Annotated in this window: 41 protein-coding genes, 1 tRNA gene and 2 pseudogenes (2 of these 44 cut by a window edge); 25 read left to right on the top strand and 19 right to left on the bottom strand. The window is 73.7% G+C overall.

From position 1 onward, the window contains the following. A protein-coding gene (locus tag JQN84_RS15340) for a glycosyltransferase family 4 protein (RefSeq protein ID WP_204959067.1) crosses the window boundary here: on the bottom strand, positions 1–745 show its 5' portion. The gene continues 587 nt to the left of window position 1, outside the view; 745 of the gene's 1,332 nt are visible here — the first part of the coding sequence; the start codon lies at positions 743–745; the stop codon falls past the left edge of the window. Positions 746–887: 142 nt separating this feature from the next. After that, complete coding sequence (locus JQN84_RS15335) at positions 888–2,828, bottom strand: amylo-alpha-1,6-glucosidase (RefSeq protein ID WP_204959066.1); 1,941 nt, start codon at positions 2,826–2,828, stop codon at positions 888–890. Between the two features lie 45 nt (positions 2,829–2,873). Here JQN84_RS15335 and JQN84_RS15330 point away from each other — a divergent pair, with 45 nt between their 5' ends. The 3 genes from JQN84_RS15330 to JQN84_RS15320 all read left to right on the top strand — a co-directional run bounded on the left by JQN84_RS15330 (position 2,874) and on the right by JQN84_RS15320 (position 7,521). Then, complete coding sequence (locus JQN84_RS15330; RefSeq protein ID WP_204959065.1) at positions 2,874–5,612, top strand: MGH1-like glycoside hydrolase domain-containing protein; 2,739 nt, start codon at positions 2,874–2,876, stop codon at positions 5,610–5,612. Positions 5,613–5,664: 52 nt separating this feature from the next. Next, positions 5,665–6,405 (top strand): HAD family hydrolase, encoded by a 741-nt coding sequence (locus tag JQN84_RS15325; RefSeq protein WP_204959064.1) that lies wholly within the window; start codon positions 5,665–5,667, stop codon positions 6,403–6,405. Positions 6,406–6,816: 411 nt separating this feature from the next. Beyond that, the gene (locus JQN84_RS15320; protein WP_204959063.1) at positions 6,817–7,521 is read left to right on the top strand and encodes a L,D-transpeptidase family protein; all 705 of its coding nucleotides are present in this window, start codon (positions 6,817–6,819) and stop codon (positions 7,519–7,521) included. A 54-nt stretch (positions 7,522–7,575) separates the two neighbouring features. Here the strand turns inward: JQN84_RS15320 and JQN84_RS15315 are convergent, their stop codons facing one another. The 3 genes from JQN84_RS15315 to JQN84_RS15305 form a co-directional block, all read right to left on the bottom strand. Then, on the bottom strand, positions 7,576–7,851 hold the full coding sequence (locus JQN84_RS15315) for a hypothetical protein (RefSeq protein ID WP_204959062.1): 276 nt from the start codon (positions 7,849–7,851) through the stop codon (positions 7,576–7,578). A gap of 47 nt (positions 7,852–7,898) precedes the next feature. Then, positions 7,899–8,330: a RusA family crossover junction endodeoxyribonuclease gene (locus JQN84_RS15310; protein ID WP_088647574.1), complete on the bottom strand. Its 432-nt coding sequence runs from the start codon at positions 8,328–8,330 to the stop codon at positions 7,899–7,901. Positions 8,331–8,775: 445 nt separating this feature from the next. Then, complete coding sequence (locus JQN84_RS15305; protein WP_204959608.1) at positions 8,776–8,958, bottom strand: DUF397 domain-containing protein; 183 nt, start codon at positions 8,956–8,958, stop codon at positions 8,776–8,778. Positions 8,959–9,318: 360 nt separating this feature from the next. Between JQN84_RS15305 and JQN84_RS15300 the strand changes: the two genes are divergently transcribed. Genes JQN84_RS15300 through JQN84_RS15285 form a run of 4 tightly spaced genes read left to right on the top strand, consistent with a single transcriptional unit; the run spans position 9,319 to position 13,553 of the window. Next, entirely contained in the window at positions 9,319–10,608 is a 1,290-nt protein-coding gene (locus JQN84_RS15300; protein WP_204959061.1) for an ABC transporter substrate-binding protein, read from the top strand. Then, positions 10,605–11,504 carry a carbohydrate ABC transporter permease gene (locus JQN84_RS15295; RefSeq protein WP_067308257.1) on the top strand — a complete coding sequence of 300 codons (900 nt, stop codon included), beginning with the start codon at positions 10,605–10,607 and terminating at the stop codon, positions 11,502–11,504. Before JQN84_RS15300 ends, JQN84_RS15295 begins: the two co-directional genes overlap by 4 nt. 1 nt (position 11,505) lies before the next feature. Further along, positions 11,506–12,339, top strand: coding sequence for a carbohydrate ABC transporter permease (locus JQN84_RS15290; protein ID WP_145920772.1), 834 nt, complete (start codon positions 11,506–11,508; stop codon positions 12,337–12,339). Between the two features lie 8 nt (positions 12,340–12,347). After that, on the top strand, positions 12,348–13,553 hold the full coding sequence (locus JQN84_RS15285; protein WP_204959060.1) for an ABC transporter ATP-binding protein: 1,206 nt from the start codon (positions 12,348–12,350) through the stop codon (positions 13,551–13,553). Positions 13,554–14,263: 710 nt separating this feature from the next. Here the strand turns inward: JQN84_RS15285 and JQN84_RS15280 are convergent. Next, the gene (locus tag JQN84_RS15280; protein ID WP_372445992.1) at positions 14,264–15,382 is read right to left on the bottom strand and encodes a winged helix DNA-binding domain-containing protein; all 1,119 of its coding nucleotides are present in this window, start codon (positions 15,380–15,382) and stop codon (positions 14,264–14,266) included. A gap of 251 nt (positions 15,383–15,633) precedes the next feature. After that, on the bottom strand, positions 15,634–16,125 hold the full coding sequence (locus tag JQN84_RS15275; RefSeq protein ID WP_204959059.1) for a GNAT family N-acetyltransferase: 492 nt from the start codon (positions 16,123–16,125) through the stop codon (positions 15,634–15,636). An 86-nt stretch (positions 16,126–16,211) separates the two neighbouring features. On the opposite strand from JQN84_RS15275, the gene wrbA reads away from it, so the two are divergent. Further along, complete coding sequence (wrbA, locus tag JQN84_RS15270) at positions 16,212–16,829, top strand: NAD(P)H:quinone oxidoreductase (RefSeq protein ID WP_204959058.1); 618 nt, start codon at positions 16,212–16,214, stop codon at positions 16,827–16,829. Positions 16,830–16,905: 76 nt separating this feature from the next. Here wrbA and JQN84_RS15265 read toward each other — a convergent pair whose 3' ends face one another. Then, positions 16,906–18,825: an anthranilate synthase family protein gene (locus JQN84_RS15265; RefSeq protein ID WP_204959057.1), complete on the bottom strand. Its 1,920-nt coding sequence runs from the start codon at positions 18,823–18,825 to the stop codon at positions 16,906–16,908. Positions 18,826–19,055: 230 nt separating this feature from the next. On the opposite strand from JQN84_RS15265, the gene JQN84_RS15260 reads away from it, so the two are divergent. From JQN84_RS15260 to JQN84_RS15250, 3 genes are all read left to right on the top strand, one after another. Beyond that, on the top strand, positions 19,056–20,483 hold the full coding sequence (locus tag JQN84_RS15260; protein WP_204959056.1) for an FGGY family carbohydrate kinase: 1,428 nt from the start codon (positions 19,056–19,058) through the stop codon (positions 20,481–20,483). Between the two features lie 69 nt (positions 20,484–20,552). Beyond that, positions 20,553–23,126 (top strand): sensor histidine kinase, encoded by a 2,574-nt coding sequence (locus tag JQN84_RS15255; RefSeq protein WP_281895967.1) that lies wholly within the window; start codon positions 20,553–20,555, stop codon positions 23,124–23,126. After that, positions 23,126–23,545 (top strand): roadblock/LC7 domain-containing protein, encoded by a 420-nt coding sequence (locus JQN84_RS15250; RefSeq protein ID WP_255553967.1) that lies wholly within the window; start codon positions 23,126–23,128, stop codon positions 23,543–23,545. Before JQN84_RS15255 ends, JQN84_RS15250 begins: the two co-directional genes overlap by 1 nt. Before the next feature lie 76 nt (positions 23,546–23,621). On the opposite strand, the gene JQN84_RS15245 is transcribed toward JQN84_RS15250, so the two are convergent. Next, complete coding sequence (locus JQN84_RS15245) at positions 23,622–25,118, bottom strand: GH1 family beta-glucosidase (RefSeq protein ID WP_239485503.1); 1,497 nt, start codon at positions 25,116–25,118, stop codon at positions 23,622–23,624. An 891-nt stretch (positions 25,119–26,009) separates the two neighbouring features. Here JQN84_RS15245 and JQN84_RS15240 point away from each other — a divergent pair. After that, the gene (locus JQN84_RS15240) at positions 26,010–28,916 is read left to right on the top strand and encodes a glycoside hydrolase family 48 protein (RefSeq protein WP_204959055.1); all 2,907 of its coding nucleotides are present in this window, start codon (positions 26,010–26,012) and stop codon (positions 28,914–28,916) included. 427 nt (positions 28,917–29,343) lie between these two features. On the opposite strand, the gene JQN84_RS15235 is transcribed toward JQN84_RS15240, so the two are convergent. Continuing rightward, complete coding sequence (locus JQN84_RS15235; protein ID WP_204959603.1) at positions 29,344–29,967, bottom strand: DUF3159 domain-containing protein; 624 nt, start codon at positions 29,965–29,967, stop codon at positions 29,344–29,346. Between the two features lie 323 nt (positions 29,968–30,290). Between JQN84_RS15235 and JQN84_RS15230 the strand changes: the two genes are divergently transcribed. Continuing rightward, the gene (locus JQN84_RS15230) at positions 30,291–31,178 is read left to right on the top strand and encodes a phosphatase PAP2 family protein (protein WP_204959054.1); all 888 of its coding nucleotides are present in this window, start codon (positions 30,291–30,293) and stop codon (positions 31,176–31,178) included. Then, positions 31,166–31,898, top strand: a pseudogene (locus JQN84_RS15225) (maleylpyruvate isomerase N-terminal domain-containing protein). Before JQN84_RS15230 ends, JQN84_RS15225 begins: the two are co-directional and overlap by 13 nt. A gap of 156 nt (positions 31,899–32,054) precedes the next feature. Here the strand turns inward: JQN84_RS15225 and JQN84_RS15220 are convergent. Continuing rightward, on the bottom strand, positions 32,055–33,269 hold the full coding sequence (locus JQN84_RS15220) for a low temperature requirement protein A (RefSeq protein ID WP_204959053.1): 1,215 nt from the start codon (positions 33,267–33,269) through the stop codon (positions 32,055–32,057). 133 nt (positions 33,270–33,402) lie between these two features. Here JQN84_RS15220 and JQN84_RS15215 point away from each other — a divergent pair, with 133 nt between their 5' ends. Beyond that, on the top strand, positions 33,403–34,422 hold the full coding sequence (locus JQN84_RS15215; RefSeq protein ID WP_204959052.1) for an LLM class F420-dependent oxidoreductase: 1,020 nt from the start codon (positions 33,403–33,405) through the stop codon (positions 34,420–34,422). 1 nt (position 34,423) lies between these two features. Further along, complete coding sequence (locus JQN84_RS15210) at positions 34,424–35,233, top strand: SDR family oxidoreductase (protein ID WP_204959051.1); 810 nt, start codon at positions 34,424–34,426, stop codon at positions 35,231–35,233. 175 nt (positions 35,234–35,408) lie between these two features. Here the strand turns inward: JQN84_RS15210 and JQN84_RS15205 are convergent, their stop codons facing one another. The 6 genes and pseudogenes from JQN84_RS15205 to JQN84_RS32660 all read right to left on the bottom strand — a co-directional run. After that, positions 35,409–37,721, bottom strand: a complete 2,313-nt coding sequence (locus JQN84_RS15205; protein ID WP_204959050.1) for a transglutaminase TgpA family protein — start codon at positions 37,719–37,721, stop codon at positions 35,409–35,411. Then, the gene (locus JQN84_RS15200) at positions 37,715–38,899 is read right to left on the bottom strand and encodes a DUF58 domain-containing protein (RefSeq protein WP_204959049.1); all 1,185 of its coding nucleotides are present in this window, start codon (positions 38,897–38,899) and stop codon (positions 37,715–37,717) included. Before JQN84_RS15200 ends, JQN84_RS15205 begins: the two co-directional genes overlap by 7 nt. An 11-nt stretch (positions 38,900–38,910) precedes the next feature. Next, on the bottom strand, positions 38,911–39,909 hold the full coding sequence (locus JQN84_RS15195) for an AAA family ATPase (protein WP_204959048.1): 999 nt from the start codon (positions 39,907–39,909) through the stop codon (positions 38,911–38,913). A 35-nt stretch (positions 39,910–39,944) separates the two neighbouring features. Next, positions 39,945–42,569, bottom strand: a complete 2,625-nt coding sequence (locus JQN84_RS15190; RefSeq protein WP_204959047.1) for a fibronectin type III domain-containing protein — start codon at positions 42,567–42,569, stop codon at positions 39,945–39,947. A gap of 223 nt (positions 42,570–42,792) precedes the next feature. Further along, on the bottom strand, positions 42,793–43,281 hold the full coding sequence (locus JQN84_RS15185; protein ID WP_204959687.1) for a fibronectin type III domain-containing protein: 489 nt from the start codon (positions 43,279–43,281) through the stop codon (positions 42,793–42,795). A 1,746-nt stretch (positions 43,282–45,027) separates the two neighbouring features. Beyond that, positions 45,028–45,645, bottom strand: a pseudogene (locus JQN84_RS32660) (tetratricopeptide repeat protein); the annotation flags it as partial. 209 nt (positions 45,646–45,854) lie between these two features. Here JQN84_RS32660 and JQN84_RS15175 point away from each other — a divergent pair. Then, a tRNA-Leu gene (locus JQN84_RS15175) sits at positions 45,855–45,938 on the top strand. Here the strand turns inward: JQN84_RS15175 and JQN84_RS15170 are convergent. Further along, positions 45,920–46,213 (bottom strand): hypothetical protein, encoded by a 294-nt coding sequence (locus JQN84_RS15170; RefSeq protein ID WP_239485502.1) that lies wholly within the window; start codon positions 46,211–46,213, stop codon positions 45,920–45,922. The genes JQN84_RS15175 and JQN84_RS15170 overlap by 19 nt on opposite strands. 385 nt (positions 46,214–46,598) lie before the next feature. Between JQN84_RS15170 and JQN84_RS15165 the strand changes: the two genes are divergently transcribed. The 4 genes from JQN84_RS15165 to JQN84_RS15150 all read left to right on the top strand — a co-directional run bounded on the left by JQN84_RS15165 (position 46,599) and on the right by JQN84_RS15150 (position 50,510). Beyond that, positions 46,599–46,919 (top strand): hypothetical protein, encoded by a 321-nt coding sequence (locus tag JQN84_RS15165; protein ID WP_204959046.1) that lies wholly within the window; start codon positions 46,599–46,601, stop codon positions 46,917–46,919. A 298-nt stretch (positions 46,920–47,217) separates the two neighbouring features. Then, a complete protein-coding gene (locus JQN84_RS15160) occupies positions 47,218–48,582 on the top strand; it encodes a glycoside hydrolase family 6 protein (protein WP_204959045.1) in 1,365 nt (454 codons plus the stop codon). A 250-nt stretch (positions 48,583–48,832) separates the two neighbouring features. Continuing rightward, positions 48,833–49,174, top strand: coding sequence for a YciI family protein (locus tag JQN84_RS15155; protein ID WP_204959044.1), 342 nt, complete (start codon positions 48,833–48,835; stop codon positions 49,172–49,174). A gap of 40 nt (positions 49,175–49,214) precedes the next feature. After that, on the top strand, positions 49,215–50,510 hold the full coding sequence (locus tag JQN84_RS15150; RefSeq protein WP_372445985.1) for an RNA polymerase sigma factor: 1,296 nt from the start codon (positions 49,215–49,217) through the stop codon (positions 50,508–50,510). A gap of 8 nt (positions 50,511–50,518) precedes the next feature. Here JQN84_RS15150 and JQN84_RS15145 read toward each other — a convergent pair whose 3' ends face one another. Beyond that, a complete protein-coding gene (locus JQN84_RS15145) occupies positions 50,519–51,778 on the bottom strand; it encodes a glycosyltransferase (RefSeq protein ID WP_204959043.1) in 1,260 nt (419 codons plus the stop codon). Positions 51,779–52,145: 367 nt separating this feature from the next. Here JQN84_RS15145 and JQN84_RS15140 point away from each other — a divergent pair, with 367 nt between their 5' ends. The 4 genes from JQN84_RS15140 to JQN84_RS15125 form a co-directional block, all read left to right on the top strand. After that, positions 52,146–53,573, top strand: coding sequence for an ATP-grasp domain-containing protein (locus tag JQN84_RS15140; RefSeq protein WP_204959042.1), 1,428 nt, complete (start codon positions 52,146–52,148; stop codon positions 53,571–53,573). A 173-nt stretch (positions 53,574–53,746) separates the two neighbouring features. Beyond that, the gene (locus tag JQN84_RS15135; RefSeq protein WP_204959041.1) at positions 53,747–54,658 is read left to right on the top strand and encodes a glycosyltransferase family 2 protein; all 912 of its coding nucleotides are present in this window, start codon (positions 53,747–53,749) and stop codon (positions 54,656–54,658) included. Further along, positions 54,655–56,550 carry an ABC transporter ATP-binding protein gene (locus tag JQN84_RS15130; protein ID WP_281895994.1) on the top strand — a complete coding sequence of 632 codons (1,896 nt, stop codon included), beginning with the start codon at positions 54,655–54,657 and terminating at the stop codon, positions 56,548–56,550. The genes JQN84_RS15135 and JQN84_RS15130 overlap by 4 nt, the downstream gene beginning before the upstream one ends. Beyond that, positions 56,547–57,671 carry the 5' portion of an ABC transporter ATP-binding protein gene (locus JQN84_RS15125; protein WP_204959040.1) on the top strand. It continues 660 nt past the right edge of the window, so only the first 1,125 of its 1,785 coding nucleotides appear in the window; it begins with the start codon at positions 56,547–56,549; its stop codon lies beyond the right edge, outside the window. Before JQN84_RS15130 ends, JQN84_RS15125 begins: the two co-directional genes overlap by 4 nt.

The following is a 57,671-nucleotide window of genomic DNA, read 5'->3' as shown; positions in this document are numbered from 1 at the left end:
CGTCGACGAGGTGCTGGACGCCCTTCTCGTAGACCAGCCGACCGGCGTAGCCGACCAGCGGGCCGTCCCCGGCGAACCGGGCGCGGGCCGAGGCGACCGCCCGGGGCCGGGCCCGGAAGGCCCGGTCGTCGACCCCGTTGGGCACCACGTCGACCCGCCCGGCCGGTACGTCGAACAGCTGGCTGACCTGGGCGCGCATGTAGCCGGAGCAGGCGATCACCCGGGTCGAGGCGTTGCTGATCCAGTGCTCGACGCCGTGGATGGTGCGGTTGAGCTCCCCGGGCAGCCAGCCCTGGTGCCGGCCGGCCTCGGTGGCGTGGATGGTGGTGACCAGCGGCAGGTCGAGGTGCTCGGCCAGGGTGACGGCGGTGTGCCCGACCAGCCAGTCATGGGCGTGGATCACGTCGTAGCCGGCGGAGTCGGTGGCCCGCAGGGCGGTCCGGGTCAGGGTGTGGTTGAACGCCATCGTCCAGGCCAGCAGCGACCCGGTGGCCAAGGGGAAGGTCACCGGATCCTCGGGGGCGCGCAGGACGCGTACGCCGTCGGCGTACTCCTCCAGGGGCGCCCCCTCGGCGTGCCGGGTGACCACGGTGACCTCGTGCCCGGCGGCGGCCAGGGCGGTGGCCAGCGCGTGCACGTGCCGGCCGAGGCCGCCGACCAGCACCGGCGGGTACTCCCAGGACAGCATGAGCACCCGCTGGTGCCGGGCGGGGTGGATGTCGATCACGTCGGCGTCTGGTGACATGCGGCCCCCTTCGGGTGGTGTCCTGGGCGCGCGCCGGTAGGACACCATGAGGGTGTCCTGCGCTGGCCCGGGTTCGGGGCCAATCCTGCCGACGGCCGGATAACCAGCGGAGACGCCACCGTTGCCGGTGTGTAACGGGTGCCTATCGGGCCCGTCGGACGCGGAGCAGTTCGGCCACCGACCACGCCTGGAACGGGCATCCGGTGGCGGCGTGCGGGGCGGTGGCGTCCGCCGTCTCGCTCACCGAGCCCAGGCCGAACTCCCCCAGATGTCCGACCAGACCGACCAGCAGGTCGTCGGTGGGCAGCCCGGCCTTGCGGTACGCCTCGACGAACGGCCCGACCAGCCACGGCCAGACCGTGCCCTGGTGGTAGGCGCCGTCCCGCTCGGCCGGCCCGCCCCGGTGCCGGGGTGCGAACTCCGGCGCGTCGGGGGCGAGGCTGCGCGGCCCCAACGGGGTGAACAGCCCGGCCGCCACCCGACGCAGCGCCACCGGGTCGGGCTCCAACGGCGCGTACGGCAGCGACCAGGCGAGCAGCTGGTTGGGGCGCAGCAGGTCGTCGTCGTGGTGCGCCGCCCCACCCAGCGGGTACGCCGGTGCGGGCGCGTCCACCACGTCGTGCAGCCAGCCCGCCGGGGTGGGGAACCGCTTGCCGAACGCCTCCCGGGCCCGGTCGTGCAGCCGCCACAGCTCGTCCGGGTCCTGCCCGGCCAGCTCGGTCAGCTCCGCCAACCCGGCCAACCCGTTGATCCACAACGCGTTCACCTCGACCGGCTTGCCGACCCGGGGGGTCACCGGCACCCCGTACACCCGGGCGTCCATCCAGGTCAGCGCTGTGCCCGGGGTGCCGCCCTGGGTGATCAGCCCGTCGTCCGGGTCGACGGCGATGCCGTACCGGGTGCCGGCCAGGTGCGCCCGCACCACCCCGTGCAGCGCCGGCAGCAGTTCGTCCCCCAGGTCGGTGTCGCCGGTGACGGTGACGTGCCGGCCCACCGCGTGCAGGAACCACAGCGTCGCGTCGACCGTGTTGTACTCCACCCGACCGGTGTCGGCGGTGTTCGCCAGCATCCCCTCCGACAGCGTCGCCGCGTACGACCGCAGCAGCTCCCGCCCCTCGTCGGCCCGCCCGGTGCACAGGAACAACCCCTCGTAGGAGGTCATCGTGTCCCGCGACCAGGCGCCGAACCACGGGTAACCGGCGACCACGTCCGGCCCGGCGGCGGTGCGTACCACGAAGGCGTCGGCGGCCAGCGCCAGGGTGGCGTCCACCGCGTCGGCCGGTTTCGCCGCCGCCGCGACCGCCCGGTTCCGCTGCCGGGCCGCCGCCACCACCTGCGTCGCCGGGGGCGGCTCCTCGGCCAGGTCACCGGCCCAGGCCAGCACCGACACGGTGTCCCCGGGCCGGTCCAGCGCGCCGGAGAACCGCCCGGCGCACCACAGGTCCTCGTCGGGGTGCAGCCCCCGGGCGGCCTCCTCACGGTGGTGCACGCCCAGCCACCACTGCCCCTCGGGCGTCCAGTCCGGGCCGGCGAGGCGGTAAGCGCCCTCGACCACCGCGCCGCCGTCGGCCGGCTCCACCCGGGGCGTCGGGCCGTCGGCCCGCCGCTCGCCGTGCGCGTCGCGCCAGGTGCAGGCGGCCGAGAGGTCCAGCCGGACCGGGCCGCCGGCCACCAGCCGGTGCACCACCGCCACGGCGGAGCGGCCGTACGTCATGGCCAGCTCCCGTTCGATCACCACGTCGCCGATCCGCCACCGCCACCGGGGCAGCCCGTCGACCAGGTCGAAACGTTCCAGGTACTCGAAGCCGCGCGGGTCGACCACCCCGGAGTTCCACTCGTGCGCGCCGAGCCGGACCCGGGCCCCGGACGGCAGGACCACCGCCGGGTCCAGGCTGACCAGTCCCACCCGGCGGGCGGCCGGAGTTTCCCCGGCGACCACCAGCAGACCGTGGTAGCGGCGGGTCCGCAGCCCGCTCACCGTGCCCATGGCGTATCCGCCGAGACCGTCGGTGACCAGCCATTCCCGGGTCGCCCCGTCGGCCAGTTCACCGCAGACCCCCGGCCCGAAACCGAACTCGATCAACTTCTTTCCTCCTGTGGCGGCGAGGTGTAACACGCCACGACGACAATGACCGCTGTGGTCAAGTACCCCGGCGGCGTCGAAAATGTGCAGGTGTTCACCGACAGATCGCCCTCCGACACCCCGTCCCCCGACGCCGAGCGGCTCCGGCTCGCCCAGGCCGACGCCGGGGAGCAGGACTGGCGCGCATGGGGTCCCTATCTGTCCGAGCGGGCGTGGGGGACGGTACGGGAGGACTACAGCGAGCACGGTACGGCGTGGGACTACTTCCCCCACGACCACGCGCGGTCCAGAGCCTACCGGTGGAACGAGGACGGCATGGCGGGCGTCTGCGACGACCGGCAGACGTTCTGCTTCGCGCTGGCGCTGTGGAACGGCGTCGACCCGATCCTCAAGGAGCGGATGTTCGGCCTCGGCGGCGACGGCGGCAACCACGGCGAGGACGCGAAAGAGTACTGGTGGTACCTCGACAGCACCCCGACCCACTCGTGGATGCGCTGGCGCTACCACTACCCGCAGGCCGCCTTCCCGTACGACGAACTGGTCGCCGTGAACGCCCTGCGCGGCCGGGACGAGACCGAGTACGAGCTGGTCGACACCGGCATCTTCGACGACGACAGGTACTGGGCGGTCACCGTCGACTACGCCAAGGCGTCCCCGACCGACCTGTGCATGCTGGTCACCGTCGCCAACCGGGGCGACGAGGCGGCCACCCTGCACGTGCTGCCCACGCTGTGGTTCCGCAACACCTGGGCCTGGGGTCCGCCCGGCGCGGACCGGGTGCCCCGGTTGGCCGGCGAGGGCAGTCGGCTGGTCGGCGAGCACTGGGTGCTGGGGCAGCTCCTGCTGGAGGGCGACGGTGAGCCGACCCCGCTGCTGTGCGACAACGACACCAACGCCGAGCGGCTGTGGGGGCTGGCCGGTCGCTCGCCGTACCCGAAGGACGGGATCAACGACCACGTGGTGGCCGGCGCGGCCACCGTCAACCCGGACCGGGAGGGGACCAAGGGCGCCCTGCACTACGTGCTCGACGTGCCGGCCGGCGGGCAGCGGCAGATCCGGCTGCGGCTGACCCGCACCGCGCCGCCGCCCGGGGCCGCCGCGCCGCCCCCGGCGGAGCTGGGTGCCGGCTTCGACGCGGTGGTGTGGGCCCGGCGGGCCGAGGCGAACCGCTTCTTCGCCGGGGTGATCCCGGCCGCGGCCAGCGCCGACGAGGCACTGGTCGCCCGGCAGGCGATCGCCGGGCTGATGTGGGGCAAGCAGTTCTACCACTTCGACGTCAAGCGGTGGCTGGAGGGCGATCCGGGCTCGACGCCGCCGGCCGGCCGCCGGCACGGGCGCAACAGCGCCTGGTGGCACATGACCAGCTTCGACGTGATCTCCATGCCGGACCCGTGGGAGTACCCCTGGTACGCCGCCTGGGACCTGGCCTTCCACTGCGTCACGATCGCCCGGGTCGACCCGGGCTTCGCCAAGGCCCAGGTGCTGCTCCTGCTCCGCGAGTGGTACCTGCACCCCAACGGCCAGATCCCGGCGTACGAGTGGGCGTTCGGTGACGTGAACCCGCCGGTGCACGCCTGGGCGGCGCTCAAGGTGTTCGAGATCGACGGCGGGCGCGACCACGAGTTCCTCGCCCGGGTGATGCACAAGCTGCTGCTCAACTTCACCTGGTGGGTCAACCGCAAGGACACCGGCGGCAACAACCTGTTCGAGGGCGGTTTCCTCGGGCTGGACAACGTCGGCCCGTTCGACCGCTCGGCGGCGCTGCCGGTGGCCGGGGTGCTGGAGCAGTCCGACGGCACCGGCTGGATGGCGATGTACGCCCTCAACCTGCTGGACATGGCGATCGTGCTGGCCGAGCACGACCGGGCGTACGTGGACACCGCGACGAAGTTCTTCGAGCACTTCGCCTACATCGCCGCCGCCGGCTACTCGCAGGGGCTGTGGGACGCCGAGGACGCGTTCTTCTACGACGTGCTGCGCCTCGCCGACGGCAGCCAGGTGCCGTTGAAGGTGCGCTCGGTGGTGGGGCTGCTGCCGCTGGCGGCCACCACCCGGCTGAGCGCCCGTACGCTGCACCGCCTGCCCGAGTTGGGTGCCCGGCTGCGCTGGTTCCTCACCCAACGCCCCGAGTACGCCGACGTGATCGGGTCCCGTCGGCTCGGCCCGGACGGCCGCCAGCAACGGCTGCTGTCCATGGTCGGCCCGGAGCAGGTGGTCCGGCTGCTGGCCCGGATGCTCGACCCCGACGAGTTCCTCTCCGACTACGGCCTGCGTACGCTGAGCCGGGCGCACCTGGACAAGCCGTTCGCGGTCGACCTGGGCGGGCAGGAGTTCTGCGTCGGCTACGAGCCGGCCGAGTCGACGAGCGGGTTGTTCGGCGGCAACTCCAACTGGCGCGGCCCGATCTGGATGCCGACGAACTTCCTGCTGATCAGCGCGTTGCGCGACTACGCGGCGTTCTTCGGCGACGATCTCCAGGTGGAGTACCCGACCCGGTCGGGGCGCAAGTGCACCCTGGACGAGATCGCCGACGACCTCTCCGTCCGGTTGATCTCCCTGTTCACCCGGGACGGCTGGGGCCGCCGGCCGATCTACGGTGCGTGTCAGCTCTTCCAGACCCATCCCGACTGGCGGGACCTGATCGCGTTCCCCGAGTACTTCCACGGCGACAACGGCGCGGGCCTCGGGGCCTGGCACCAGACCGGGTGGACGGCGCTGGTGGCCGACCTGATCCTGACCCTGCGCCGGGACAACCCGGATGTGCCGGGCGGGCCGGGCCGCTAGCGTGTCCGTCGGCCGCCCGGCCGGGCGGCCGACGGATCGGGGAGGAGCCGGGATGGGTGCGGATGTGACCGGGGCGACGTCGGACGGGGCCGGCACGGTCGCCGGTGGGCGCGCGACGACGCTGATCTTCGACGCGGACGACACACTGTGGGAGAACAACATCCTGTTCGAGCGGGTGATCGACGACTTCCTGGACTGGGTCGACCACCCCACCCTCGACCGGGCCCAGATCCGTACCGTGCTCGACGACATCGAGCGGGCCAACGCGGTGGCCCACGGCTACGGCAGCAAGGTGTTCCTGCGCAGCCTCGGCGAGTGCCTGGAGCGGCTGCGGGAGCGCCCGGCCACCGACCGGGAACGCGCGGACATCGACCGGCTGGCCACCGCGCTGGTCAACCATGAGGTCGAGCTGATGCCCGGGGTCGCCGACACCCTCGACGCCCTGGCCGCCCGCTACGACCTGCTGCTGCTGACCAAGGGGGACCGGGAGGAGCAGCAGCGCAAGCTGGACGCCTGCGGCCTGCTGCACCACTTCGGCGCGGCGCACATCGTGGCCGAGAAGAACACCGGCACCTACCGGTGGCTGGCCCGGGAGCACGGCTTCGCCCCGGCCGACGCCTGGATGATCGGCAACTCCCCGAAGTCGGACATCCTGCCGGCGCGGGCGGCGGGGATGCGGGCGGTCTTCATCCCCAACGAGAACACCTGGGTGCTGGAGGACGACGACCTCGACCCGGCCGACACCGGGGTGATGCGGCTGGCCGCCTTCCCCGATCTGCTCGCCCACTTCTGAGAGCCAACAGCGTCCGGCCGGCTGGCCGTGTCACGTCGGAATGCCGCAATTGCGCCCCGGCGGCAATCACCTCAGCGACCCCGTCGGCCTGCTTGCCCGGCCCTCCGGCGGCTGCCTAACCTGGGCCGGCGTTCACGACCGATCGGGGTGGTCGGGAGCGCGCCGAAGTCCGGAACCGGGGCACCGGGGAGCTGAGTGCCGGCGGGCCTGGTCCGCGTGCCGGGCCCGACGCAACGGCCTGACCCGCCCGTCGCGCCCGCACCGGCGCGACCCGCTGCCGGGCCGGACGGCTGGCGGTCAGGGTCGGGGAGTTGCGGACCCGACCCTGACCCACCCACCGCGCGACGCGCCCCACCCGCCCCGGGGCGGGTGGGGCGTCGCAGAACCGCCGGCGGTGCGATCATGGGCGGAATGCAGACCACACCCGGGACGGACGGGCGCGACACGGACCCGGCGACGGGCCGGGAGCGGCCGGTCCCGCCACCGAACCGGGCCTCCCGGTTGACCACCCTGCCCGCCGCGACCCGGCAGGTCGTCATCGTCACCGGCACCGGCTATTCGACCACCTACGCCACCCTGGAGACGTTCCACCGGGCGGGCGGCCACTGGGTGCCGGTCTCCGCCCCGCTGCCCGCCCGGCTGGGCGCGAAGGGCTTCAGCGACCACCACACCGAGGGGGTGGCGACCACCCCGACCGGGGTGTATTCGTTCGGCCCCACCATGTACGGCATCGCCGCCGACCCGGGCGTCCGGTTCCCGTACCACCGGGTGGTCACGAACGACTGGTGGAACGAGAACCCCGACTCGCCGGCCTACAACACCTTCCAGCACAGCAGCACGAACCCCGGCGGCTACAGCGAGGCCCTGTGGCGTGAGGTGCCGGCGTACACCCACTTCGCGGTGATCACCTACAACATGCCGCCGAACGTGGCGAAGCCGGTGCCGGACGCGGGCAGCGGCATCTTCCTGCACGAGTTCAGCACCCCGGCCGGCGGTCCGACCGCCGGCTGCGTCAGCCTGTCCCACGCCGACCTGGTGTCGGTGCTGCGCTGGCTGGACCCACGGCATGCGCCACGCATCGTGATCTGCCCGGCGGCCAACCTCGGCCGCTACTGACCGACCGGGGTTCAGCCTCCGGCGGGGCAGGCGGACGCCGACCCCGCCGGGGGGTCAGGAGATCTCGTTGCGGACGATCGCCACCGCGACCCGGCAGAACTCGTCCATGTCGGGGCGGAAACCGGCGGCGATGTCCGGGTGCAGCCCGGATCGGGTCTCCTCGAGCAGCCGTTGGCAGACCTGCTCGACCGGTTCGCCCGCGTAACTGGCGCGGACCCGGTCGGTGGCGGCCTGCAGCGCCGAGGTCAGCTGATCCTCCAACGGGCCGCGCAGCTTCTGCTGCACCGGGTCGAGCCCGCGCGGGTCGAGCGTGACATGTGGCTCCGACATCGGTGCTCCCTTCGTCGGCGTCCGCGGTACCCCACCGCGGGCGTCGGTCAAACCACGGCTGGCGCGGCGGCCACCCGGACCTGGTACGAGAGGTTCTCCGCCGGTTCCTCCCGGTACGACAACCGGCGGATCTGCCGGTCGTCGGTGTAGAGCGCGACGTCGACCAGGACCCCGAGGTGGGCCAACCCGATGTTGGCCACCCGCTTCTTGTCCTGGAGCACCGCGCACACCCCGCCCAGCAGGGTGCTGGCGTCGGAGGTGCGGTGCCCGGGTGGGCACCGCAGGATCAGGTCGACCTCGACCGGCCCGGCCAGCGGCGTCCAGCCGGTCTGCTGGGCCGCGGCACAGGCCGCTTCGAGCAGGGCGCGGACCCTCGTCGCCTGCCGATGGCCGGCGGCGAAGATGGACAGCGCCTCGGTTTTCACCGGTGGCAGGCCGCTCACCTCGAACGTCAGGGCGAGAGCGCGGGTGTCCTGCACCACGGGGCACCTCCTCGTTGAGGACGATCCTGCCCGGAGCGGGGGCGCGCAGTGGGAGTTCGCGGGAGAACCCACCGAACGGGCAGGCTGATGTCGGCCGGAGGCGTATCGACTACGACGGCGACGCGCTGGCTGGTGGAGTGAGTGCATCAACGCTAGTGCACACGGCACGCCCGGGACAGCCCACCGCGCCCGCCATCCGGACAGTCGTCGACAAGCCGACGGGACGCGCGATGCGGGTCGGGCCGCGCGATGCCGGCCGGGACGGGGGCGGCGCGGTTGATCGACTCCTTGGGGTCGATGTTGCGGTGTCCGCCACACCGCGATACCGCTGTACCGCTCCAACTGAGTCGATCTTGCCGGCCGGGGCGGGCGACCAGGAGCGGGGCGAGCCGGGGCCGACCAGGCTCCCGGCGGTGCGGGGGAGCCGGGTCGGCCGACCTGGTCAGTGCCGCTTGGCGTAGCCGACGAACGCGGTCCAGGCCGTGCGGTCGAAGTGCAGGGTGCCGCCCTCGCGGTCCTTGGTGTCGCGCACCAGCACCCGGCCGGGCAGGTTGTCGGCGACCTCGACGCACGATCCGCCGTTGCTGCCGGACCTGGTCGACTTCCGCCACTGCGGGGTCATCATGTCCATGACTTCGCCACTTCCTCGCCTGCCGTTCGAGCCGGGACGCCACGATCCGGTCGACGTCGTCCGGGGCGAACCGGCCACCGGCCAGCGTCGCGCGGATGACCGAACGTTTCCTGTCCTAGGCGAGAGTCCGGCACTGAAACCGCTCGGACGGGCACGACCCGGACGCCGGTGACGCTCCCGCAGCGGGCCCGGCCCGTCCGCCCCGACTTCGGTTACCGACAGGTTTCATGACTTCGCAGGTCGGGCAGTGTAGGCCCACGGAACACCCCGGGGCGGCGCGTTTCCGCACTTCACCGGCCTGATGGCAGGGCGCGGGTGACCTCCCCGGTTTTCGCCGAAGAGAGGGGAGGGGCGATGACGGACCCCGGAACGGCCCGACACCGGCGTCGGCCGGTGCTCCGGGCCGGGGCGGCCGCCGCCGCGCTGGCGCTGGTCGCGCCGCTGGCCGCGTGCGGCGCCGATGACGGTGGCGGTGGTACGCCCACGATCAACCTGTACTACCCGCCCGAGCAGAACCTGCAGAAGGTCGTCGACGACTGCAACACCCGCGCCGAGGGGCGCTACAAGATCACCTACCGGGTGCTGCCCCGGCAGGCCGACGACCAGCGGGTGCAGCTCGTCCGCCGGCTGGCCGCCGAGGACACCGGGATGGACGTGCTCGGCCTCGACGTCACCTGGACCCAGGAGTTCGCCAGCGCCAAGTGGATCCGCGAGTGGACCGGGCAGGACAAGAGCGAGGTTGAGCAGGGCACCCTGGCGGGCCCGCTGGACACCGCCCGCTACGAGGACAAGCTCTACGGGGCGCCGAAGAACACCAACGTGCAACTGCTCTGGTACCGCAGCGACCTCGTCCCGCAGGCCCCGACCACCTGGGACGACATGATCACCGCCGCCAAGGACCTCAAGGGGCAGGGCAAGCCGTACCGGGTGCTCACCATGGGCGCGCAGTACGAGGGCCTGGTGGTGCTCTACAACACGCTCGCCGAGAGTGCCGGCGGCAAGATCCTCAGCGACGACGGCAAGAAGGCCGTGATGGACGAGGGCACCGTGAAGGCCCTCGACCAGCTCCAGCGGTTCGCCACGTCGGGCGTGACGTCGCCGTCGTTCAGCAACTCCACCGAGGATCCGGTCCGGCTCGACTTCCAGTCCGGCAACGGCGCGTTCCAGGTCAACTGGCCGTTCGTCTACCCGGCGTTGCAGGAGGCCGACCCGGAGCTGGCCAAGAAGGTCAAGTGGGCCCGGGTGCCCGGCATCGACGCGAACACCCCCAGCAAGGTCACCATCGGCGGGATCAACATGGCGGTCAGCGCCTACTCCAAGCACCCGACGGAGTCCTTCGAGGCCGCGAAGTGCATCCGGGACGCCAAGAACCAGAAGTTCTCCGCGGTCAACGACGGGGTGCCGCCGACCATCGAGGCGGTCTACGACGACCCGGAGATGGATGAGGCGTACCCGATGAAGGAGACCATCCTGGAGGAGCTGAAGGAGCCGGCGGTCCGCCCGTTGACCCCCGCGTACCAGAGCATCTCCACGGTGATGTCGGCGATCCTGTCGCCGCCGTCGGCGATCCGGCCGGAGCAGACCGCCAAGGAGCTACGCGAGGCGATCTCCGACGCGCTCCAGTCCAAGGGGGTCCTGCCGTGAGCCGGCGTGCCCCGTTGAGCGAGAACAAGAAGGCCGAACGGAAGCTGGGCTGGCTGCTCTGCGCCCCGGCCGCGCTGGTCATGGTGCTGGTCACCGCGTACCCGATCATCTATTCGGTCTGGCTGTCGTTGCAGCGCTTCGACCTGCGCTTCCCCGACCAGCGCGAGTTCATCGGGCTGGAGAACTACGTCACCGTACTCAGCAACGAGTTCTGGTGGACCGCGTTCGGGGTGACCATGCTGATCACGGTGGTCACCGTCGCGGTGGAGCTGGTGCTCGGCATGGGGCTGGCCCTGGTCATGCACCGCACCCTGGTCGGCCGGGGCATCGTGCGGACCGCCGCGCTCATCCCCTACGGCATCGTCACGGTCGTCGCCGCGTTCTCCTGGCGGTACGCCTGGACGCCCGGCACCGGCTACCTGGCCAACCTGTTCGACGGCAGCGCCCCGCTGACCGAACGGGCCAGCTCGCTGGCGATCATCATGCTGGCCGAGATCTGGAAGACCACCCCGTTCATGGCGCTGCTGCTGATGGCCGGGCTGGCGCTGGTCCCGGAGGACCTGCTCAAGGCGGCCTCCACCGACGGGGCGACGGCCTGGCAGCGGTTCACCAAGGTGATGCTGCCGGTGATGAAGCCGGCCATCCTGGTCGCGCTGCTGTTCCGCACCCTCGACGCGTTCCGGGTCTTCGACAACATCTTCGTGCTCACCAACGGCGGCAACGAGACCTCGTCGGTGTCGATGCTCGCCTACAACAACCTGATCCGGGGGCTCAACCTCGGCATCGGCTCCACGATGTCCGTGCTGATCTTCATCACGGTGGCGATCATCGCGTTCGTCTTCGTGAAGCTGTTCGGCACCGCTGCCCCGGGCAGCGACGACGGGGAGAGGCGCTGACATGGCCGACACCACCACCCGGGCGAAGCTGCGCTGGGGCCTGATCGACGTCATCGTGGTCGTCTTCGCCCTGGTCCCCGTGCTCTGGATCGCCTCACTGTCGTTCAAGACCCCGGCCACCCTCACCGACGGCAAGTTCTGGCCGCGGGAATGGACGCTGGACAACTACAAGACCATCTTCGACACCGACCAGTTCGTCCGCGCCCTGGTCAACTCCATCGGCATCGCCCTGATCGCCACCCTCATCGCGGTGGTCCTCGGCGCGATGGCCGCGTACGCGATCAGCCGGCTGGACTTCCCCGGCAAGCGCCTGCTGGTCGGGGTGTCCCTGCTGATCGCGATGTTTCCGCAGGTGTCGCTGGTGTCGCCGCTGTTCGAGATCGAACGGCAGCTCGGTCTCTTCGACACCTGGCCGGGGCTGATCCTGCCGTACATCACCTTCGCCCTGCCGCTGGCGATCTACACGCTGTCGGCGTTCTTCAAGCAGATCCCCTGGGACCTGGAGAAGGCGGCGAAGATGGACGGCGCGACCCAGGGGCAGGCGTTCCGCCGGGTCATCGCCCCGCTGGCGGCCCCGGGCCTGTTCACCACGGCGATCCTGGTCTTCATCTTCTGCTGGAACGACTTCCTGTTCGCCATCACGCTCACCTCCACCGAGCGGGCCCGGACGGTGCCGGTGGCGCTGTCGTTCTTCACCGGCGAGTCGCAGTTCGAGGACCCCACCGGGGCGATCTGCGCCGCCGCCGTGGTGATCACCATTCCGATCATCGCGTTCGTGCTCTTCTTCCAGCGCCGCATCGTCTCCGGTCTGACCTCCGGCGCCGTCAAGGGATAGGTGACAAAATGGCTGACATCGTGCTGGACAAGGTGAGCAAGAGCTTCCCCGACGGCACCGTCGCGGTGCAGGACGTCGACCTGGAGATCGCCGACGGTGAGTTCGTCATCCTGGTCGGCCCGTCCGGCTGCGGGAAGTCCACCACCCTCAACATGATCGCCGGGCTGGAGGACATCAGCTCCGGGGAACTGCGCATCGGCGGGGAACGGGTCAACGACAAGGCGCCCCGGGACCGGGACATCGCGATGGTGTTCCAGTCGTACGCGCTGTACCCGAACATGACCGTCCGGGAGAACATGGCGTTCCCGCTGCGGCTGGCCAAACTCGACAAGGAGACCATCACCGCCAAGGTCGAGGAGGCGGCGAAGGTGCTGGAGCTGACCCCGCTGCTGGACCGCAAGCCGGCCAACCTCTCCGGTGGGCAGCGGCAGCGGGTGGCGATGGGCCGGGCCATCGTCCGGCAGCCCAAGGCGTTCCTGATGGACGAGCCGCTGTCCAACCTGGACGCCAAGCTGCGGGTGCAGATGCGCACCGTGGTGTCCCGGTTGCAGAAGAAGCTCGGCACCACCACCGTCTACGTGACCCACGACCAGACCGAGGCGATGACCCTCGGCGACCGTGTGGTGATCATGCGGGGTGGCGCGATCCAGCAGGTCGGCCCGCCCCAGGAGCTGTACGACCACCCCCGCAACCTGTTCGTGGCAGGGTTCATCGGCTCGCCGTCGATGAACTTCCTGCACGCCGCCGTCGAGGACGGGAAGCTGCGCACCGCCCTGGGTGACGTACCGATCGGTGACCGGATCCGCCGGCAACTGGAGGGGGCCGACGCGCCCCGGGAGCTGATCCTCGGCATCCGCCCCGAGCACTTCGAGGACGCCGAGCTGATCGACGACGAGGCGCGGGCCCGGGGCATGGAGTTCACCGCCCCCGCCGAGATCGTCGAGTCGATGGGTTCCGACAAGTACGTCTACTTCACCGTCGAGGGGCAGCGGGCCAGCGCCGCCGAGCTGGAGGAGTTGGCCGCCGACGCCGGGGCCGACTTCAGCGGCGGTGGGGGCAACCTGGTGACCCGGCTGTCGGCTGAGTCGCCGGTGCAGGAGGGTGAGGACCGGCGGGTCTGGTTCAACCTGGAGAAGATCCACCTGTTCGACCCGTCGACGGGCCGGAACCTGACCCTGCACGAGGGCCGGTCGGCCGGCGCACTCGGCGACTGACCCGTCCCCTCACCCCGGATCGGTGGCCACACGCTTACCCGCCCCCCGGCGGCGTGCGGCCACCGATCCCCCTGCTCTGCTGCCCTACTGCTCCGCCGCGCAGGTGGCCCGCTGCCCAGGTGGCCCGCTGCTCCGCGCCGCCCTGCTGCTCTGCCGCCCCGCGCCGCCCGCTGCCTCGGTGCCCCTCAGCTGTCCGGCCTCCCGCCCGTGCCACGGGACCCGGCCCACCCTCCTGTCTCGTCGCCCGCCCGTCAGCCCGTTACCCACCCGTGCCCATCGACACGGACAGTGACATTATGCCCGGGCGCACCCCATCACCTCCGGACGCTTTGCTCTGCTGCCGTCGACGCGACAGCCACGACGAGTAGCTGTCGCGTCGACGGCAGCAGAGCAAAGTCTCCGCGAGGGGTTGGTGGTGGTCGGCGGGGCGTTGCGACAAAATCCCAGCTCAAAGGTTTATTTCGCGTGTTCCGTGGGGCGCTGGGCCGGAGGGCGGCGGATAACCGACGGTCACTCTCGGTCATGGAGCCGCTGATGGCGCATGGTGTCCGTCTGTGACCTACCGTCACCCGTCACCCGCCCCGCAGGTGGCGTGCCGCCGGATGCGGGCGCCGCCGTCATGCGGCAGGCCGTTCAGGAATGTCGGGACCGGGGGACCAGCGACGCGGCGGGCCGGCAGCGCCGGTGGCCTGGGGAGCGGTGGTGCGGACCTACCAGGTGAGGTGCAGCGGCAGGCCGAGGAAGCGGGCATAACCCTCCAGCGCCACCTCCACCCGCTGCCGGGTCGACGCGTCCAGCGGGACCAGCGGCTGCACTGTCACGGTGACCCTGGTCCGGGCGAGGCGGCGCTTCCAGGTGCCCACCACCCGGCCGGCGCGCACCACGGTGGACTGGAAGACGCCGTTGCCGCCGGGGATCACCGCCTTCAGGTGTGCCGGCTCGACCATCAGGGTGCGGTCCTTGAAACCGAGCAGGTACTCGTCGAAGCCGGGCAGCACGTGCACGTCGTCCACCGGCAGCCGGGGCGCGTCCAGCAGCGCCGGGTCGAGGTGCGACTCCACCCCGTCGACCCGGACGGTGGTCAGCGTCCCGGCGTCGGTGGCGACCGCGACGGCCCGTTTCGTGTCGGCGGCGGCTAGCCCCGTCCACCCGGTGAAGTCGCGCCGGGTCGTCGGCCCGTGGCTGCGGAAGTAACGCCCGGCCAGGATGCCCAGCGCCTCGTCCCGCTCGGGCCGGTGCGGGTCGGGGACCCACTCGTCGAGCAGCGCGAAGGTCTGCTCGGTGCCCACGTGCGGGGCGATGCAGGTGACGCCCCGCTGGCTGGCATACCAGAGCAGGTGGTAGCCGCGTTGACCGGAGACGTCGACCCCGGCGGCGGCGAGGGTGTCCAGGCACTGCGCGCGGGTCAACCGGCCGCCGCCGGCCAGCGCCGCGCCGAGCACGTCGGCGGCCCGGTCGGCCTCGGCCTCGGCCAGCCCCAGCACGGCCCGCCGGGCCGGCGCGCCGGCCAGCGCCCGTACGCCGGTGAGGTCGAGCATCCAGCGGGCGTCCCGGCTGGGCACCAGATGCACGGTGCCGCGCATCGGCCAGGTACGCAGCGCCTCGCGGCGTTCCAGGGCGGCCCGCACGTCGGCCTCGGTGTGGCCGGGCAGTCGCAACCCCAGCGACCACAGGCCGCTCGCCGCGTCCTGCGCCTGCATCGCCCCGAACCACTCCACCACGCCGGCGACCCCCGACGGGCGGCCGGCCGGGTGCTCCCGCAGGGCCAACGCGGTCATCCGCAACGTCAACGCCTCGTCGCCGGTCAGCTCCACCACGCCGGTCAGCATAGGAGCAGGCACCGACACCCGGCGGACACCCCTGACCGCGCTACGCCGGTTGCCGAACCGGCGGAGCGCGGTCCCCCGTGCAGGTCCCCCCGGGTCACCGGTTTCCGCTATCCCCGGCATCCGTGCCCATCAGGATCGTCGCCGGGCCCACCCGTGGGAGCGTTCCCGGCTGGAACTTGCGCAAATCTTGAGCCGCGCCGGTGCCGTCCGGGTGCGACGGCCGACCGGGGGACGCGACGCCCCGCCGCAGGTCAGTCGATTCGGCGGTGCATCACCAGCAGGTCGACCGGGCCGAGGGCGGGGTGGCGGAACCCCTCGGGCACCCGGCCGACCACCGTGAACCCCAGCGACCGCCACAGCGCCACCGCCCGGGTGTTGCTGGCCACCACCGCGTTGAACTGCATCGCCAGGTAGCCGTCCCGCCGGGCCAGCTCCAGCACGTACGCCCCGAGCGCCCGACCGACGCCCCGGCCCGACGCCGCCGGCGCGACCATGAAACTCGCGTTCGCCACGTGGTCGCCCGGACCCTCCTGGTTGGCGACCAGCTTCGCCGTGCCCAGCACCGACGCGTCGTGGTCCACCGCGACCACCGTGCGGCCGGGCGGGGCGACCATCCAGCGTCGGCGGGCGTCGTCCTCACCCACGTCGCGCGGCCAGGTGTACGTCTCGCCGGCCGCCACGATCTCGCGCAGGAACGGCCAGATCGCCGGCCAGTCCCCCGGGGTCGCGGCGCGTAGCTGCATGTCCGGATCATGCCATGGGCGGATGTTTGACCCGGCAAGCACCGGGTAGTCGCGGGAGCTGACCCGAACCGAGGAGGACACAGACGATGGACGGCCAGGTCAAGGTAGCGGTCATCTACTACAGCGCGACCGGGATCACCTACCAGATGGCGCAGGCGGCCTGCGAGGCCGCCGGTGAGGCGGGGGCCGAGGTGCGCCTGCGCAAGGTACGGGAGCTGGCGCCCGACGAGGCGATCCGCTCCAACGCGGGCTGGCAGGCGCACCGCCTGGAGACCCAGGATGTGATGGAGGCCGAGATCGACGACCTGGCCTGGGCCGACGTGGTCATCTTCGGTTCACCCACCCGGTACGGCATGATCGCCGCCCAGCTCAAGCAGTTCATCGACACCACCGGCCCGCTGTGGGCCAACGGCGCGCTGGCCGACAAGGTCTACAGCGGCTTCACCTCCACCGCCACCTCGCACGGCGGCCAGGAGTCGACCCTGCTGTCGCTGTTCACGATCTTCTACCACTGGGGTGGCGTGGTGGTGACCCCCGGCTACACCGACCCGAGCCAGTTCGTCGCCGGCAACCCGTACGGCGCGTCGCACACCAGCAACAACGGCGAGGTCGCCCCGGACCACGTGGCGCTCGCGGCCACCGCGCTGACCGCCAAGCGGGCGGTCCGCATCGGTGCCGCCGTGAAGCGTGGCCTCGCCGGCTGAGTCGCCGGTCCGCACCGGCGGGTGGACGGTGGACCGGACGGGTGGGGTCCCGTCCGATCACCGTCCACCCGCCGCGCTATCCGCCCACCGGGTCGCCGTGCGCCGCCAGCGCCGGCCGGGTCAGCAGTTGACCCAGCAGCTCGGCCAGCACCGCCAGGCCGTCGCGGCTGAGCACCGACTCCGGGTGGAACTGCACCCCGGCGAAGGTCGCCCCGCGCAGCGCGTGCACCGCCCCGTCGGCCGGGTCCCGGGCCAGCTCCACCGGCCCGTACGGCGACCCGATCCGGTCGGCGTCGGCCCGCGCCGTGAACGTCGAGTAGAAACCCACCCTTCGCGGCACCCCGAACAGCGGAACCTCCCGTTGCAGGCCCTGGTAGGGCGCGGCGCGGCGGTGCAGCGTCAACCCCAGCAGCCCGCTGAGCAACTGGTGGCCCAGGCACACCGCCAGGGTGGGCAGCCCCGCGGCCAACCGCCCGCTCAGCAACCCGCGTAGGGCGGCCATCTTCGGGTCGTCGACCACGCCCGGGTCGCCCGGTCCGGGGCCGACCACCACCAGGTCGTACCCGGTGTCGGGGCCGGGGGCGTGCCAGGGCCGCACGTCCACCGTCAGGCCCAGGGCACGCAACTGGTGGGCGAGCATCCCGGTGAACGTGTCCTCCCCGTCGACCACCAGCGCCCGCCGGCCGGCCGCCCCGGGCAGCGCCGCCGCACCGGGGCCACGCTGGTCGAGCCAGAACCGGGCCAGTGGGGTGTTGCGGGCGGCGAGCACCGCCCGTACCTCGGGATCGTCGGCCCACCGCACCGGCGGGTACGGCCCGTCGGTCGACGCCTGCGGGCCCAGCCCCAGCGCGGCGAGCACCCCGGCGGCCTTGGCGTGCGTCTCGGCGACCTCACCGGCGGCGGTGGAGTGCCGGACCAGGGTCGCCCCGACGGGCACCCGCAGCCGCCCGGTGGGGGATATCTCGGCGGTCCGGATCAGGATGGGTGCGTCCAACGTCTGCCGGCCCTCGGCGTCGCGGCCCAGCAGCGCCAGCACCCCCGAGTAGTAGCGCCGGCCGGTCCGTTCGTGCCGGGCGATCACCCGGCAGGCGTTCTGCATCGGGCTGCCGGTCACCGTGGGGGCGAACATGGTCTCCCGCAGCACCTCCCGGACGTCGCGGGTGCCCCGGCCGGCCAGCAGGTACTCGGTGTGCGCCAGGTGTGCCATCTCCTTGAGGTACGGCCCGACCACCTGCCCGCCGTGCTCGGCCACGCCGGCCATCATCTTCAGTTCCTCGTCGAGGACCATGTACAGCTCCTCGACCTCCTTCGGGTCGTGCAGGAACCGCAGCAGCGCGTCCCGCCCGGCGGCGGCCCCGGTGTGCCGGAAGGTGCCGCTGATCGGGTTCATCATGACCAGCCCGTCGTGGACGCTGACGTGCCGTTCCGGGCTCGCGCCGACCAGCGTCCGGGTGCCGGTGTGTACCAGGAACGTCCAGTACGCGCCCCGCTCGTCGCGCAGCAACCGGCCCAGCGCGGCCAGCGCGGCACCCAACGGGGCACCCTGCACGGTGGCGTGCAGGGTGCGGTGGATGACGAAGTTCGCCCCCGCCCCCCGACCGATCTCCTCGGCCAGCACCCGCTCGACGATCCGGGCGTACCCGTCGTCGTCGACGTCGAAGGCGGCGTCGGCGCAGACCACCGGCCCGGCCGGCAGGGCGGCGAGCAGGTCGGCCACGGGCAGCGTGGCGTGCCCGGTGACGGTCAGGTACTCCAGCGGGACGCCGTCGTCCACGCACGCGAAGCCCCGTTCGGCGATCTGCCGGTACGGCACCAGCGCCAGCGTGCGCGGGCCCGGACCACCCTCGGGCAGCGGCAGGTCGGCCAGCCGCCCGGCGACGTCGACCGGGCCGGTGAACAGGTCCACGTGGTCGACGCCGTCGCGGCGCAGCAGGGCGAACGGGCCCGGGTCGACGCCGTCGGCGACGGCGGCGAGCAGGTCGTAGAGGTGGGTCATCGGGTTTCTCCTCCGGGTCGGGCCGCCTCGTCGTCGGGCGGCCCCGGGTGCCGGGGGAGGACCGTCGGCCGCCTCGTCGGGCGGCCGCGTGGATAGCTACGCGCGGGGGATGGCCGCCGGGTCGGCGGGCCACCAGCAGGTCAGGTGCGCGGGCATACCGACACCCTAGGCGGTGCGCCCCCGCCGGGGAAGGGCGTTCCCACCCGTACCGCCGGGTACCGTGACCCGCGATGAACATTCTCGCTCTCGACCTGGGCACCTCCTCGGTCCGTGGCCTGGTGCTCGACGCCGACGCCGATCCGCTGCCGGGAGCGTTGGCCCGTCGCCGGGTGCAGCTGACCGTCGCCGGGGACGGCACGGGCACCCTGGACGCCGCCGGCTACCTCGCCGGCCTCACCGAGTGCCTCGACGAGCTGGCCGCCGCCGGTCACCTGCGCGACGTCGGGTTGGTCGCGGTCTGCGCGCAGTGGCACTCGGTGCTGCCCCTGGACCGCTCCGGTGACCCGCTCGGCCCGGTGCTGACCTGGTTGGACACCCGGGCCACACCGCCGCCGGGGACGTCCGGCCCGGCCGACCCGGAGGGCTTCCACGCGCGTACCGGGGCATGGTGGCACCGCTGCTACTGGTCGGTGCGGCTGCCCTGGCTGCGCGACCGTACGGCCGGGGTGACCCGGTTCGCCGGCCTGGTCGAGTACGTCCTGGGTCACCTGCTCGACGACGCGCCCATGTCGGTGTCCATGGCCTCCGGCACCGGCCTGCTCGACCTGAGCCGGCTGACCTGGGACGATGAGGCCGTCGCGGTGGCCGGGGCGCGGCCGGGTGAGCTGCCTGAGCTGGCCCCGATGGACTGGCAGGGCCGGCTGCGCGCCGGGTACGCCCGCCGGTGGCCGCAGCTGGCCGGGGCGCGCTGGGCCGCCCCGGTCGGCGACGGGGCCGCCTCGAACGTCGGCTCGGGCTGTGTCGACCCGCGCCGGGCGGCGGTCACCGTCGGCACCTCGGCCGCGGTGCGGCTGGTCCAGCGGGTTCCGGCCGGGACGCCGCTGCCACCCCTGCCGGCCTCGCTGTGGCGTTACCGGGTGGACCATGAGCACGTGGTGACCGGGGCGGCCTACTCCAGCGGCGGGAACCTGTTCGCCTGGGCCGACCGGGAGTTGCGGCTGCCGCAGGGGCCCGACCTCGACGCCGCGTTGGCCCGGATCGCGCCGGACGGCGTGCTCCCGACCGACCCCCGCCTCGGCGGGGACCGGCCACCCGGGCTGGCCCCGGCCGGCTCGGGTGAGCTGCGCGGGCTCAGCTTCTCCAGCACCGGGGTGGACATCCTCGCCGGGCTGATGACCGGGCTGTGCCGGCTGGTCGCCGACGACCTCGCCGTGCTGGAGTCCGGGGTCGACGCACCCGTCGAGGTGGTGCTCGGCGGGGGAGCGGTGACCGCCTCCACGTGGTGGCGTACGGCGTTCGCCGCCGCGCTCGCGCCGCGTCCGGTCCGGCACCGCGCCGAGCGGGAGATCGGGGCGACCGGGGCCGCGCTGGTCGCGCTGGGTCGGGTGCCCGACGCGGACCGGCTCGCCGGCACCGGCCGTACGGAGGAGGACCCCTCGCCGGGCCCGGCCCCCGGAGCAGGCGGCTCCGCCGGCCCGGATGCGCCGTCGACCCGTTGACACGGCTGTCTGGCCTGGTTGGATGGACCCGGCGCCCTGTCGTGGGGACGGGAGCCGAGGAGGCGAGACGTGGACGCAGGTCCCGACCCGACACCGAGCGCGGAGTCGCCGGGTCGGAACCGGTTCGACGAGCGGGTCGTGCCGCACCGGCGGCGTTCGCCGTTGCGGCTGCGGGACTGGCGGATGCGTACCAAACTCGCCACCGTCCTGGTCATCCCGTCGGTGGCGTTCCTGGTGCTGGCCGGGGTGCAGACCGCGGCGCTGGTGGGGCGGACCACCGCGCTCAACGACTTCGCCAGGCAGGTCGGCATCGGACAGCAGATCACCACGGCGGTGGACCGGCTCCAGCAGGAACGCGACCGTACGGCCGGTGAGCTGGCCGCGTTGCGCCGGGCGGGCAGCGCCGCCGAGCGGGATGCGGCGCTGGTCGCGCTGCGGCCGCTGCACGCCGCCACCGATACGGCCTTCGGGGCGTTGCGTGAGGCGGCCGGGCCGCTGGCCGACGCCGACGCCGCCTGGCAGGTCGCCTACGCCGAGGCGGTGGAGGCGTACGACCAGGTGGTCTACATCCGCTCGGCGGTGCCGCCTGCGGTGCTGAGCAGCGACACCATCCTGGGTAACTACCATCGGGCGGTGGAGGCGCTGCTCGGCCTGCTCGCCGAGCCGAGCCCCGGGCCGGAGCGTCCGGAGTTGACCGACGCGGTGCTGCGCTACGTGCAGCTGGCCCGGGTCAAGGAGCTGTCCTCGCGGATCCGGGGCCAGTTGTACGCCGCCGGCCGTGCCGGCCGCTACGGCCTGGAGGACCAGGTCAACCTCACCGACCTGCGGGCGCAGCAGCTCGCCGCGCTGGGCGCGTTCCGGGTGGCCGCGACGACCGCGCAGATCCAGGCGTACGACCGGACCTCGCGCACCGGGGCGTTCGTCGACGCCACCCGGCTGGAGGAGAAGAGCATCAGCACCGGGGGCACCGTCCTGCCCGCGGTGCTGCCCGCGGACCAGTGGTGGACGGCCAGCGAGCAGCGGCAGGAACTGCTGCGGCAGCTGGAGGAGCGGGTGCTCGACGACGCGGTGGTCCGGGCCGACGAGGTCAGCGGCGACCAGTTGCGCACCACCCTGCTGGTGCTGGGCGGCATCGTGGTGGTGCTGGCCCTGGCGGTGCTGCTGGCCGTCCTGGTCGGCCGGTCGATCGCGAACTCGATGCAGCGGCTGCGGGACCAGGCGTTGCGGATCGCCCAGGTGGAGCTGCCGCACGCCCTGAAGCGGCTGCGGACCGTCGACGGCGGGGTGCCGACGATCGACGTGCCGCCCGCCGTGGTCCGCTCGCTGGACGAGATCGGCGAGCTGGCCGAGGCGTTCGTGGCGGTGCACCGCAGCGCGGTCAGCGTCGCGGTGGAGCAGGCGGAGACCCGCCGTACGGTCAACGCGATGTTCGTCAACCTGGCCCGGCGCAGCCAGGTGCTGGTGGAGCGGCAGCTGGAGCTGCTGGACGACCTGGAACGGGAGGAGGCCGACCCGGACCAGTTGGAGAACCTGTTCAAGCTGGACCACCTGGCCGCCCGGATGCGCCGTAACGACGAGAGCCTGCTGGTGCTCGCCGGCACCGAGTCGACCCGCCGGTGGAACCGGCCGGTGCGGTTGGGTGCGGTGCTGCTCGCGGCCAGCGCCGAGATCGAGCAGTACCAGCGGGTCCGGCACGAGTCGGTGGCCGACCTGTACCTGGTGGGGCACGCCGTCGGGGAGCTGGTGCACCTGGTGGCGGAGCTGTTGGAGAACGCGACCGCCTTCTCCCGGCCGGACACTCTGGTCCGGGTGACCGCGTGGGCCGAGGGCGGTGGGGCTGTGGTGGAGATCGCCGACGCCGGTCTGGGCATGAGCCCGACCGCGTTGGCGCAGGCCAACGCGGTGTTGGCGGAGCCGCCGGTGGCCGACGTGGCGGCGGTCGAGCGGATGGGGCACTTCGTGGTCAGCCACCTGGCCGCCCGGCACGGCGTCGGCGTGCGGCTGGCCGCGCAGGGGCAGGGGCTGGTGGCCCGGCTGACCCTGCCGGCGACCCTGCTCGCCCCGGCACCGGAGCCCGACGGGGCACCGCCGACCGGGTCATCCGGGTCGCGGGTGTCGGCCTCCGTCGCCCCCGCCGGCCTGACGTCGCGTCCCGTGGGGCCGCCGTCCGTTGCGGTCGGGCCGTCCTCGCGTCCGGCCGTGTGGCCCGGTCCCGGCGCGGTGGACCCGGCGGAGCTGCCGGTGGCCGGCCGTCGCCCGGTCCCGTCATCGCCGCCGGAGTTGCCCGCCCGCGCCGAGCAGGTGCGGACACCGGTGCCTGCGGCCGACGGCGGCTGGTGGTCCCGGCAGGGTCCCGCCCCGTCGTCGCCGGCCACGCTGGGCGGGAGCACCCCGCCGCCGCTGGTCCCGGTCACCGGCGGCACCAACGACCGCGGGCTGCCGGTGCGGGTGCCGATGGCCCAGCTGACCTCGGTGACCGAGCCGGCCCGGCCGCCGGCCGCCCGGGTCCGCGAGGACCCGGACCCGGAGGCGGTGGGCGGGATGCTGTCCCGGCTCTACAGCGGGGTGCGCCGGGCCGAGGCCGAGGAGACCACCGAATTGATCCTGCCGCCGGGTGTGCGCAGTGAAGGAGGACGACAGTGATGACACTGAGCCAGGAGGCGCGTGACCTGAACTGGTTGGTCAACGCGTTCGCCGAGCGGGTGCCCGGGGTGGCGCACGCGGTGGTGGTCTCCTCGGACGGGCTGCTGGTGGCGATCTCGGCGCAGTTGCCCCGCGACCACGCGGACAAGCTGGCCGCCGTGACGTCGGGGTTGATGAGCATCACAGCGGGCGCCGCCCGGATGTTCGACGGGGACGTCGTCAAGCAGACGGTGGTCGAGATGGGCCGGGGCTACTTCCTGGTGATGCAGATCCGGGACGGCTCGATCCTGGCCACCCTGGCCGGCGCGGACGCGGACATCGGGGTGGTGGGCTACGAGATGGCCCGGCTGGCCAAGCAGGCCGGCGAGATGCTGACCCCGGCGTTGCGCGCGGAACTCCAGCAGGCGCTGCCCCGCTGACGGTCGGTCGGCTGCCGGGCCGGACCGCCCCCACGCGGTCCGGCCGTGCCGGTGGTGTTCCGGTCCCTGTGCCGGCCTACAGGCCGTTGTCCCGGATGACCTGGCGGTACCAGTGGGCACTGCGCTTCGGGATCCGCCGCTGGGTCGGGTAGTCCACGTAGACCAGTCCCCAGCGCTGGTCGTAGCCCTCGGCCCACTCGAAGTTGTCGAGCAGCGACCAGACGTGGTAGCTCTCCAGCGGCACACCGTCGGCGATCGCCCGGTGGGCGGCGGTGAGGTGGTCGCGCAGGAAGGCGATCCGGCCGGCGTCGTCGACGGTGCCGTCCGGGCCGAGGGTGTCCGGGCAGGGCAGGCCGTTCTCGGTGACGGTGATCGGGATCGGCCCGTAGTCGCGGGTGACCCGGGTCAGGGTGTCGTACATGCCCTGCGGGTAGATCTGCTGCCAGTCCGCCTCGCTGGTGGGCCAGCGGGTGACGGTGTTGCCGTTGCCGGTCAGGTAGAGCGGGGTGTAGTACTGCACGGCGAGCAGGTCGATCGGGCTGGCGATGGTCGCCAGGTCGCCGTCGCGGATGCCCTTGGCCATCCGGCTGTCCGGGCCGAGGTCGGCCAGCACGTCGGCCGGGTAGGCGCCGGTGAGGATGGAGTCCAGGTAGAGCCGGTTCTCGTACCCGTCGTGCAGCTTCGCGGCGGCGGCGGCGGCCGGGCTGTCGTCGGCGGGGTAGCACGGGTGCAGGTTGAGTGCCGGGCCGATCCGGGTGTCGTAGCCGGTGGCGCGCAGCGCGCGCACGGCGAGGCCGTGGGCGAGCTGGAGGTGGTGGGCGACCAGGTAGGCGGCGTCGGTGTCCTGCCGGCCGGGGGCGTGGTGGCCCCAGAGGTAGCCGTTCTGCACCACGGTCTTCGGTTCGTTGATGGTCAACCACACCGGCACCTGGTCGCCGATGCCCCGGAAGACCGTGTCGGCGTAGTCGGCGAACCGGTGGGCGGTGTCCCGGTTCTCCCAGCCGCCGTCGTCCTGCAACGCCTGCGGCAGGTCCCAGTGGAACAGGGTGACCATCGGAGCGATGCCGCGTTCGTGCAGGCCGCCGATGATCCGCTTGTAGAAGTCGAGCCCGCGCTGGTTGGGCTTGCCGGTGCCGTCGGCCTGGATGCGGGGCCAGGAGATGGAGAACCGGTAGCTGCGCAGCCCGAGGTCGCGCATCAGGTCCAGGTCGTCGGCCCAGCGGTGGTAGTGGTCGGCGGCCACGTCGCCGGTGTCGCCGTTGCGGGTGCGCCCGGGGGTGTGGCTGAAGGTGTCCCAGACCGATTCGCCCCGGCCGTCCTCCTTGGCGGCGCCTTCGATCTGGTACGCCGAGGTGGCGGCGCCCCAGCCGAAGTCGTGCGGGAAACGCACCCGCTCCGCGGCGGGGTCGGCGGTCGGATCGCCACCCTTCGGCGCGTCGCAGCCGGCGGCGAGGACGCCGGTGGCCGCGGTCAGTCCGGCGCCAGCGGCGGCGGCGGAGAGCCCGGCGCCGGCGGTGGCGGTGGCGGAGAGCGCGGCGCGGCGCAGCAGGCGTCGCCGGGTGAGTATCGACATGGATGTTTCTCCTCAGGGTGCGGGCCACCCCGACGGCCGGGAGCGCTCCCAGCGCGGGCGTGCGACGGCCCGGCCGCCTCGGGAGGCGGACCGCCAGCCTAGAGGGCCGCGCGTGGGCGGCCGGGATGGGGAATGGCGAGTGTGACGGGCGTCGTCAGGGACGGTCGGCCGATCTGCCGAGGGGCAGATAGCGATCGAGGCCGGCCGGGCGGCGCGCACGCCTGACCCGTCGGCCTCTTTTCCCGTCGAGTACGGGGGTTTAGTGTGGGGACGGGGGAGGGCAACCCCCGTCCCCACCTGTGTTGCACACACGCACGCTCGAATTGGCGTCCGGCCGTGCGTGTCGCGCGGGAGCCGGGCCACGCGAGTGGCTCTGGTTCCACCTCCCTCCGTGATGGTGGGTGTTGGCTGGCGACGGTGTCCGGGCTGGCCCGTCGTCAGCCGTTCGGGCTGAACCCCGTGGTCGGGCGACCACGGTTGTGACCTTCACTTGTTGCATCTCCGTCGATGGAAGCGCTCCCATCGGCGATGCTGCGACTGTAACGCCCGTCACGGCTTTGTGAAAGCCCCTAAACGAGATCGAAACATCGACCTGCGTTTCGACAGAGGTAGTTGTTGTGGGAGCGCTTCCATGGCACACTGTCGAATCAACGCAGCGGAGCCAGACACGCGCGAGTGAGTGGGTCGCCGAGGGCATCCGGGTCTCCCGGACGGCACCCGAAGGAACGGCACGACGGCTTGAGTGGCCGTACCCCGTCCCTGCCCCGGCCCACCGGCCGGACCGACCACCATTCCGGCACCTCCGTCCCCCCGCGCACCCCTGTATCAGCGCGTGGAGGTGCCTCCGCCGGGGCCCGCAGCCCCGGCCCGGTCCGAGGAGACACCGCGCACATGAGACTCATGGCAAGACGTCGCCGTACGGCGATGCTCGCCGCCACCGCACTCGCCATCGGCGGGGTGGGCCTGCCGGCCAGCGCGGCCCAGGCCGCGCCGGCCTGCGACGTGGTCTACGCCACCAACGACTGGGGCAGCGGCTTCACCGCGAACGTCACCATCAAGAACCTGGGTGACGCGCTCAGCAGCTGGTCGCTCAAGTGGACCTTCCCGAACAGCAGCCAGCGGGTCACCCAGGGCTGGTCGGCGAAGTGGAGCCAGAGCGGCAGCGAGGTCACCGCCACCAACGAGTCCTACAACGGCAACATCGGGACCGGGGGCTCCACCACCATCGGGTTCAACGGCTCCTACTCGGGCAGCAACCCGAAGCCGACGTCGTTCACCCTCAACGGCACCCCGTGCAACGGCACCCCGGCCAACCAGCCACCGACGGTCTCCCTCGGCGTGCCCACCGGCCCGTTCACCGCGCCGGCCGACGTGCCGCTGACCGCCACCGCCAGCGACCCGGACGGGACGATCAGCAAGGTCGAGTTCTACCGCAACGGCATGCTGGTCAACACCGACACCTCCGCGCCGTACGCGTACACGCTGACCTCGCTGCCGGCCGGCAGCTACACGGTCCAGGCCAAGGCGTACGACAACGCCAACGGCATCGGCGTGTCGGAGAAGTCGTTCACCGTCAGCCCCGCCACCGGCCCGGCGCTGGTCGCCACGCCCTCCGCGGTGAGCGTCAACGAGGGTGGCAGCAGCACCTTCAACCTCAAGCTCAGCGCCGCGCCCTCGGGCAACGTGCCGGTGACCCTCACCCGTGCCGGTGACACCGACATCACGGTCTCGCCGGCCAGCGTCACGCTGACCCCGAGCAACTGGAGCACCGGGGTCACCGTCACGGTCGCCGCGGCGGAGGACACCGACACCGCCGGTGGCACCGCCACCATCACCGCGGCCGGCACCGGGGTCTCCTCGGTGGTGGTCACCGCCACCGAGATCGACAACGACACCCCCGGTGGCGACAACGCCTACGTGGCGAAGTTCCTCGACCAGTACGGCAAGATCAAGAACTCGGGCTACTTCAGCCCCGAGGGCGTGCCGTACCACTCGATCGAGACGCTGATCGTCGAGGCCCCCGACCACGGCCACGAGACCACCTCCGAGGCGTTCAGCTACTGGCTGTGGCTGGAGGCCTACTACGGCCGGGTGACCCAGAACTGGGCGCCGTTCAACAACGCCTGGACGGTGATGGAGAAGTACATCATCCCGTCGCACGCCGACCAGCCCACCGCGGGCGTCGCCGGCACCCCGCAGTACGCCGCCGAGTACAACCTGCCCAGCCAGTACCCGTCGGCGCTGAACGCCAGCGTCCCGGTCGGCCAGGACCCGCTGCGCTCGGAGCTGCAGTCCACCTACGGCACCGGCGACATCTACGGCATGCACTGGCTGATGGACGTCGACAACACCTACGGCTTCGGCCGCTGCGGTGACGGCACCACCAAGCCGGCGTACATCAACACCTTCCAGCGCGGCACCCAGGAGTCGGTGTGGGAGACCATCCCGCAGCCGTCCTGCGACACCTTCAAGCACGGCGGCCAGTACGGCTACCTCGACCTGTTCGTCAAGGACTCGGGCGCCCCGGCCAAGCAGTGGAAGTACACCAACGCCCCGGACGCCGACGCCCGCGCCGTGCAGGCCGCGTACTGGGCGCTGACCTGGGCCAAGGCGCAGGGCAAGCAGGCCGACGTCGCCGCCACCGTGGCCAAGGCCGCCAAGATGGGCGACTACCTGCGGTACGCGATGTACGACAAGTACTTCAAGAAGATCGGCAACTGCGTCGGGGCCAGCACCTGCCCCGCCGGCACCGGCAAGGACTCGGCGCACTATCTGCTGTCCTGGTACTACGCCTGGGGTGGCGCGTACGACGCCAGCGCGGGCTGGTCCTGGCGGATCGGCTCCAGCCACAGCCACTTCGGTTACCAGAACCCGTTCGCGGCCTGGGCGATGACCAACGTGAACGAGCTCAAGCCGAAGTCCCCGACCGCGGTCGGCGACTGGCAGAAGAGCCTCGACCGGCAGCTGGAGTTCTACACCTGGCTCCAGTCCGCCGAGGGCGGCATCGCCGGTGGCGCCACCAACAGCTGGGACGGTAGCTACGCCCAGCCGCCGGCGGGCACCGCCACCTTCTACGGCATGTACTACGACGTCGACCCGGTCTACAACGACCCGCCGTCGAACCAGTGGTTCGGCATGCAGGTCTGGTCGATGCAGCGCATCGCCGAGCTGTACCTGGAGACCGGCAACACCAAGGCCAAGGCGCTGCTCGACAAGTGGGTGCCGTGGGCGATCGCCAACACCACGCTGGGCACCAACTGGTCGGTCCCGTCCGAGCTCAAGTGGACGGGTCAGCCCGCCAACTGGAACCCGAGCAGCCCGGCGTCCAACACCGGTCTGCACGTGGAGGTCAGCTCCACGGGCCAGGACGTCGGCGTCACCGGCTCCCTCGCCCGTACCCTGATCGCCTACGCGGCCAAGTCCGGCAACACGCAGGCCAAGACCACCGGCAAGGGTCTGCTGGACGCGCTCTCGGCGGCCAGCGACAGCAAGGGTGTGTCGACGACCGAGACCCGCGGTGACTACAAGCGGTTCGACGACGTCTACAACGCCGCCGACGGCCAGGGCCTCTACGTGCCGCCGGGCTGGACCGGGAAGATGCCCAACGGTGACACCATCGCCGCCGGCAAGAGCTTCCTGGACATCCGGTCGTTCTACAAGAACGACCCGGACTGGCCGAAGGTCGACGCGTACCTCAAGGGCGGCCCCGAGCCGACCTTCAACTACCACCGGTTCTGGGCCCAGTCCGACATCGCCATGGCGTACGCGGACTACGGGATGCTCTTCCCGAACGGGTGAGTTGACCCCACCGGGTGGGTGGCGCGGCGCCACCCACCCGGAGGCCGACCGGGCCCGGGGGAGCGGACAGCCCGGTCGGTGGGCGGCCTGATTCCCACGGTCAGGCCGGGGGTGGGTCGACCGTCCGGCCGACGCAGCGGAGCGGCCGGCCCACCCCACCATCCCGCTTCCCCGCCGTGGCGGGAAAGCGGCGAAAAAAGAGCGCGCGTGGGATAACGCGACGCCCTGTGACGGAGTACCGTGTTGATCGGAGAGGCCGCTCCCCCCGTGGCGGCCTCTCCTTTTACGTGTGTGCCCCGGCCCCCGCCCCGTCGGCCCCCCGTCCCCGTCCCCGTCCCCGTCCCCGTCCCCGTCCCCGCCTCGCGCCTGACGCCTGACGCCTGCGTCGCCGCGCCCGCGCCGCGCGTCGGCGGCGGGCCGGCGCGGCTCACCCGGGTTCCACCGGGTGCCGCAGCCCCGGATGGCCGGTCGGTAGCGACCGGCGGATGACCACCCAGCTCACCGTCAGCGCCGCCGCCACCAGCGGCCAGGTCAACGCGACCCGGGCCACCGTCAACGCGAGCACCTGTCCGCCCAGCCACAGCGGCAGGAACACCGCCACCCGTAGCACGTAGGTGGCCGCCCACACCCAACTGCCCCGCCCGTACGCCCGCAGCAGCGCCGGGTCGCGCCGCCACCGGCCCCGCTGGCGGAGCGCCGCCCCGACGACCACACCGAGCAGCGGCCGGCGTACCACGATGCTCACCACCCAGACCAACGCGCTGGCGAGGTTCGAGAAGACCTGCACCGCGAAGAAGTCGGCCGCCCGGCCGGTCCGCAGCGCCACCACGGCGGCCAGGCACACGGCCAGCAGCCCGATCAGCACCGCCCGGGGCCGGTCTCCGCGCCGCCACCGCCACAGCGCCACCGCCGTGCCGGCCAGCACCGCCACCGCCACCCCGCCGACGACCGACCGTCCGGTCGCCAGCCAGCCGGCGGTGAACGCCACCGGCGGCAGGGTCGCGTCGATCGCGCCACTGCGCCCGCCGAGCAGACCGGCCAGCGACTCCACCTGATCCGGCGGCCCCGCCGGCTGCGCGTCGGCCGCCGGCTGCGCGTCGGCCGCCGGCTGCGCGTCGGCCGGCGGCTGCGTACCGGCCGGTGGCAGGGCTCCGGTCGGCCGCCTGTCCGCCGGTGGCACGGCGTGGGCAGGTTGTCCGGCCGGTGGCTGCGGGGCCGGCCCGTGCGGTGTCGGCGGGGCCCCGTCCGGCGGCTGCCGGGTCGATCGTCCGTGTTGTGGTGTGCCGGTCACCGTCACCTCCCGTGGTCCCGTGTCAAGGTATCCGGACCGCCCCGGTGGGCCCACGCGCGACGTGCCGCGCGTGCCGCTACGGTGTGCGGGTGCGTGCGACGGCAAGGGGTTGGACCGCGGTCTGGTTGGTCGTGCTGGCATTGGCCCAGACGGCGGCCTTTCTGCTGGTGTGGCGGTTCGCCGTGCACACCGGGACCGGGCAGTGGCTCGACACCGTCGCGTTGACCGGCAACCGGATCGGCCAGGACCGCATCGACGGTCTGGTCAACCGGATCCTCAACGCCATGTCGGTGGTGTCCCTGCTGGCGGCCATGGTGGTGATCTTCTTCATCGCCCTGATCCGGGGCCGCAAGGCGCTCGCCATCTCGGCCACCCTGCTGATCGCCGGCGCGAACGTCACCACCCAGGTGCTCAAGTACGTCATCGACCGGCCCGCGCTCGGCATCGACCCGCAACGCGACGCGGTCGGCAACAGCCTGCCCAGTGGACACACCACCATCGCCGCCTCGGTGGCGCTGGCGCTGATCCTGGTGCTGCCGGCCAAGGTGCGCGTCCTCGGGGCGTTCCTCGGCACCGCGTACGCCGCCGTGGCCGGGGTGGCCACCCTCTCCGCCGGCTGGCACCGGCCCAGCGACGCGGTCGCCGCCTTCCTGGTCGTCGGGGTATGGGCGGCGCTGGCCGGCCTGCTGCTGCTGGTGTTCCAGCACGAGCAGGCGCAGGTCGCCCCCGACGACGCCCACAAGGTGGCCGCCAGCGTGCTCGGCATCGGTGGCCTGCTCGCCGTCCTCGGCTGCGGGTTGGCCCTGTCCGGCCTGCTCGACCAGCAGCAGGTGCCGGTGGACGAGCTGACCCGCCGCACCCTGTTCATCGGGTACGCCGGCAGCGCCGCCGGGATCGCCGGCACCATGGGGGTGGTGGCGGCGCTGGTGCTGCTGTCCGTGCACCGCCTGGTACCCCGCTGGAAGGGCTGACCGGAGGCCGGGGTCGGCACCTGGTGCCCGTGGCCGCTACGGCGTTCCGGGCCGAGTGCGCCCGGCTGGGGGTGGTCCTGTCCACGCTGACCGACGCGGACCTGGACCGGCCCACCCCGTGCCCGCCCTGGGCGGTCCGGGATCTCGTCGCCCACGTCCGCACGGGTGCCGGACGCCTGGTCGACATGCTCGCCGCGCCCGCGCCGCCGCGCGCCGAGGTGGACGCCGCCGGCTACTTCGGCCCGGCGAAGTTCACCCCGCAGGTCGACGCCGACCGGATCGCCAGCGCCCGGCGGGCGGCCCGCGGTCCCGCCGCCCCGACCGGGTCCACGGAAGCGGTGGCTGCCGCGGCGGCCTTCACCGCCGCCTGGCGGGCCACCGACGCGGCGGTGCGGGCGCAGTCCGCCGACCGGGTCGTCCGCACCCGCCACGGTGACCCGATGACGGTGCACGAGTTCCTGGTGACCCGGGTGGTGGAGGTCGGCGTGCACGGGGCTGGACCTGGCGGTGGCGCTGCACCGCGAGCCGTGGCTCACCCCCGCCGCCGCGCGGGTGATCGCCGACCTGGTCACCGGGGGACGACCGGTCCCGGACGGGCTCGGCTGGGACCCCCTCACCCTGGTCTTCAAGACCACCGGCCGCGCCCCGCTCACTCCCGCCGAGCAGCGGATCATCACCGCGCACCCCTGGCCCCACCTGTCCTTCACCGCCCAGCGCTGACCCCCGCCACCCACCCCGCCGCGCGCGGTGATCAAGAGGTTTGCGCGCGGTGATCAAGAGGTTCGCGTCAGCTTGATGATCAGACTTGACGCAAACCTCTTGATCACCGGACTCAGGCGGGCGGCTGATCAAGGGGGCGGGTGGGTAGGGCGGGGGTTATAGGGGTGGGGTGGCTGGTTCCGGGGGGTGGCCCCGGGCCCGGCGGGCGTCGGCCGTGGCGACCCCGCCCAGCACCAGCGCGGCCACCGTGGCGGAGACCAGCGGCACCACGTGCAGCAGCAGCGGGAAGAGCACGACCAGCAGCACCGCTGCGAGCCACCGTGAAGGCGACACCCGGCCGAAGACCTCGTACTCGAAGCGGGCGCGGGCGAGCAGGAAGAGCACCGGGCCGCCCACCACCAGCACCACCCACGCCGCCTCGGGGGAGGTGAGCGGGTGCTCGATGGTCAGCTCGTACCCGATCGCCGTACCGACCAGCCCCACCACCATCGCCAGGTGGGTGTCCGCCGCCGAGCGGCCGGTGTCCGACGGGTGCCGGGACCGCACCACCGCCTCGGCGAGCACCTGCCCGGCCCGCTGCACGTAGATCCGCCACAGCAGCACCGTGGTCACCAGCGCCACCGCGAACGCGCTGGTCCGGGCCGGATCGAACGGGCCCGTGCTGTACGCCAGCCCGCCCACCAGGATCGTCTCGCCCAACGCGACCAGGAAGAACTGCTGGTACCGCTCGGCCAGGTGCTCCCCGGCGACGTCCCAGCGGCTCGCCCTCGACCGGCCCAGCCCCGGCACCGGCCAGCCGAACCGGGCGGCCAGGTACTCCACGACCAGCGCCAGCGCCCAGAGCAGCCCCCGCGGGGTGGGCGACAGGAACGCGCCGGTCAGCCAGAGCACCCCGGTCGCACCGAAGGTGATCAGCATGCGCAGCTTGAGCCGCCGGTACTCGTGGCTGCCGAGGGCCAGCAGCAGCAGACCCGGGCGGGACACCTGCGTCACCACGTACGCCACCGCGAACGCCAGGCCGGTGGAGGTGAACGCGCGGGGGATCGCCACCCCCATCACCATGCTGCCGACCAGGGCGGTGATCACCACGAACTGGAGCCAGCCGTGGTGCGGGTCGTACCGGCTGGTCGTCCACGCGGTGCCCTGCCAGACCGCCCAGAGCGCGAGCAGTAGCAGCAGCGTCTTGACGCCCCCGGTGACCGGGGACCAGCCGGTGGTGCCGCCGGGCTCCAGGGCCAGGTCCTCGAAGGCGCGGAACGAGATCCGGGTGAGCGCGAAGACGTACACCAGGTCGAAGAAGAGTTCCAGGAACGTGGCCCGCTGGGCCGGGCCGGTACGCCGCAGCGGGGCGGCACCGTCGCCGCCCGTCATGCTCGTCGGCAGTCGCCGTCGGCCCGGCCCACCAGGGGTTCGTAACATCCCGGGCGGCTGCGGCGGCGGGTATCGCCGAATCCGCCCGGCTCCGGCCTTGTTCCGGCCGGGGCGAGCGGGCACGATCGACCGGATGACGAACCGATGGGGCTTCACCGTGCCGCTGACCGGTGTCCCGCTCGCCGAGCACGCCGCCGGCTACGCGGCCCTCGCGGAGGCCGGTTTCACCGACCTGTGGTCGTCGGAGGTCAACGGCACCGACGCGTTCACCCCGCTGGCGCTGGCCGCCGCCTGGCAACCCGGGCTGCGGCTGGGTACCGCGATCACCCCCGCCTTCACCCGGGGGCCGGGCCTGCTGGCGATGAGCGCGGCGGCGCTGGCCGAGGCCGCCCCGGGCCGGTTCGCCCTCGGCATCGGAGCGTCCTCACCGGTGGTGGTGGGGGACTGGAACGGGGTGCCGTACACCGAACCGTTCCGGCGTACCCGCGACCTGCTGCGGTTCCTGCGGCCGGCGCTGCGGGGCGAGACGGTCGACGGGGCGTTCGACACGTTCCGGGTGCGCCGGTTCACCCTGGAACGTCCGCCGGCCAGCCCACCGCCGGTGCTGCTGGCCGCCCTGCGCCCGGGGATGCTGCGACTGGCCGCCGCCGAGGCCGACGGGGTGATCCTCAACTGGCTGGCCGCCGACGACGTCGCACAGGCCCTGGCCGAGCTGACCGGGCACGGGCCCGGCTTCGAGGTGGTCGCCCGGATCTTCGTGTGCCCCACCGAGGACGCCGGCTACGCCCGTACCCTCGGCCGGCGGCTGATCACCAGCTACCTCACCGTCCCCGCGTACGCGGAGTTCCACCGCTGGCTGGGGCGTGAGGACGTGCTCGGCCCGGTCTGGGCGGCCTGGGCGGCAGGTGACCGGCGGGCCGCCGCCGCGGCCGTGCCCGACGAGGTGGTCGACGCGCTGATCCTGCACGGCTCGCCCGAGCACTGCCGCGACCAGGTCCGCCGCTACGCCGACGCGGGCGTGGACGTGCCGGTGCTGGCCCTGCTGCCCACCCCGGAGGTGACCGCCGGTGGGGCCGCCGCGCTGGGTGGGCTGATCAGCCGGCTGGGCCCGCCGTCGGCGGTGGACGCCGGGCGGCCGGCGGGGCGGAGCTGAGATGAACCTGACCGACCGGGTCGTGGTGATCACCGGGGGAGCGGGGGGCATCGGCGCGGCGCTGGCCCGCCGCTTCGCCGCCGAGGGCGCCGCCGCCGTCGTCCTGGCCGATCTCGACGCCCGCGCGACCGCCGCCGTCGCCGCGACGGTCGGCCCGGTCGCCCGGGGCGTCGCCGTCGACGCCGCCGACGAGGGCCAGGTCCGCGACCTGGTCGCCGACACCGAGCGACGGTACGGCCGGATCGACCTGTTCTGCGCCAACGCGGGCGTGGCCACCGGCGTCGGCATCGAGGCCCCCGACGCCGACTGGGACCGGGCCTGGCGGGTCAACGTCCTCGCCCACGTGTACGCCGCCCGCGCCGTGCTGCCCGGCATGCTGGCCCGGGGCGGCGGCCACCTGATGCACACCTGCTCGGCGGCCGGGGTGCTGACCGCCGTCGGCGACGCCCCGTACACCGCCACCAAGCACGCGGCGGTCGGACTGGCCGAGTGGCTGGCGGTCACCTACCGGGACCAGGGCATCCGGGTCAGCGCGCTGTGCCCGCAGGGGGTGGACACCCCGATGCTCGCCGACGGGCTGGCCACCGGCCACCTGGCCGCCCGGGTGATCGCCGCCTCCGGCCCGGTGCTCACCCCCGACCAGGTCGCCGACGCGGCGGTCGCCGGACTGGCCGAGGAGCGTTTCCTCATCCTGCCCCACCCGGAGGTCGCCGGGTACGCGCTGCGCCGCGCGCAGGACCCGGACGGCTGGCAGGCCGGCCTGCGCAAACTGGTCCGCCGGTTGCGCGCCGCCGACCCGCCACCGGCGTAGCCGGCCCCGGCCCACCACGGTCCGGTCCGCAGCCACGGTGGTCCGGTTCCGCGCCGTCGGGGTCCGGCCCACGGTCGGGGTGCTCCCGGCCCGCCGCCGTGTCCGGTCCGGCGGGCCCCACCGTGCGCCGGCTCCGGTTCCGGTTCCGGTGCTGGGGGCCGGGGCCGGGGCCGGGTCAGCGGGGCCAGCGCAGGGGGCCGGGATGTGCCGACCAGAGCAGCCGCCGCCAGCGGGGCCGGGCCGCCCGCAGCGCCGCCGCGTACCCCACGGCGACGTCCCGGGCCCGGTCGGCCTGGGCGTCGGTCAGCGTGCCCGGCGCGAAGGCCGCCTGGTTGAGCAGCCCGGCCAATTCCGCCAACCCCACCGGGTCCGCACCGGGGTCACCGGTGCCGGTGCCCCGGGCCCGGCCGGTGTCCTCGGCGAGGGCGCGGCGGGCCCGTTCGGCGACCTCGGTGGCGGACAGGTCCCCGCCGACCGGTCGTCCCGACAGCCGCAGCGCGTCGGTGGTGTGCCGCCACGCGCCGCCCACCCGGGCCCCCGGGTCGCCCCGGCCCAACCGGGCCCGGGTCTGCGCCCGGCGGCACCCGACCAGCCCGGTGAGGACCAGCCCGGCCAGCAGCAACCCGCCGGCGGCGGACCCCAGCAGCAGCGGCGTCGGCCCGTCGCGTTCCCCGGTGCTCCGGGCCGGCCCGGCCGCCGCCGGTGGGGTGGCCGGCGGGGTGCCGGTCGGTTCGGGCACCTCCGACGGCGGTGGGCTCGGTGGGGCCGGGCGGAAGTCGTCCTCCACCGGGCGGGGCGTGGTGTCCGGGCGGGGCCGGGGGTCGAACGGCACCCACCCCACCCCGGCGAAGAGCACCTCCGGCCAGGCGTACGCGTCGGCGGCCCGCACCGGCCCGTCGCCCCGGGCGGTGAACCCCACCACCACCCGGGTCGGCAGGCCGGTCAACCGGCCCAGCACCGCGAAGGCGGCGGCGAACTGCTCCGAGGTGCCCCGCTGACCGCCGCCACCACGCGGCCCGAACAGGAAGAACTCCAGATTCGGGTACGCGTGCCCGCTCGGCGCGTCCGCCACCAGCCGGTAGTGCTCGGCGAGGAACTGCTCCACCGCCGCCGCCCGCGCGTACGGGGCACCGTTCTCCTCGGCCAGGTGGGTGGCGAGCCGGCGCAACCGTTCCGGCGTCCCGTCGGGTACCCGCAGCACCCGGGCCACCTGCGCCCCGGCCGGTACGTCGGCGGTGGCGAGCAGGTTCACGTCCGGCCGTTCCCGCGCCGAGGTGACCGTGTACGTCAACCCCCGGGTCAGCCCCTCCGGCCGGATCAACGTGCCGCTCTGCGGGTCGTACGCCACCCGGGCCCCGTCGACCGTGCGGGGGGTGGCCACCGCGGGCAGCAGCCGGCCGGTCAACCCGGCCACGGTGATCTCCTGCCGGACGGTGTCCGACGCCACCGGGTCACCGCCGGGTAGGACCCGACCTGCGGTGCGGTAATTCGCGCCGACCCGCCAGGTCACCCCGTCGTAGTCGCTGAGCACGGCCAGCCGGATCGTGGTCGGCCCGTCACCCGGGGCCCGGGTCGACACGTCCAGCAGTTCCTGCTGCGGCTCCAACGCCCAGCCCGAGATCCGGATCAGCGGGTTCTCGTCCAGCGACTCCACCCGGGGCGGCGGCACGTAGCGGCGCGGGTCGACCGGCCGGTCGTCGATCCGCCCGGCGAGGGCCGGCCCGAGCAGCGCGGCCGACCCGACCACCACCGCCACCCCGGCGGCGGAGACCACCGTCGCCCGGACCCGCGCCGGGCCGCGTACGGCAGGCGGCAGCCCGGCGACCGGGTCGCCGCCCGGCGTGCGGCCGGCGGCCAGGGCGAGCGCGACCAGCCCGGCGAGGGCCACCGACGGCCCGACCGCCGGTGGGGCGTTCGGGCCGACGACGTAGACGGCCCCGGCGTACAGCGCGGTGGCCGGCAGGAAACCGAGCAGCACCCGGCCGGCCCGCAGCGCGACCTCGGCACCGGCCAACCCGGCCAACCAGGCGGCGACCACCGGCACCAGCACCGTGTCCGGGGCCGGTTCGACCGGGATCATCGCGGTGAGCAGCCGGGGCACCGCGTTGGCGGCGGCGTCGGCGGTCACGTCGAGGAAACCGCCGGGCAGGTCGGCGTGGGCGGCGGCGAGCCGCACCGACCAGGCCGTCGCGCCGAGCATCGCCGCCACCGACAGCGGCGCGACCTGCCAGGACGGCAACCGGCGGGTGGCCACGCTGACCAGCACCGCCGCCAGGGCCGCGCCGGTCACCAGCCGGGTCAGCAGGTCACCTGCGTACACCCGGTCGAGCGCCACGCCGGCCAGGGCGATGGCGGCGACGAGCGTCGCCGGCACGACGGCCGCCCGCAGCAGCCGGACGACGGTCCGGCCCGGCGCACCGCCGGCCGGGCGAGCCTCCCGCGTCGGGTCCGGTCGGGCGGCGTCGAGCCGGTCGGTCACCGTCACCATCGGCCGGTCGCGTCCCACGCGGCGGCGAACGCCGCGCCGTCGACCGCGTCGAGCACCACCGGCCCGGCCGCGCCCGGCGTCGGCCCGGCCGCCCCCAACACCCCCACCACCACCGACGGGTACGCCCCGCGCAGCGCGCCCACCCGGCCGACGTCGTCGCGGCCACCGGGGCCGGTGAGGAAGACCAGCGTGTCACCGGGCCGGTCGGCGCGCAGCCGGGTCAACGTCGCGTCCAGCGCCGCACCGTCGCGGTCACCCGTCGTCGCGCCGTCGGGCCGCCGGCCCGGCAGGTCGGTCAGGGTCACCGCGGCGAGCCGGTCCAGCGGCGGGTCGGCCGTCGCGTCGTCGGCCGGACAGACCAGCAGCAGCACCACCGGCAGGTCCTGCCGGAACGCGGCCACCACCAGCGACGCCGCCGCCTCGCAGGCCGCCTCGAACGACGCGGCCACCCCGGCGGACCGGTCCGGGTGGGCGGCGGCCCGGTTGTCCAGCAGCACCACGATCCGGGGCAGGCTGGTGTCCACGTTCTCCCGCACCATCAGCTCACCCACCCGGGCGCTGGTGCGCCAGTGCACCCGACGCAACTCGTCACCGACCACGTACTCCCGCAGCGAGTCGAAGGTGATCGACCCGTGCGGCACCCCGTCGGTCCGCCCGTCCAGGCTGCGTCCCGCCCCGGTCGGCACCGCCGTCAACGGGTGCACCCGGGGATGCACCCGGACCACCGCCGTCGGCCCGTACGCGCGGGTCGCGGCGTACAGGCCCAGCGGGTCGCGGCGGGTCACCCGCAACGGCCCCACCGGCAGCACCCCACGCCGACGGGTCGGCACGTCGTACCCGACGTCGGTGTCCCGGCCGGGGCGCAGCCGCAGCACCGGTACCGGCACCGCCCGGCCCGCGCACCGGTCCTCGGCCAGCAGGCCGCCCACCCGCAGCCGCCCGGCGTTGCGGACGGTCAACGTCATCCGGGCCGGCTCGCCCACCGCCACCCGGTCCGGGTCGGCCGTGCGGGACACCACCAGCCGGGGCGTGCGGGCCGCCGCCAGCACCGCCTGCCCGACCGCCACCGCGCCCGCCGCCCCCAGCACGGCAAGCTCCGGGTACGCGAACCGCAACCCCGCGCCGAGCAACGCGGTCGCGGCGACGAGCAGCCCGGTGCCCCGGGCGGTGAGCCCCACGCCCGGCCCGGTCAGCCGTGCGTCGGGGTCGACTGGCCCGACGGCAGCGGCACCGGCACCGACGCCACCGCCTGCCGCAGCACGTCGGCGGCGGTCACCCCGCGCACCTGCGCGTCGGCGGTGAGCAGCAGCCGGTGGGCGAAGACCGGTTCGACGAGCGCCTTCAGGTCCTCCGGCATGATCCAGCCCCGGCCGTCGATCAGCGCGTACGCGCACGCCGCCCGGGTCAACGCGATCACCCCACGCGGGCTGACCCCCACCCGTACCTGCGGATGCGACCGGGTGGCCGCGGCCAGCCGGACGGCGTACCCGTAGAGGGGTTCGGCGATGTGTACCCGGCGGGCCATCCGGACCATCTCCCCGACGGTGGCCGTGTCGGTGACCGGTTGCAGCGAGTCGGGGGAGCGGACCGTCGCCCCGCGCAGCACCTCCACCTCGACCGCCTCGTCCGGATAGCCCACCGACAGCTTCACCAGGAACCGGTCCAGCTGCGCCTCGGGCAGCCGGTAGGTGCCGTCCATCTCCACCGGGTTCTGGGTGGCGACCACCAGGAACGGCTGCGGCACCGGATGCCGGACCCCGTCCACCGTGACCGTGCGCTCCTCCATCACCTCCAGCAGCGCCGACTGGGTCTTCGGCGAGGCCCGGTTGATCTCGTCGGCGATGACGATGTTGGCGAACACCGGCCCCGGATGGAACTCGAACCCCCGGCTGGCCTGGTTGAAGATCGTCACTCCGGAGACGTCGGAGGGCAGCAGGTCCGGGGTGAACTGGATGCGCCGCCACTGGCCCTGCACGGTCGCCGCCACCGCCCGCGCCAAGGTGGTCTTGCCCACCCCCGGCACGTCCTCCAGCAGCACGTGCCCCTGGGCGAACAGGGCGGTAAACGCCAACCGCACCACCTCCGGCTTGCCCAGCACGACCGCGTTGACGTTCCCGGCCAGCCGGGCGGCCAACGCGGCGAAACCCTGGACCTCCGGCTGGCTCAGCGGTGCGGGGGTGTCGTTCACGACGGCGGGACGCTCCTCGACTGCGGCGGCGCTGGTCAACAGGTGGGCAGCACGGCGATGTCGTCACCGCTGGCCAGGTTGAGCCAGGCCCAGGGGATGTAGTTGCGCCCCTCGTAGTCGACGCGCACCCACCAGGTGGACTGCTTCTGACCGTTGTAGATCCAGGAGTCGACGTTCTCGCCCTGCCGCCGACAGTACGCCCGCAGCCGGGTGCCCGGCTTCGCCCAACCGACCTGTTTGTCGTTGTCCTGCCGGGGCACCGAGAAGACCTCGTTGCCGTTGCGACCGTCCACATCGCGGTCGCAGTAGGTGCGCTGATCGCCGTCCGGGCCGTTGACGCAGGTCGCCACCCCGTACAGCGGGTCGGTGCCCTGCGCCCGGGTGGCGGTGCCCCGACCGGCGGCGTTGGCGGCCGTCACCGTCACCGTGTAGGCGGTGCCCGGGGTCAGGCCGGTCACCCGCAGGCTGGCGCAGCTGCCCGTGGCGCTCTTCCCGCCGGTGGCGGCGGTGCAGGTCGACTCCCCGCCCCCGGCGTCCACGGTGAACGTCACCGTCACCGACGTCGCGTCCGCCGACGACCCGGTCACCGTCACCCGGGGCGCCGCCACCGTCCGGGCGGTGACGCTCGCCTGCGGCCCCGGCCCGGCCTCGTTGACCGCCCGCACCCGCACCAGCACGTTCTGCCCGTCGCCCAGCCCGGTGACGGTCGTGTCGGTGCCGGTCACCTCGCTGGTCCGCCCGCCCACGTCCACCTGGTAGCGGCTCACCGGGCGGCCGTTCGCCGCCGCCGCCGACCACTGCACCGCGACCGTGCCCGCCCGGTCGGCCACCGTCGCCGCCCGCAGGTCCACCGGCTGCCCGGGGGCGGCGAACGGCACCACCGGCTCACTGAGCGGGGAGGCCACCGAGGCGGCCCCCCGGTCGCTGACCGCGATCACCGTGAACGCGTACTGGGTGCCGTAGGTCAGCTCACCGGCCGGCACCACCAGTTCGGTGCGACGCGACTCGCCGACCGGGGCGTTCGCGCCGGCCGAGGTGGCGGTCACCGCGTACCTGGCGATCCGGTTGCCCTGACCGTCGGCCGCCGGCCAGCGCACCAGCACGGTGCCGTCGGGGCGGGCCTGCGCGCTGACCCCGGCCGGTGGGGCCGGCACCGCCGAGGTCGGCGTCACCGGGTTGCTGCGCCGGGCCGGGCCGTCGCCCCTGCCGTTCACCGCGTACACCGTGAACGTGTACGTCGACCCGTTGGTCAGCCCGGTGACCTCCAGCGACCGCTGGTTCGCCCCCACCTCGTGCCGACGCCCGGCACCCTGCACCACGTACCGCAGCACGGCCGAGCCGTTCGCGGCGGCGGGTCGCCAGGCGACCCGGGCCCGCGCGTCCCCGGCGGTGGCGGTGACCTGACCCGGCGCGCCGGGCTTACCCATCCGGGGCTTCGGCGGCGGAGGCGGCGGGGGCGGGTCGGGCGGCGGGTCCCCGCCCAGCACGTCGTTGGCGTACTTGTCGACGGTGCGTACCCGGTGCGCGTCGTCGACCACCCGCGCGGTGGCCGCACCCGGGGCGTTGATGAACAGGTGGTTCTCCCGCACCTCCAGCTCCAGCGGGCCTCTCGTGCGGCCCGGCCGGATCGTCTCCACCAGCTGCCCGGCCCCGTCGAACGCGTAGACCGTGCCGGTGACCCCGTCGGCGCAGTAGAACCGGCCCGCCCAGGCCACGGCCGGCCCGACCCGGTCGCCGCTGCCCGGCACGACGAACCGGGTGACCACCCGGCCGTCACCGACGGCGAGCACCCGCCGTTCCCCACCGATCGTCACCGGCACCACCGGGCCGCTGGTCCGCGCCGGCACCGCGCCACCCGCGGCGGCCTCCAGCACCGTACGCCGGGTCTGTCCGCCCCGGACGGTCACCAGCGTGCCGGTGGTGCGGTCCAGCACCGCCACCCCGTCGTCCAGGGTGGACACTGTCAACTCGTGACTCGGCTCGGCCACCGGATGCGTCTCGACCCGCCGAGGCCCCCGGTCGTCCGCCGCCCCCGACGCCGGCCCGGACGGCAGCGCGGCGGCGGTGACCGCCGCGACCGTGCCCTCCGACGGCACCGCGATCCACAACCGGCCCCGACCGTCGAACGCGCCGGCCGTGATGCCCGGCGGAAACAGCACCGGGTCACCCACCGGCACCAGCGAACGGGGATCGAGCTGACGCACCACCCCGCGCACCGCGTCCACCACGAAGGCCGCGTCGTCGTGCAGCACCACGTTGACCCCGAGACCGGGCGTGGTGGGGGTGGTCGCGGTGATCTGGAGGGTGGCCAGGTCCAGCGCGCTCACCTGGCCGGTCTCCAGATCACGCAGGATGAGCAGCCGGTCGGTCTGGGTGACCTGCACCGGATGCTGCCGGGCCCCGGGAACCTCCTTGCGGGTGTCCACCCTGGCGGTGATCCCGTTGACCCGGGCCAACTCGCCCCGCGTGCTGCTCCACAGCCAACTGCTGGCGTCGAAGCTGGCCAACGCCTCCTCCGCGGCGCCCCGACCCAGCAGGGTGAGGCCCAGGGCCGCCACCAGCGCGGTCACCGTGCCGACCGTGACCAGCCCACCCCGCCACCGGGACCGTCGGCGGGACGCGCCACTCCCGGCGCTCGCGGCATCGTCGATGCTGGCCACAGCGGGTCGACCTCCGTCCGGTGGCCTCAGACGGCGTGCCGGGTGCCGGACGCCCTCGCCTGAACCGTGGCACATCATAGGGGTCGATCCGGGACGAGGAAACCCGGACCGTTCCGCTTCGGACACCCAGCGTGCCGGTTCGGTGGGGTGTCCTGCCGTCGCGGCGCAGGCCGGAGCACTCGGTCAGCCTCCCCGCCCGGCCGCCCCTGGCCGGCCGTCGTGCTCAGCTGCTCGGCGACGGCCGGACCCGGTCGGTGCAGACCTGGCCGGAGGTGGCGAACGAGTCCGTCGAGTAGACCGCCAACACGGTGAAGCAGTAGTCCACCTCGGCGTTCAGCCCGTTGACCGTGAAACTCGTCTGTCCCGGGTCGACGGTCGCCATCACCCCGAGGGCCCGACCCGTGCGTCCACCCGCGACCATGAACGGCACCGAGCCGCCGCTCGGGTCGGACCAGGTGACCGTGATGGTGGCCTCGTCGTCCCGCAACCTCAGGTCGGCCGGGGGCGGACCGGCCGTTTGCCGGGGGGCGGTGCCGGTCGACCGCTGCGGCCCGTCCGCGTCCCGGCCCAGGGCCAGCGCGCCGACCGTGCCCCCGGCGACCAGCACCAGGACCACCCCCGCCACCACGGCCACCGTCCGGCCCCGGCGGCGCGCCCGCCCGTCCTGCGCCGGGTACGACGGCGCAAGCTCCGGATATCCCGCCCTCTCCACCGCCGGCGGTACGCCCCGGTCGGTGCCACGCTCCCCGCCCCCCGGGCCGGCTGCCCCGGGGGGCGGTCCGGGCTCCACCACTGCCTGTGGCGCGGACGCCGTGGTCGCCCACGGCGCGGGCGCGTGGGCGGCGGTGGGTGCCCTGAACTCGTGCGTGCTGTCCGGTGCCGGTGCCGACGATCCGACGTCCGTTCCCGGTGCCGGCGGGCGCCCGGCATCCGGCGGGGACCCGGCGGCCTGCCCCGAATCCGACGGCCATCCCGGGGTCCGCCCCGCGGTCGATGGCCATCCGGAGGACTGCGCCACCACCGGCGGTGATCCGGCGGTCCGTCCCGGGTACGGCGGCGGACCCGTGGTCTGTTCGGTAGCTACCGGCGGCTCGGTCATCGGTACCAGCGGCATGATGATCGACCGACCTGGTGCGACGTCGTCCCATGTCGGGTCGTCGGCGGGAGCCTCGTCGTCCCCGCCCGCGTCGTCGACCGTCCCGGCGGGGCCGGTGGTCCATGCCGGGACGGGCGTGCCCCCGGCGTCCCCGCCGGGTGGAGTGTCGAGCGGTGCAGTGGTCACCGCCGGATGCCCGGTCCGCAGGTCGACATCTCTGGTGGCTGCGGGTGCCGGTGGTGCGGGGTGCGGCTGCGACGGTGTGGAGGCCGTCGGGAGATCGGCGGGTGCGGCCAGGGTGGGCGGCGGAGCGGATTCGACGGTGGACGCGGGAGCGGCGGTGTCCCCGGACGCTGTGGCGGGAACCGGGTCGGCCGTACCGCGAGGTGCTGCGGTGGGTGCCGGCTCGGCGGCGGTATCGCCGGACGTCGCCCCGGGTACCGCGTCGGCGGATGACGCTGCGGGTGCCGTACCGCCGGGTGGGGTCGCCGCCGGGGTTCGGGTGGGGCCGGGGTGCTGGTCCTCCTCCAGCAGGGGGCCGATCTGCTGGACCCGTACCGTCGGCCGGTCCCAGCCCGGCGCGGGTGGGGTCGCAGCCGGCCCCGGCACGGGCGGGACGGCGGGAAGCGCCGCCGGAGCGGGCGCTGCCGGCGGTGCGGGAGTCGGCGCATCGGCGGGTGCAGGACCCGGTGCGGCCCCGTCGCCGGTCGGGGCGGGCGGGGTGGCGGTGGGCAGGGGATGGACCGGACCGGGCTCACCCGGCGCGGGCGGAAGGGCGGTCGGCTGCCCGTGCCGGATGGGCGTGCCGTCCGATGGCCCGCCCGGCTGGGCGGGGCTGGCGGTGGGCACGGTAGGGATCGGGACCGGACGCCCGTGCTGGGCCGGTGGACCGGACGGCCCCCCGGTCGACGCTCCGGGGTGCGGTGCGGCCGGGGGAGCAGCCGACCGGTCGGGTTCTCCCGGCGGGACGGCATCGCCCGTCGCGCCCGGCGACACGGCGGAGGGGTGCTGCAGGTGCGGCGGCGCCCAGGGCGAGGTGGGTGGTGCGCCACCGGAGACCGGGGCGGGTGACGCCGGGTACCGCTGCGCCGGCGCTGCCTCCGGGGCGGCGTCCGGTGCCGGTGCAGCGGCGGTGGGCGGGCCGGGCGGTGACGCCGGCGGCCCGGACCGTGGTGCGGCGGAGGCCGGACGGGGCCGGGGTACGCCGGACCGGTTGGTGGGCTGGACGCCGTACATCTGCCGGGGCAGTGGCACCCGGGGTTCGGCGTCCGGAGCCGGGTCGGCCGGTGCGGGGCCCGGTCGTGGTGCCGGCGGGCGTACCGGCTGGCTCGACGCCGGCGGGTGGCCGGCCGGGGTCGGTGGGCCCGGTGCGGCCGGGCTGGGAGGCGCGGAGACCGGGTGGAGCGACGGCGGTGCCGACCCGGGCCGGGGCGTCGGGAGGGGCCGGTGCTCCTGGTGCGGGGCCGGCGGGGCGTGGCCGGGAGGGGCCGACTGGGCAGTCGGCGGCGAGGGCGCAGGCGCGGCAGCGGAGGACGGGGAGGGTGGCTGGCCGTCGGGGATCCCGAGGTACTGACGGGCGGCGCGTACGGCGGGATGCTGCTCGCCGAGCGCGGCGGGCCCGGCGGTGGCCACCCGGGTGTAGTTGCGGCGGGCCTCGTGCCGGTTGCCCAGTTCCTCGGCGACCCCGGCCAGGTCGAAGGCCAGGGCCAGCATCAGCGGATCGGCCGGGTTCCACCGCCGCTCGCCGGCCGCGTACGCCTCCTCCAGCACCCGCCGGGCGGCTGCCGGATCGTCGGCCTCCCGGTGCAACCTCGCGAGCAGGTGCGCGGTGCCCATGATCTCCGGGTGGTCCTCACCGTACGCGGGACGGGCCGAAGCGAGCGTGTCAGCGAGCAGCCGGCAGGCCGCCGACAGGTCACCGGCGGAACGCAGGGCGAGGGCCCGGCGCTGGACTGCGGCGAGGGGTGAGGGTACGGACACGCAAGCAATGCTGCCGTCTGAGCGGGGCCGGACGCTACCCGCCCGCTCCAGCCGCGTCCTGACCTGCGACGATCCGGCTCCCGTCGGCGGGTCGGGCGGCGATGTGCATGATCCATACGGGCCGTGTACAGTAATGCCCCGTGCGGCCCACCAGGGCGGCTGACCGGGGTGAGAGCCGCCGGCGCCGACACGGTAGGCTGGACGGGCAAGTCCGGGTGGCGGAATGGCAGACGCGCTAGCTTGAGGTGCTAGTGCCCGTATAGGGCGTGGGGGTTCAAGTCCCCCCTCGGACACGTACAGTTACCCCACAGTAATCAGCGTCAGGCGTAGCCTCGACGCTGATTTTGTTTTCACCGGGGTTGTAGGTGAGGGCGAGTCGTAGCTCCCGGTAGACGGTGCTCTTGTCCCTGCTGTCGGCGTCTCGCAGGGTGTTGCGGATGTCGTCGAAGCTGCCGACGAGGTGTCGGATGTTGTCCTCGGTGAGGCGGTGGGGAGCGGGTGGTTGGGCTGCCGCTGCTGTGTCGCGTTGGGCGAGGGCGGCGGCGCGTTGGGCGTTGACCTCGGCCATCCAAGCGGCGACGGTGGCGGGGTCGCCTCCGGCGTCCGTGCTGGGCAGCGGTCTGCGCCGTGGTCGCCCACCGTGCCAACCGTCGGGATCTGGTGCTGCCGATCCTGTCGAACAACCGATTCGAACACCACCTGACGGGCTATGTCGGCTCCCTGGTCCAGAGCACGCTCGCCACCGTCGAGGTCGGCGACAGGGACTTCGACGAGCTGGTAGGCCACACCTGGGCTGCAGTGATGGAGGCCAACCGCCACGCCAGGTACGACGCGGCCAAGCGATCCGCCGTGGACGAACTGGTCGAGCACGAACGCGGCCTGCGCATCAACTACGATCCCTTGTTCAACAGCCTCGTGCCCGGACGCCTGAAGTCATCGGGCTGGAGTCCATCATGGGCATGCCGGACCGGATTCTGGCCGACTCCTGCTGGGTCGACGTGGCCGACGTGCAACGCCTCGTGGAGGCGGCGGTCGCGCCCGCCGTGGCACACGTCTTCGCCGAGGTCGGCGGCCGCCCGCTGGTCGCTCACCTCACCGCCACCGCTACCGTCCGTACGCCGGAACAGGCGCACGCCCGCTGCATGGCCATCCTCGCCGACCACCCCACAGCCATCACCCCACGCCAGTACGTCATCTGCGACGCCGCGCCGTCCGATCCGGCCGATCCCGCGGGCTGGCGGGCGCCTTCGGCCACCGGCTCCGGTCGCCGTTGACGGTCGCGGATCAGGGCCGCCTATGTCCTACCCGCATTGATCCGTCACGCCGATCGCCGTCGAGATGACCATCGACGAGACCGTTCGCGCCCAGCAGCGGCATGCGACCCTGGGTCCGTCGCGCCCGCCCGGCTTCTCGCACGGCAGGAGACGGTAGGGCGTCACCGGCCGTGGGAAGGTGAAGACGCATCCAGGGGCGGCGGTCGATGGCCGGACCGGTCGTCGTCGTGCGCCACGGTGCCGCAGCCGTTCCGGGAGCGGTCCTGCGTGTCGACCATCTGCAACCTCAGGAGAGACCATGGTCCGTTCCGCGCTCCGCCGCGGCCTGCCCGCCGTCGTCGCGGCCGTGGCTGTCGTCCTGTCGGTGGGGGCCGCCGCCCCCGCCGCCCAGGCCCGGCCGGCGTCGCTGCCCTCGACGACCCGGTTCTACACGCCGCCGCCCCCGCCGGCCGCGATCAGCCAGATCGCCGACCTGGCCCGGTCCGGCCACGGACGGGACGCCCTGCTGTTGACGCGGATGGTCACCACCCCGCAGGCGGTCTGGTTCACCGGTGGCACCCCCGCGCAGGTGCGGTCGAAGGTGCGGCAGACCGTGACGGCGGCGGCCCGGCAGAACAGCGTCCCGGTGCTGGTCGCCTACAACATCCCCTTCCGGGACTGCGTCCAGTACGCCGCGGGCGGCGCCCGGAACACCGCCGAGTACTTGGCGTGGATCGACGCCTTCGCCGCCGGCATCGGCGGTCGACGTGCCGTCGTCCTGCTGGAGCCGGACAGCCTCGGCATCATCCCCTTCCACACCGACCTGTGGGGCGAGCAGGAGTGGTGCCGGCCGACGGACGCCGCCGGGAACCCGCCGCCGGGCGCCTCCTCCGCCGAGCACTTCGCCGCGCTCACCGGCGCGGTGGACCGGCTGACCCGCCAACCCCACGTCAGCCTCTACCTCGACGGCACGCACAGCGACTGGCTGGGCGTGGACGAGAGCGCGTACCGCCTGGTGAAGGCCGGCGTCCAGCGGACGCAGGGCTTCTTCCTCAACTCGGAGAACTTCCAACCCACCGAACACGAACGCAAATACGGCACCTGGATCTCGCAGTGTGTGGCGTTCGCGAACAACCCGGACGACGGCGGCTGGCGACTGGGCCGTTACGACCGCTGCGGCAGCCAGTACAGCCCCGCCGACCACACCGACTTCAGCACCTGGGTGCTGACCGACAAGTGGTACGCCGAGAACCTCGGCCGGGCGGTGCCGACGACGAGGTTCGTCATCGACACCAGCCGCAACGGCAACGGCCCCAACATGATGGGCGAGTACGCCGGTGCGCCCTACCACCAGCCGCCCGCCGTGGTCGACGCGCTGGCCGAGGGGAACTGGTGCAACCCACCCGGTCGGGGCCTCGGCCTGCGCCCGACCGCGAACACCGGCGTGCCGCTGCTGGACGCGTACCTGTGGGTGAAGCCTCCCGGCACGTCCGACGGGACCTGCGACATCGCCGGTGGCGCGCGGGCCTGGGACTTCAGCCGGTACAACCCGTGGCGGGTGACGCCGGAGCAGCAACGCCGCTTCGACCCGCTGTGGGGCGTGGTGGACCCGCCCTTCGGGCAGTGGTTCGGCGTCTCCGCCCTGGAGGTGGCCCGGCGGGCCGACCCGCCGCTGACGCACTGAGCCCGGCCCAGGTCCGGGCCGCCCGCGACACACCGCCGACCGCGCCCGTCACGTCCGGTAACGACGTGGCGGGCACGGTCGTTTCCGTGGGTTGGGTGGCCGGCGGGCAGGCCCGGTGCGGAAAAGTACGGGCGGGTGTGTCCATCACCGGGTATCCCGTTCGTCGTATGCAGGAGAGGGCCGACCGGGACCGGTCACCGGCCCCGGCCGAGGCCGTGGTGGTGGCACGATCACGACTGGAGGAACGACCATGAGGTACATGATGCTGATCTGTGAGGACGAGTCCGTCGCCTTCACCGAGGAGGAGGACCGGGCGACGATGGCGGCCATCGACGTCTGGGTGCGGGAGATGAACGACCGTAACGTCCGGGTGCAGGGCAACCGCCTGCGGCCGGTCAGCGACGCGACCGCCGTTCGGGTACGCGGCGGCGAGGTGCTCCTCGCCGACGGGCCGTTCGCCGAGGCGAAGGAGCAGATCGCCGGATACGACATCATCGACTGCGCCAACCTCGACGAGGCGATCGAGGTGGCGGCCAAGCATCCGGTGGCGGCCTTCGGCACGATCGAGGTGCGGCCGTTGCTGCCGGAGTGACGGCGCAGCCCCGCGCGACAGCACAGACCAGAGGCTCGGTGTGACGGCAGAGACGATCGGCGAAGCGGTCCGGGTGGCCGTGCAGGACACCTACCGCGAGCAGTGGGGGCGCATCGTCGCCACGGTGATCCGCCTGACCGGGGACTGGGACCTGGCCGAGGAGTGCGCCCAGGACGCCTTCGCGCAGGCCCTGGAGCGTTGGCCGCGGGACGGCGTGCCCCACCGCCCCGCGGCCTGGCTCACCACCACCGCCCGCAACCGGGCCCTGGACCGGCTGCGCCGCTCGGCGGTCGAGGCGGCCAGGCTGCGGGAGGTGGCGGTGCTCACCGAGGAGAACCTCGACGGGATCGGTGCGACATCGGACGCCAGCGGCATCACCGACGACCGGCTACGGCTGATCTTCACCTGTTGCCATCCGGCGTTGGCGCTGGAGGCCAGGGTCGCGTTGACCCTGCGCACCCTCGCCGGGCTCACCACCGCCGAGATCGCCCGCGCCTTCCTGACCAGCGAGGCGACCATGGCCAAGCGCCTGGTCCGGGCCAAACGCAAGATCCGGCACGCCGGCATCCCGTACCGGGTGCCCCCGGCGCATCTGCTGCCCGAGCGGGTCCACGGCGTGCTCGGCGTGCTGTACCTGATGTTCAACGAGGGCCACACGGCCAGCGCCGGGCCGAACCTGGTCCGGCAGGGGCTCTGCGACGAGGCGATCCGGCTGGCCCGTACCCTCGCCGGGTTGATGCCCGACGAGCCCGAGGCGCTCGGGGTGCTCGCGTTGATGCTGCTGCACCACGCCCGACGCGGGGCGCGGCTCGACGGCGCCGGTGAGCTGGTCACGCTGGAGGAGCAGGATCGCTCCCGCTGGGACCGCGCCGCGATCGCCGAAGGGCTGGCCCTGCTGGACGAGGCGATGCGGCGGGCCCGGCCCGGCCCGTACCAGATCCAGGCGGCGATCGCCGCCTGCCACGCCTCCGCGCCCCGCGCGCAGGACACCGACTGGACCCGGATCGCCGCGCTCTACCAGCGGCTGGCCGGGCTGGTGCCGTCGGCGGTGGTGCAGGTCAACCGGGCGGTGGCGGTGGCGATGGCCGAGGGACCGGCGGCCGGCCTGCGCCTGGTGGACGAGCTGACCGCCGACGCCGCCACCTATCGACTGCTGCCCGCCGTCCGGGCCGACCTGCTGCGCCGCCTGGGCCGGCACCGGGAGGCGGCGACCAGCTACCGGGAGGCGCTGGCGTTGCCGGCCAGCGAGCCGGAACGCCGCTACCTTACCCGGCGGCTGACCGAGCTGGGGGAGGAAGCGGCCGGCCCGCCGCCCGGCGTCGTCGAGCGTGGCTGAGCCTCGGTTCAGTACGGCAGGGCGCGGACCTGCCGGGCCAGCGCCTCGGTGAGGCGTACCGAGCGGCCGATCCGGTGCGCCTCCGTGAGCAGGTCCGGGCCCCAGCGGGACCAGAGCCCGGCGAGCCGGGAGGTGAGCAACACGGTCTCCACCGCGTCGTCGGCCAACGACGTGCGCAGGCCGATCGCGTGGTGTGCCGTGTGCGGGCTGCCGGAAGCGGCCTTCGCCAGCAGGTCGGCGTCGAAGTCCACCAACGCCGCGCGGCGCAACCCCGCCGGCAGGCGGCCGCCCGCGCCGAGGATGGCCGTCCCGCCCGCCGGGTCGAGGTGGGACAGTTCCCGCTCCACCTCGGCTGTCACCTCGACCGCCCGCACCCGCTCGGCATGGGTGAGCAGGAACCGGTAGTTGTCCTCCAGATCCAGCAGATTGGTCCGCTGCATCAGCTTCCAGATGATCTCCACGGGGGGCTCGGGATGCTTGGTGAGGAACGGCTGCACGTTGGCCTTGCCGTCGACCATGTTCGCGTCCCGGTCCCGGCCCTGGGGCGCGTGCAGCCCCCATGCCGTCCGGGTCAGGCGGAAGCCGACACCGTCCTTGAACAGTCGGTAGCCGAGTTCCAGATCCTCCACGCCCCAGCGGCGGAACTCCTCGTCGAAGCCGCCGACCCGCCAGAAGTCCTCGGCGCGCACGGAGCAGTTCAGCGACCAGAACAGCACCCACGGCGTGGCCAGCAACCCCAGGTCGAAGTCACCGGCGGCGAACTGCCGGTGCCTCGGGTCGGCGAAACTCGGCACGTCGCGGTACCGGGCGACGACGTCCTCGGGCAGCACCCCGTCCATCGCCTCCGCCAGGCCGGGCATCGTGCCGTCGATGTCGTAGCCCCAGGAGTAGCCGATCAGCGCGGTGCGCCGGGCCCCGGCGTGCTCGGCGAGGAGGAGTTCCAGGAAGTCCGGGGCGACGAAGGTGCCGGTGTCCAGGAAGACCAGGATCGGCGCGCGGGCCATCCGGGCGCCGGCGTTGCGCGCGGCCCCGGCCCGGAAGCCGTCGTCCGGCTGGAAGTGGTAGCGGATGGGCAGCGTGGCCGCGGCGTCGTCCACCACGGCGCGGGTGTCGTCGAACGAACCGTCGTCGGAGACGATGACCTCGAACATCTCGGTCGGCATCCGTTGCCGCGCCAGGTGCTCCAGCGTCTGGCGCAGCGTCTCGGCGCGGTTGTAGGTCGGGATGACGACCGACAGGTGCGGCTCGGTCGAGATGGGACGTGACATGGGCACCCTTCCGGTTGGGCCACCGACGACAGTCTGACGACCGGCGGTGGCCGGCACATCTCCCAGCTTGCCGTCCTGTGCCGAAGGGCGGCGACGGCGGCGAGCGCACGTACGAAGATGCGCCCCGGGCGGCCGCGCCGGCACGCTGGGGCGGAGCTTCGTCGCCCGCCTGCCGCTCGGCGCGGGCCCGGACACCGGCACTGTGGCCACCGTGTCGCCGGGCGCGTCACCCGGTCGGACTGGCGTGCCGAGCCTCCCCCACCGCCGTCGAGCAGCGCCGGGGTGGGTCCGTTGCGCGTGATCGTCCCGAGGCCACCGTTGCGGTGCCGCCGTCCCGCTGTCACCGGAGCCGACGAAAGGGTGACCCATGCCTGGCCCGATCGATCTGGTCGTACCGAACAACGGCGAGTTCAACGTCCGTAATGCGCGCGTGGACCTCGGCCCGCGGGCCGCCGGCGGCTACCTCGAATTCGGCGCCTACCTCGCCGACCAGGCCGTCTTCTGGAGCACGGCGGACCGCGTGCTCCTGCTGCCGGCCGGCTACGACCCGCTGTGGTTCGCCGACGTGCACGAGGCGCTCGGGTCGGCGCCGCCGCCGGTGGTGTCGCCGCAGCCGCGTACCGGCCGGCTGTTGAGCGACCTGATGCACGACGCGGCCGCGCTGGCCACCCTGCGCCAGGCGCTCGGCGGACGCCCGGTCCGGCTGCTGTCCTGGGGCGCGACACCGGAGTTGTTCCTGCTGGTGGAGACCATCCGGAGCTGGGGACAGCGGGTGGACGTCGACGGTGTGACCCGCGAGAACGAGTGGGCCAGCCGCTACCTCGACTCGAAGCTCAGCTGCCTGGACCTGGCCCGGGACCTCAGGATCCCGACGGCACGGTCGGTCATCGTGGCCGACCGCGACGAGTTGCGTGGCGCGCTGGCCGCGACCCTGCGCCGGCACCCGCGGGCCATCGTCAAGAGCCCGTACGGGGTGGGCGGGCAGGGATCGGCCGTGGTGGACTCCGACGACGACAGCGTCGCCGGCTTCTGGGACCGGATGCACGACGACCCCTACTTCCGTACCTACCCGTTGATCGTGCAGGAGTTCGTCGCCCACGCCCCGGGCCTGGGCTGCCCCGCGCTCGACTTCCGGGTCGTCGACGGTGGCGTCGCCGACCTCGTGCTCAGCGCGGTGACCACCACGCGGGGGCACCTCTTCCAGAGCGTCAACGTCGGGGTGGGATCGCTGCCGACCGAGGTGGCCGACCGGATCGTCCCCCTCGGCCACCGGCTCGGCGCGGCGGCCGGGGAACTGGGGTTCCGGGGCTGGCTCTGCGTGGACCTGATCGCCGGCGCGGACGGGGAGATCTACCTGAGCGAGATCAACGCCCGCCGCAGCGGCGCCATGCACTCGATCGGCCTGCTCACCGCCTGGCGGGCGGAACGGGACCTGACCCTGTCGTCGCACGACCTGAGCAGCGTCCGCGGGCCGGGTCCGGTCTCCTACCGCGACCGGGTACGACCGGCCTTCCTGCGGGCCTGGGCGGCCGGGTTGCGGGTGTACCCGACGGCGGTGCGGGGGCTCGCCTTCCCGGAACCGATGATGGCGCTGGTCGCGGCCGGCTCCAGCGCCGCCGAGGCCGAGGCCGTCGTCCGGGACGTGCTGGCGCAGATCGACTCGCCCCCGACGCGCGCCGGGACCGGGCCGGGGGCGCCCACCCCGACGAGCTGCCCGACGCCCGCGGCCGGCTCGTCCGACGAGCCGCGCGACGCCGGCGGACCGCCCGGTCAGATGGCCGCGACCGCCCGATGAGGACCGTCACGACCACCGGAGAATCTGTTAACCTCGATCGATTGCCGCGCATGTCGCCCGCGCGGATTCCGGTTCCCGGCACTGCTGCCCGCCCACACGTGGTGACACGTGTGGGCGGGGCGGGCACCGCCGGGGGCGGGCCTCGGTCGAGCCGCTGACCACCAGGAGACAAGATGGCCAACTCGCGGCGCTGTAGCGTGGTGATCCCGACCTACGACCGGGCCGACCTGCTCGCCTACACACTGGAGTCGTTGAGCCGGCAGAGCCTGCCGACCGACCGGTTCGAGGTCCTGATCGGCGACGACGGGTCCACCGACCACACCGCGTCGGTGATCGACCGGTACCGGGACCGGCTCGACCTGCACCACCTCTTCCAGGAGCACGACGGCGTCGGGGTCACCCGGGCCCGCAACCGGTGCATCCGGCGCGCGACGGGTGAGATCTGCGTGCTGCTCGACTCCGGCGTCATGGCGCACTCCGGCCTGCTCGCCGCGCACCTGGCCCGCCACGAGTCGACGCCCGACCCGCTCGCGGTCATCGGCTACGTCTACGGCTTCACCCTCGACGGCGACGACAGTGAGCTGGAGCGGATGATCGACCCGTGGGACGCCGACGCGACGATCGCCGGGTTCGCCGCCCGGGGTGAGCATCCCGACGTGCGTGACGAGTTCTACCGTCGCTACCACGACGACTTCGCCGACCTGCCGGCCCCCTGGATCATGTACTGGACATGCAACGTCTCGGCGCGTACCAGCCAACTCCGCGACGTGGGGATGTTCGACGAGAGCTTCCGCAACACCGGTGGCGACGACCTGGACCTGGCCTACCGGTTGCACTGCGACGACGCCCGCTTCGTGCTCGACCGGGCCGCCAGCGCCGTGCACTACCCGCATCCCAAGGACTTCGCGCAGAACCTGAAGAGCATGATGGTCAACTACCACTGCATGATCGAGAAGTATCGCTCCCCGGTGATGCCGTTGCTGCTGGCTGCCCCGACGATCCACCCGTTCAACATCAACGACGTGATCGCCGCGCTCCGTCTGCCGCCTGCCGCCACCCGGATGGACGGGAAGCACGCCCGGTGACGACCTGGTGGAACACCGCGCTGGCGGAGCTCGCCAAGCGGTGGAGCATCGTGAAGATCCTGCCGCGCGCCGGGATGGGGCTGGTCGTCGGCCTCGCCACGATCAACGTGCTGCTGGGTGTCCTGCCGGTGGTCTTCGTGGTCGCCACGAGCGAACTGCTCGGCCGGGTGCCCGAGGCGGTCGCCGGCGGCACGGGCTCGGCGGTCTGGCGCACCGTGCTGGCCATCTTCGCGGTGGCCGCGGCGGCCTTCGTCGGCCAGCAGATCGTCGCGCCCTTCCAGGGCTCGCTCGGCGAACTGGTGGCCCGCCGGATCGACGGGCAGATGTTCGACGAGCTGATGGCCGCCGCCCTGCGCTCCCGGGGCATCGCGCCGCTGGAGGACCAGGCGGCGCTGCAGGACCTCAGGGCGGCCGTCGCCGAGGTGCAGTACGGCTTCCAGAGCCCCGGCCAGGCCTGCGCCGGCCTGCTCGGCCTCGGCGCTCGGTACGTGCAGTTGATCGGCTATGCGGCGGTCATCGCGCTCGCGTTCGCCTGGTGGGCGGCCCTGGCCCTGGTCGTGGTGGTGCTGCTGTTCCGCTACGGCCAGCGCAACGGCATCCGCCACTACTCCCGGCTGCGCTACGCCCTCGACGGGCCCGAACGCAGGATCGACTACCTGCGTGACCTCGGCATCCAGCCGGCGGCCGGCAAGGAGATCCGCGTCTTCGGGCTCGCCGGCTGGCTGACCTCGACGCTCGAAGAGGCGTACCGGTCCTGGCTGGCTCCCCTGTGGGTAGCCCGCCGACGGCTCTATCTCTGGCCCTTCTTCCGGTACGCGGTGGTCGGGCTGGTGCTCACTGGCATGGTCTTCGCCTTCACCGGGACCGCCGCGGCCGAGCAGCTCACCCTCACCGGGTTCGCGCTGGTCATGCAGGCCAGCCTCGGTGCGCTGCGGCTGTCGGAGTTCTATCCCGAGGCGGACAACCAGATCGCCGTGGGAATGACCGCCTACGATGCCGTCGGGCGGTTCGCGGAGCGGGTCGACGCGTACCCGGCCGAGGTGCGCGACGGGGATCCGGCCCAGCCGGCCGCGGTCGCGCCGGCCGCCGTACCCGACCCGGTCGCCACGATCCACTTCGACCAGGTGTCCTTCTCCTACCCCCGGCAGGACCGGCTCGTCTTTGACCAGCTCGACCTGACGATCCCGGTGGGCCGCTGCACGGCGATCGTCGGCCTCAACGGGGCCGGCAAGACCACCCTGGTCAAGCTGCTCGCCCGGCTCTACGAGCCGACCGGCGGCGCGATCCGGGTCGACGGGGTCGACATCCGCACGTACCCGGTCGTGCAGTGGCGTCGCAAGCTCGGCGTCATCTTCCAGGACTTCGCCCGCTACGAGATCTCGGCCGCGGTGAACATCGGCTACGGCGCGATCGAGGCGGCCGACGACCGCGAGGGCATCGAGCACGCGGCCCGGGCCGCCGGCATAGCCGACGACTTGGGCCGGCTGCCCCGGGGGCTGGACACGCCGTTGACCAAGCAGACCGCCGGCGGCACCGACCTGTCCGGCGGGCAGTGGCAGCGGGTGGCGCTGGCCCGTGCCCTGTTCGCGCTGCGCCACGGCTCACCCGTCGTGGTCCTCGACGAGCCCACCGCGAGTCTCGACGTCCGCGCCGAGGCCCGGTTCTTCGACGAGTTCGCCGAACTGACCCAGGGTGCCACCACCCTGCTGATCTCACACCGCTTCTCCACCGTGCGGCAGGCCGACCACATCGTCGTGCTGACCGACGGCAAGGTCGCCGAGCAGGGCAGCCACGACGAACTGGTCGCCCTCGACGGCCGGTACGCCCGGCTGTTCCGGTTGCAGGCCGACAGGTTCACCGGCACCGCGCAGCCCGAGGAGGTGGCGACGTGATCAACGTACTCGCCGGTTGTCGGCAGCTCCTGGGCACCGCCTGGCGGATGGACCGCGCCCGCACGATCGCCTCGATCGTCCTGATGGCCTGCGGCGCGGTCGCGGCGCCCCTGCTCGCCGTCGGCCTCGGCGCGATGACCGACGCCGTGGTGGCGGGGCGCTGGCGCGACGGGGCGCTGTACGGCGTCCTGGTCGCCGTCGCGGCCATCGTCTCGCTCACCTTCAGCCACTTCGCCCACGTGCTCTACTTCGAACTGTCCGAACTCGCCGAGATCGACTTCGACCGCAAACTGATCGCCCTCTCCAACGGGGCTGTCGGCATCGCCCACCACGAGCAGGCCGAGCAGGCCGACTCGCTGACCGTCCTGCAACACGAGGGCCGCCGCTTCCGCACCGGGCTGGAGGCGCTGTTCGGCGGGGTGAGCCTGGTGCTCGCCATGGTGGTGACCGCCGTGCTGCTGGCCCGGCTGCACCCGCTGCTCCTGCTGCTGCCGCTGGCGGCGATCCCCCCGCTGTACACCGGGCGGCTGGCCGAGCGGCGGCTCGACGCGGCCAAGACCGCCAACGCCGAGTCCGTCCGCCTCTCGCTCAACCTGTTCGGCCTGGCCACCTCCTCCCGCCACGCCGGCGAGGTACGGGTCTTCCGGCTGGAGGAGCAGCTGCGCCACCGGCGTGCCGAGTTGTGGGCGAACGCCACCGCCGGGCTGCACCGGGCGCGGACCGCGGCCGCCGTTACCCAGGTGGCCGGGCAGCTGGTCTTCGCCGCCGCGTACGTGGGCGGCGTCCTGCTGATCCTGCGCGACGCCACCACCGGGCGGCACAGCGTCGGCGCGGTGGTGCTCGCCGTGGCCCTCGCCGCCCAGGTCAACCAGCAGGTCACCACGGCGGTCGCGCTGATGCAGGACCTCTACCGGATGGCCAGCACCTACCGCCGGCTGGAACAGATCAGCGCCACGGTCGCCGGGCCCGACCCGACGTCCGCCGGTCACCCCCCGCCGGAGCGGCTACGGGCCGGCATCGTCTTCGACGACGTCGAGTTCAGCTACCCCGCCAGCGACGCGGTCGCGCTGCGCGGCGTCGACCTCGCCCTGCCCGCCGGGTCCGTCGTCGCGGTCGTCGGC

Source organism: Micromonospora humidisoli (assembly GCF_016900955.1).
In the GTDB taxonomy this organism is placed as follows: Bacteria; Actinomycetota; Actinomycetes; order Mycobacteriales; family Micromonosporaceae; genus Micromonospora; species Micromonospora wenchangensis.
This window is presented reverse-complemented; position numbering and strand designations above follow the sequence as displayed.

What these genes read in the sequence shown, in the direction of transcription:
- JQN84_RS15330 (WP_204959065.1), top strand. Translation starts at nt 2,874, where the DNA reads ATGACCGCTGTGGTCAAGTACCCCGGCGGCGTCGAAAATGTGCAGGTG.
- JQN84_RS15325 (WP_204959064.1), top strand. Translation starts at nt 5,665, where the DNA reads ATGGGTGCGGATGTGACCGGGGCGACGTCGGACGGGGCCGGCACGGTC.
- JQN84_RS15320 (WP_204959063.1), top strand. Translation starts at nt 6,817, where the DNA reads ATGCAGACCACACCCGGGACGGACGGGCGCGACACGGACCCGGCGACG.
- JQN84_RS15315 (WP_204959062.1), bottom strand. Translation starts at nt 7,851, where the DNA reads ATGTCGGAGCCACATGTCACGCTCGACCCGCGCGGGCTCGACCCGGTG.
- JQN84_RS15305 (WP_204959608.1), bottom strand. Translation starts at nt 8,958, where the DNA reads ATGATGACCCCGCAGTGGCGGAAGTCGACCAGGTCCGGCAGCAACGGC.
- JQN84_RS15300 (WP_204959061.1), top strand. Translation starts at nt 9,319, where the DNA reads ATGACGGACCCCGGAACGGCCCGACACCGGCGTCGGCCGGTGCTCCGG.
- JQN84_RS15290 (WP_145920772.1), top strand. Translation starts at nt 11,506, where the DNA reads ATGGCCGACACCACCACCCGGGCGAAGCTGCGCTGGGGCCTGATCGAC.
- JQN84_RS15285 (WP_204959060.1), top strand. Translation starts at nt 12,348, where the DNA reads ATGGCTGACATCGTGCTGGACAAGGTGAGCAAGAGCTTCCCCGACGGC.
- JQN84_RS15280 (WP_372445992.1), bottom strand. Translation starts at nt 15,382, where the DNA reads ATGCTGACCGGCGTGGTGGAGCTGACCGGCGACGAGGCGTTGACGTTG.
- JQN84_RS15275 (WP_204959059.1), bottom strand. Translation starts at nt 16,125, where the DNA reads ATGCAGCTACGCGCCGCGACCCCGGGGGACTGGCCGGCGATCTGGCCG.
- wrbA (WP_204959058.1), top strand. Translation starts at nt 16,212, where the DNA reads ATGGACGGCCAGGTCAAGGTAGCGGTCATCTACTACAGCGCGACCGGG.
- JQN84_RS15265 (WP_204959057.1), bottom strand. Translation starts at nt 18,825, where the DNA reads ATGACCCACCTCTACGACCTGCTCGCCGCCGTCGCCGACGGCGTCGAC.
- JQN84_RS15260 (WP_204959056.1), top strand. Translation starts at nt 19,056, where the DNA reads ATGAACATTCTCGCTCTCGACCTGGGCACCTCCTCGGTCCGTGGCCTG.
- JQN84_RS15250 (WP_255553967.1), top strand. Translation starts at nt 23,126, where the DNA reads ATGACACTGAGCCAGGAGGCGCGTGACCTGAACTGGTTGGTCAACGCG.
- JQN84_RS15245 (WP_239485503.1), bottom strand. Translation starts at nt 25,118, where the DNA reads ATGTCGATACTCACCCGGCGACGCCTGCTGCGCCGCGCCGCGCTCTCC.
- JQN84_RS15240 (WP_204959055.1), top strand. Translation starts at nt 26,010, where the DNA reads ATGAGACTCATGGCAAGACGTCGCCGTACGGCGATGCTCGCCGCCACC.
- JQN84_RS15220 (WP_204959053.1), bottom strand. Translation starts at nt 33,269, where the DNA reads ATGACGGGCGGCGACGGTGCCGCCCCGCTGCGGCGTACCGGCCCGGCC.
- JQN84_RS15215 (WP_204959052.1), top strand. Translation starts at nt 33,403, where the DNA reads ATGACGAACCGATGGGGCTTCACCGTGCCGCTGACCGGTGTCCCGCTC.
- JQN84_RS15210 (WP_204959051.1), top strand. Translation starts at nt 34,424, where the DNA reads ATGAACCTGACCGACCGGGTCGTGGTGATCACCGGGGGAGCGGGGGGC.
- JQN84_RS15205 (WP_204959050.1), bottom strand. Translation starts at nt 37,721, where the DNA reads ATGGTGACGGTGACCGACCGGCTCGACGCCGCCCGACCGGACCCGACG.
- JQN84_RS15170 (WP_239485502.1), bottom strand. Translation starts at nt 46,213, where the DNA reads ATGGCCGAGGTCAACGCCCAACGCGCCGCCGCCCTCGCCCAACGCGAC.
- JQN84_RS15165 (WP_204959046.1), top strand. Translation starts at nt 46,599, where the DNA reads ATGGGCATGCCGGACCGGATTCTGGCCGACTCCTGCTGGGTCGACGTG.
- JQN84_RS15160 (WP_204959045.1), top strand. Translation starts at nt 47,218, where the DNA reads ATGGTCCGTTCCGCGCTCCGCCGCGGCCTGCCCGCCGTCGTCGCGGCC.
- JQN84_RS15155 (WP_204959044.1), top strand. Translation starts at nt 48,833, where the DNA reads ATGAGGTACATGATGCTGATCTGTGAGGACGAGTCCGTCGCCTTCACC.
- JQN84_RS15145 (WP_204959043.1), bottom strand. Translation starts at nt 51,778, where the DNA reads ATGTCACGTCCCATCTCGACCGAGCCGCACCTGTCGGTCGTCATCCCG.
- JQN84_RS15140 (WP_204959042.1), top strand. Translation starts at nt 52,146, where the DNA reads ATGCCTGGCCCGATCGATCTGGTCGTACCGAACAACGGCGAGTTCAAC.
- JQN84_RS15135 (WP_204959041.1), top strand. Translation starts at nt 53,747, where the DNA reads ATGGCCAACTCGCGGCGCTGTAGCGTGGTGATCCCGACCTACGACCGG.